Consider the following 57671-nt stretch of genomic DNA (forward strand, 5'->3'; position numbering starts at 1 on the left):
TCGCTATCGGTGCTGCTCTTTATGGCATCGGTGGTCTACCTATGTTTGGTATTCCTGTATTTGCTAATACAACCTTAAAACCAGCAATGGCTGTTCTTGCGTTGTTCTCTGTATTGTATGGGCCAATTGTAGGGTTCTTAGTTGGTTTTATTGGCCACTGGGTTACGGACTTATTTGCAGGATGGGGAGTGTGGCTAACATGGGTATTAGGCTCTGGCATTGTTGGTATGATTATTGGCTTATTTCCTATCTTAACTAAGAGACGAATTGAAGTAGGTTTATTTGATAAAAAAGACTTCTTTATTTTTGTTGTTCTGGCCTTTGTTGGTAACGTGATTGGTTATGGGACGTCTGCATTTTTAGACACCGTTCTTTATGCAGAACCATTTACAAAAGTATTCGCTCAACTTTGTATTATTGCTGCAGGCAATACCGTGCTTATTGCTGTTGTTGGTTACTTTATTTTGACAAATTTAGCCAAACGTAAGAAACAAAGTACTCATTTAACAGAGGCTCAATAATTAATGAGCGTAACCTTTTCTAATTTCTCTTTTCGATATGCGTCACAGGATAAACCGACGCTTAAAAATATCAATCTAAGGATAGAACAAGGCGAAAAGATTGTGATTATCGGGCCAAGTGGCAGCGGTAAATCAACATTAGGTCAATGTTTAAATGGCTTAATCCCTCACACCATCAAAGGTGAGGTAGAAGGACAACTGTTCATTAATGAATGCGATGTTGCTGATTGGAAAATCGAACAATACACTGAGAATGTGGGCACTGTTTTACAAGATACAGACAGTCAATTTGTTGGATTAACGGTTGGGGAAGATATTGCCTTTGCACTTGAGAATCAAATGATCTCAAAAGCTGAAATGTACCCAGTTGTTCGTGATGTTGCCAAAATGGTAGATTTGACCGCACTACTTAAAAAGTCACCTTATGATTTGAGTGGTGGTCAAAAGCAACGTGTGTCATTGGGTGGTATTCTGGTCGATAATGTCGATATTCTATTATTTGATGAACCTTTAGCAAGTCTAGATCCTAAAACCGGCAAAGCAACGATTGAGATTATTGATGAGCTTCATAAAAATCGTGGCAAAACGGTTATTATTATTGAGCACCGCTTAGAGGATGTTTTACATCGTTCTATCGATCGAGTGATCTTAATGGATCAAGGCGAGATTGTTGCAGATACAACCCCTGATAAACTGCTGCAAACATCACTGCTTGTTGAGCATGGTATCCGTGAACCACTTTATATCTCTGCATTAAAATCCAGTGGGTTTGATATATCTCAAGAGCCCCACATCAGTCAGCTTTCATCATTAGATAATCAAAAAATAGCGTTAAGTATGAACCAATGGTTTGTAAATACCGACAGTGATGTTCTTGTTGAAAGTAAAACAGAAGCATTACTTAGTATTGATAACTTAACTTATTCTTATGATGGCGACGTTAACGCATTAGATAATATTTCTTTTAATGTAAACAAAGGCGAATTTGTTTCAATTTTAGGTAAAAATGGTTCTGGTAAGTCAACCATTACAAAATTGATCATGGGTGTTTTACAACCGGATCTGGGTTCGATCAGTTTGAATGGACAAGATTTAAGTCAACTATCCATTTTTGAACGCTCCCAAAAAGTGGGCGTTGTTTTACAAAACCCAAATCATATGATCTCGCATCACATGATTTTTGATGAAATCGCATTTGGCTTAGTTAATAGCGGCCTGTCTGAGGCGGAGATTGAGAGTAAAGTAACAAAAGCATTAGATCTGTGTGGATTACGTCGTTTCCGTCATTGGCCTATTGATGCATTGAGTTACGGGCAGAAAAAACGAGTGACCATCGCGTCAATTCTTGTTCTTGAACCTGAATTATTGATCCTTGATGAGCCAACGGCGGGTCAAGATTATCGAAACTATACATCAATGCTTCACTTCATTAACGAGCTGAACCAAACGTTGGGTTTAACAGTGATTATCATTTCTCATGATATGCATTTAGTACTTGAGCATACCACTCGTGCCATTGTGATTGCAGATAGCCATTGTGTTGCGGATGACCGCGTTATTTCTATATTTAGTCAACCAGAATTATTAGATAAAGCCAATTTGACGGTGACCAGTTTGTATGAGCTGGCTAATAAAGCAGGCATAAAGAATATAACGGGTTTTATGAATCAGTTTATTAGCACTGAGCGTGAGAGCGATAAGAATGTCCACTAAAAAGCAAAGTTTCGGTATTAATTTCGTTGATTTAGATACATGGCTGCACCGTTTAAACGGGGTGACTAAATTCTTATTGTTTATTGCTTGGATTACGGTGGTATTAACTACGTTTGATCTCCGTATTATTATCCCGCTGATTTTATTTGGTTTATGGTTATTAAAAGAAACAAAGGTGCCTTTAGCTACGTATAAACCGTTATTAATAGGAACGGCATCTGTACTTAGTATGAATGCTATTTTTATGTTTCTATTAGCTCCAAATCAGGGTAATGAATTATTGGGTTCTACAACCGTATTATTTCCTATTTTTGGGAGCTATGTGGTAACACAAGAAACATTATTTTATCTTATTACGGTGACACTGAAATATTTTAGTATGTTCCCAATTGCGTTGGTATTTGTATTTACAACGCATCCAACGGAGTTTGCTGCAAGTTTAAATCGACTTGGATTACCGTATAAAATTGCTTATGCCGTGAGTTTAACATTGCGTTATTTACCTGAAGTAAAAAGTGATTTTGTTAATATAATGCACGCCCAGCAAGCTCGTGGTGTCGATCTATCTAAAAATGTTCCGGTGTTTACTCGCATTAGTAATATCGCAAAAATATTAGGGCCATTGATTTTCTCAAGTTTAGATCGTGCGGATGAAATATCAAACGCAATGGTGTTACGCGGATTTGGTCGAGGTAAAAGTCGAACGTGGTTTAGTGAAAAAGCGATGACGAACATCGATGTATGGGTCATTAGTGGTTTACTATTCATTGTCGTGATGGCGATTACTAAAAGAGTGATGGAAACGTCGTTATTCTGGTATCCATTTTAGTCACTATGTAGCGTAGATAATAAAAAAGTAGGCTCAGTACCTACTTTTTTATTATTGAATTTGGCCGATGATAATTATTTTATTTCTTGGCTAAAGGCTTCAATGACATCAGAGCTGATATTTTCGTGACTGAAAAAAAGCATCGTAGCTAGTTTTTCTACCATCTCTTCGGGTTCTAATTCACTGAAAATTACTTTATTGATTATATTTTTAATAAGCAATTCTTCATGCTCAAAAAAACCTCTGGCATCAATTTCAGCCGGAATATCATTTGGCATACGGTCAAACTTTAAAAAAGCCATGTTGTGATTTACATTAGATTCAAGTAATTGTTCTGGAAACCATTCTTCGCCAGTCACAACTTCTAAGTCATCACTCGTTGTTTCTTGGATTGTTTGTAAAACTTGTATAAGTTCTGATATTTTCACATTTTTTCTCAAGACTTTGATTACTATAAACGTTATCGACACTATACTGAAAATCTACAGTTGATTGAAATAATATTATATCAATTGGTTATCTTATCCCCCCTAATTTAGAGATTATCACTTTTGTTCAAACGCATTTTCACCTTACCATTTATTGGTTTATTATTTCTTCAAATAATGAATGTACCTAGTGTATATGCTTCGGGTCATCAAAATACAGAGAATACAGATGTTATATCAGAAAAAGAAAAACAGTGGGGTATTGCAGCGGTAATCCGAACCGCCAGTATTCCTTATGCTACCGATATTGAGACGGTATCCACTTTTATTCCAATGATGTTTTTTGAAAATGATTACGTCTTTATTAATGGTATGGAAGGTGGAATTTATTTATATCAGTACCGTGATTGGCAACTAAGTGCGTTGATGCGCTTACGTTATTTTGATTTGCCTAAAGAACTGCAGAATCAAGTGGGTGGGGATGTTGTAGATACTGGTATTCAAGCTCGTTATCATTTTAATGATGAATGGTATATTGATTCTGGCGTAATGGTTGACCCTGAGTTCCGATCGTACTTAACATTTAAAATAGGTGCAGAGATTGAATCTGGTGATTGGTGGTTTAATCCTACGATTGAAACTCGATGGAAAAGTGCTGATTTTAATAGTTATTATTATGCATTGAATGGTGAGACAAGCAATGACGAAAATTTAGGCGCAGGTATTGATGCTAAAGCCGGTTTTATGTCTCGTTATCATGTGACCTCTAACTTGTACCTTCTAGGCGGTGCTTATATTAATCGTCTTGATGATAATGCTTACAGTAGCCAATATATTGATCAGCGATGGGAATATGAGTATTTTCTGGGTGTTGGTTTTTTTACCAATAGTGATAATTCAAAAAAAGACATCAGTAATAAACCTTATTTACGTATAGCGCATGGTTGGGCTACGCCTTCGAATATTGGGGATATTATCAATCTGGATTCAGAAAAAGATCCTTATAATAACCAAATGACCTCTATTTTTTATGGCCTACCGCTAACTGATGAAGTGTTTTCATTGCCAGTGGATTTATTTTTAACCCCTGGTTATGTTCAGCATTGGAAATCAGACGTTCAAAATTTAAGTTCAGAATTTGTGGTCGCCATTAAAGCGTATGTAACGATTCCATGGCCGACTAAATGGCGTTTTGGTGTAGCTGAAGGTTTGTCTTATATTAATAATGTGTCTTATATTGAACAATCAGAAATGGATAAAAAAGGGTACAAGGAAAGCAAACTACTAAACTATCTTGATTTCTCTTTTGACTTGAACCTAGGCGACTTATTTAATCATCGAGAGTTAGATGGTGTTTGGCTTGGTTACAGTATTCATCATCGATCGGCTATTTTTGAAAATTCATCTCAATATGGACGAATTAAAGGCGGAAGTAATTATAACAGTATTTATGTTCAATTTGATATTTAACACTAATTGTTAGTAGTGTAAAAAATGGCTCTATATTCAATAATATAGAGCCATTTTATATTTATAGTTTACTGGTTTTTACGATTAACCACACTTAGAGTCGCCACAGTTTAAGCAGGTTTGACAACCGTCTTTAACAACCACGGATTTATTATGGCACTTATAGCAAAGTGTTGCGCTTGGTGGAAAACTAGATTCAATCGTCTCTTCTTTCGGTTCTTCTTTAGTCGCTAGTTCTGCTTTTTTTGCGTCTAAAAATGCTTTTTGGTGTTTATCCATTTCAGGATCTTCAATTAACCCAATATCTTTTAAATGTTGTTCAATGACATTACCAATTTCAGCGATTAAAGAAGGCACATATTTGCCTTTATTCCAGTAGCCACCACGAGGGTCAAACACTGAGCGAAGCTCTTCTACTAAGAACGTACAATCGCCGCCTTTACGGAAAACGGCAGACATGATGCGGGTGAGGGCGATAATCCATTGGTAGTGTTCTAAGCTTTTTGAATTAATAAACATTTCGAATGGACGACGGATCTCATGTTTTGTTCCTTCATTTAATATCACATCATTAATTGTGATAAATAAAGAGTGTTCAGAAACATGCTCAGGTGTTTTTAGTTTGTAGGTTGAACCTAATAACTTCTCTGGGCGTTGGATCATCTCATGCATTTGCTCTATTGTTTCTTCTGTCTCAGCAACCTGTCCTTGTGCGATGTCTTCTTTTGATTTTACTTTAAAGCCAATGATTTTGCTGTCAATTTTCTTGACCATGGTAAACCCTTCTTAATCTTTAAATAGGGAGGAATGCTCCCTAATTTTTATTATTAGTTATATTGAATTGGATGAGGGCGGTAAATTAAAATTTACCGTAGTAACCTTCTTTTAGCGCATCATATAAATTAGCGGCGGTATGCATCTCACCATCGTACTCAATTTTTTCATTGCCTTTTGCTTCTAATGTCGAGCCATCTTCTAGCGTAAAACAATACGTTGTATTTTCTAGGTCTTCTTCTTTAACGAGAACCCCTTGGAATACTTCAGGGTTAAAGCGGAAAGTTGTACAGCCCTTTAATCCTTTGTCGTAAGCATCCATATAAATGTCTTTGAACTCTTCGAATGGGAAGTCTGTCGGTATGTTTGCTGTTTTAGAAATCGATGAATCAATCCATTTCTGAGCCGCAGCCTGCACAGCAACATGTTGCTGAGGGGTTATGTCGTCAGCAGTAATAAAATAATCAGGTAGCTTATTTTCTTCATTAGTACTGTATGGCATTGCTTTGTCATTAATTAATGCACGATACGCTAGTAATTCATAGCTGTAGACATCAACACTTTCTTTTGATTTTTTACCTGTCTTAATGACATTACGAGTGTAATGGTGTGCAAAGCTTGGCTCTATGCCATTACTTGCATTATTAGCAAGAGATAGTGAGATTGTGCCTGTTGGTGCAATAGAACTGTGGTGGGTAAAACGAACACCTTGTTCAATGATCTTAGCGACGAGTTCTGGTTCAATGATTGCCAACTGTTGCATGTAACGACTGTACTTAGCGTGCAATACTTTTCCTTTTACTTTATCACCCAGTTTAATGCCATCCTCTGCCATCTCAGGGCGTTGGCGAAGCATTTTTGCTGTCACGATAAAGCTTTCTTCCATGATTGGTGCAGAGCCTTTCTCAGCGGCTAAATCGAGTCCTGATTTCCAACCAGTAACCGCCATTTCTTGAGCAACTTGTTCCGTAAACCCAATGGATTCAATACTGCCATATTTGTGTTGTAGCATGGTTAATGTTGAACCAAGGCCTAAGAAACCCATGCCATGACGACGTTTATGCATGATCTCATGACGTTGTTGCTCTAGTGGTAACTGATTAATTTCAACAACGTTATCAAGCATGCGAGTGAAGATAGAAACGACATTACGATAAGCACCCCAATCAAAAAAAGCAGTGTCAGTAAATGGATTACGGACAAACTTAGTCAAATTAATCGATCCTAATAAACAAGCTCCATAAGGAGGAAGAGGCTGTTCACCACAAGGGTTTGTTGCTCTTATTTCTTCACAGAACCAGTTGTTGTTCATCTGGTTTACTTTGTCGATTAGAATAAAGCCAGGTTCTGCGTAATCATACGTTGATGTCATTATGATGTTCCACAGATTTTGAGCTGGCATCGTACGATAGACCTTACAAGCAACTAAGCCTTCTTCGTTTTCTGCGAACCCTTCTTTTACTGGCCAGTCAGCCCATACCACACTGTTATCGCTGTATAGATCCATGTGATCTAATTTCGCTTCTTTTAGTGTAATTGGAAAAATCAGTTGCCAATCGTTTTGATTTTTAACTGCTTCTACAAAATCTTCGGTAATGAGCAGTGACAAGTTAAATTGGCGTAGGCGACCATCTTCTCGTTTTGCCCGAATAAAGTCGATAACGTCAGGGTGTCGAATATCCATGGTGCCCATTTGTGCGCCACGGCGTCCACCAGCAGAAGAAACGGTAAAACACATTTTATCGTAGATATCCATGAACGACAGAGGGCCTGACGTGTAAGCGCCAGCACCAGACACAAATGCGCCACGAGGACGTAATGTTGAAAAGTCGTACCCAATACCGCAGCCAGCTTTAAGCGTTAACCCAGCTTCGTGTACTTTTCCTAAAATGTCATCCATAGAGTCAACGATGGTGCCAGAAACAGTACAGTTAATGGTTGATGTTGCCGGTTTATGTTCGAAGGCACCTGCATTTGATGTAATGCGTCCAGCCGGTATCGCACCATTACGCAATGCCCATAAGAATTGTTCATTCCATTGTTTTTGTTCTGCGGGTTGTTCTAAATCAGACAGAGCTTTGGCAACGCGTTTAAAGGTATCGTCCATAGAAAGATCAACACGATTGCCTTGTTTGTTTTTAAGACAATATTTACTCTCCCAAATGTCCATTGAGGTCGATTGGTAAGCAATTTCAGTGGGATTCGCTAGGGAAACTGTCGCATTTTTAGATTGTGGCATGTAGAAGACCTTACTGCGTCATAGAGATAGAAAATGGAATGCAAAACTCAGGAGGGGGATCAAACCATTATATAATATGATCTTCAAGTCTTGACAAAGAGAAATATGGACATTAGTCAAAAGTTTGTCATGGTGTCGAAAAAATGCCATTTAAATCATGGGTTTATATTGTTGATGTTCTTGTTAAAAAATATAAAAAATAGAGTTGAAAAGTTAGATATTAGTCATAAAAAAAGAAGTAAAAACATGAGTCAGTCAATAACAAAGTATTATTTCTTTGCGATGAAAATTAAGTGCGGTATTATTTTTTTGGAATGGAGATCAACTTTTACTGGCTATGAAAGGAACGTCGTATGCGGGTATTTCAAAAAATAATAATAGTAATGCTAATCCTCTCAATTAGTGCACTTATTTGGCATCATTTTCGAGGGGATACTAAAACATTAACAATTAGTCCTGAAAAATACAGCTATTACGGCACTGATGATCGCAAGGTTGGAGGGATTAGTGAAGCGACATTAATCGATAAAAATAATGTGCCAAGCATGTTGTGTAATATGAAAAAAGGGGATTATGCTTGGCCTTATTGCGAGGCTGCGATTCATTTATCAGGCAGTATTTTTGAAGGTATCGATCTCTCGGATTATTCTACCTTGGTACTCGATATCGATTATAAAAGTACCGATCCTAATGGTCGTTTACGGGTATATTTACGAAACAGCAACCCGGCATACACTAAACGCAACGACGCGGCGTCATTAAAATTTAATGGCATCGAATATGAACCTGGATTTAAAACGGGTCCAAAAGAAATATCACTGTCGGATTTTCAAGTATTAACGTGGTGGATTGCGGATTACAAAGTAGCCGTAGAACATGCTGCGCCTGAATTTTCTAATGTATCGATTATTGAAATTGCGACATCTTCAGGCCTTAGTGTCGGTAATTTTGAAATGACAATTAACCGCATTGAACTGCGTGGCTCTTGGGTTAAAGAAACGACCTTATTGAAATTTATTTTGTATGCTTGGTTGGCTATGATCATTGGTTACATCCTTTATGAACAAAAAGGATTAAATCTGCGTCTTAAAGCCAGTACGTATCGTGAAACCAAATTACAAAAGATGAATGATAATTTAAAAGAAAAAAATGTTGAGTTTGCCGAGTTAGCACATCGAGATTCGTTAACTGGTGCGAGAAATCGAAACGCAGTAAGAGATTGGTTAGACAGAATGTCTCAACAAGTACGTTGGGGTAAACAACAATTCTCTGTCATTTATATTGATATTGATTTCTTTAAACGCATTAATGACAAACTCGGTCACCAAGTTGGGGATGATATTCTACGAGAATTTGTTTTGGTGGTGACAGGATCGATTAAAACGACTGATTTCCTTGTTCGTTGGGGAGGTGAAGAGTTTATTGTTTTTAGTCCACATACCAGTTTAGAACAAGCACTTGAGAAAGCTGAACATATTCGATGTGCGATTGAGCATCACCTTTGGTGTCATAATGACCCTTTAACCTGCAGTTTTGGTGTGGCCGAAATGGGAAATGAGCGTATTTCGGAAGTCATAGCAAGAGCGGATGACGCGCTATATAAAGCTAAAAATCAAGGGCGTAATAGGGTGGTGAGAAGTAATAATCTTCCCGATCAAAGATTGGCTTCTCGTTTTATGGATTAGTCTTCTGCTATAAAAAAGCCTCGCTATTGTATCTACATAGCGAGGCTTTTTTATTTAATTGCATTACTCAACGGGAATGGTGTTATGCTGAATAGGTTCTTTTGGGCCTAAGAATTTAGGCTGCACATTAAAAATATACAAATCAAGCATTGCTTTGGTTCTTGCCAATACTTCTCTTATGCGAATTTTTGTGTTTGCCCAACCTGTCGGAGAGGGGACCACGAGACAAACAGCATCCATATCTGAGTGATTAGAAATAAACAGAGCTCGCTGACAATGAAATTGCTGAGTAACGATCGTTAAACTCTCGACATCAAAAATGTCTTTGGCTCTTAATACCGAATCTAAGGTTCGAAAGCCGGCATAGTCTAACGTTATATTTTCTTCGGGAACGCCTGCTTTGAGTAAATCTCGTTTCATCGTCCATGGTTCATTATAAGAACGATGGGCATTATCACCACTGAGCAAGAAATGGGACACTTTATTTTGTTTAAATAACTCAATAGCAGCATCAATACGGTATTGATAATAAGGGTTGAGTGTTCGTCGGATGTACTTACTTGTCCCTAAAACCAATGCGGTTTCTTGAGTTGGAAGGGCCTGAATATCGTCATACAGCTGCGATTGAGTTGATAAGGAAATATAAAGGTCCATCAACAGTACGATGGCAATAAAAATGCCACTCACTAATAGAATAATTTTCAGCCATTTTTTTAATTTTGAAGGAAAAAGGATCTTCATTGTACCTCTGGTAACTGTTTTTAAAATTTACACTTGACGATTTTTCTGTGCCCATGCACCAATAATAATAAAGGTGGAGAGTACAATAGCAAGCATAAATGCCGGTTGAATTGAGCGTAAAGTAGAACTGAGAAGAGGGGCAGCTTTAACAATAAGTAACCCATAACCAAAGGCGTTAATGCCAATAAATGCGCCTGTACGTATTAAAAAATGCTTGCCTGATAGAAAAGCTCGAACCGCACGATTAATATCGCCGCCTAACATGACAAGAGCACAAGCAATCATCGCAACAGAGATATCGGATAAATAAGGGGTCAAGTAGCTGCCCATTGTGTTAAAGAAAGAAATAATGAGATTCATGCAATGCGTCTTTTTATAAAATAGTAATGTAGTGGATATTCTAGCGCTAATAGAAACAGATAGTTGAAAAAAAACCAGAGAAATTTTCTCTGGTTTTGATATCGATGGAAATTTTTAATTAAAAAGCAGTACGTTTGTAGCGACGGTATACTGGTTTCCAGAAATATTGTTCAATTTTCTGCATTAATGCTTCATCTGTAATCTCTAAAGCATAACCTTGTTCAATGGCCTTTTTAGCCACGGCAAAAGCAATTTTCTTCGATACAGTATGAATTTCTTCCAATGGTGGAAGAAGCGCACCTGAGCCATTTATGGCAAGTGGTGAGCATTCTGATAATGCACGGCTTGATTCTCTTAGCATTTCATCAGAGACACGAGTCGCCTTAATTGCCAATACGCCCAGACCAATACCCGGGAAGATGAAGCTGTTATTACATTGTGCGATTGGGTAGGTTTGACCATTGTGTGTTACTGGATCAAATGGGCTACCTGTTGCCACTAATGCTTGTCCGTCTGTCCAACGAATAATGTCGTTTGGTGTTGCTTCCACACGGCTTGTTGGATTCGATAATGGGAATACAATTGGGCGTTCACAATGCTTGTGCATTTCTTGAATAACTTCTTTGCTAAATAAGCCAGGAGCACCAGATACGCCAATAAGAACGGTTGGTTTTGCATTACGCATGACATCAACAAGAGAGTAATTTGGTTCTTCAGAAACCCACTCTTTCGTATTTTCTGCTTTTTGAACTAAGCGTTGTTGGAAATCAAGCAGGTTAGGCATGCCTTCTTGCAATAAGCCCCAACGGTCAACCATGTACACTTGTGAACGAGCTTGAGCATCAGAAATACCTTCAGATACCATTTGAGCAATGATCGCCTCTGCAATACCACAACCCGCCGAGCCTGCACCAAGGAAGGTAACTCGTTGCTGAGCTAATGAACTGCCTGCTGCTTTACATGCCGCAAGTAAAGACCCAACAGTAACGGCAGCTGTACCTTGAATATCATCGTTAAAACAACAGATACGGTTTTTATAACGCTCAAGTAAAGGCATCGCATTTTTTTGTGCGAAATCTTCAAATTGAACGAGAGCTTGAGGCCAACGACGTTGAACGGCTTGAATGAACTCTTCAACGAAATCTTTATATTCGTCACCAGTAACACGAGGATGACGCCAGCCCATGTACATTGGATCGGCAAGACGTTGAGGGTTATTTGTACCCACATCAAGAACGATTGGTAAAGTATGAGCAGGACTAATACCGCCACACGCGGTATACAGTGCTAATTTACCAATTGGAATACCCATGCCGCCGATCCCCTGATCGCCTAGACCAAGAATACGTTCGCCATCAGTCACCACGATAACTTTTACGTTTTGGTTTGCGGCGTTGTTTAGTAGATCATCAATGCGGTTTTTGTTTTCATAAGAGATGAATAATCCACGACCACGACGATAAATATTAGAGAAGTTTTCACAAGCAGCGCCAACCGTAGGGGTGTAAATAATTGGCATCATTTCGCTGATGTGATTTTGAACTAAACGGTAAAACAAAGTTTCATTCGTGTCTTGAATATTACGAAGATAGATATGTTTATCCATATCATTTTCAAAGCTTTGGTATTGCTTGTACGCACGACCAGTTTGTTCTTCGATACTTTCAATGGCTTCAGGAAGTAAGCCTTCTAAGTTAAAATATTTACGCTCAGTCGTGCTGAATGCGCTGCCTTTGTTTAGCAGAGGAGTACTTAGAAGTGCTGGGCCAGCATAAGGGATATATAGGGGACGTATGTGATTATTCATTGTTATGCTTCTTCAAATCAAGAATGAACCACCGATCCTATTCCTACTTTACTGAAATATCAAAGCGTGAATGCGAATAAAGTGCGAAAGGAGTCATGTTTTTATCAATCAAATCCGCTAGAGTAGTGAAATATTCTTTTATCTTTCGGTTTATATGTCTTTATTACCAATAAATGCGATTCATTCTGACTTTTGTTCTTTAATTTGCCATAAAAATTTAGTGGTGAAATCTGAAACAGGGTCAGGAAAGTCGACTCATCTTCCTTTGTGGGCGGCTGAATACGGACGAGTCTTAGTCATAGAGCCAAGACGAATAGCGTGTACTGCATTAGCCGAATATTTAGCAGAACAAAGAAAAGAGAAGGTAGGGGACTCTATTGGTTATGCCATTAAATTAGATAGCCAATACTCAGATCAAAGCCAAGTGATTTTTGTTACCCCAGGGGTCGCATTAAAATGGTTCATGGAAGATAAATTAGCACACTTTGATATTGTCATGATTGATGAGTTTCATGAACGTCGTTGGGACAGTGATCTTTTGTTATCTTTGTTGAATACACACAATAAACATCAATTACTGCTCACTTCCGCGACAATGGAGAGTGAACGACTGGCACAGTATATTGATGGGGTTGTATTAAAAGCAGAAGGTCGCCAATATCCGGTATCGTTCTCTTTTCTTGCGACACAATCACAATTGATGCCTTCTGGTAAAGATCTTGAATCCCGAATTGTGTCTACTTTGCAGGAGGCACTGCTTAATGGGCAAGAAGGCGATGTGCTTATTTTTCTTCCCGGGAAAAAAGAAATAACTCAATGTGTTCAAATGGCGAGTTCACTCTTTCCTGAGTTAGATATGATCCCTTTGTATGCGGGTGTGTCTGATGAATTACGTCAACGAGCATTAAGCCAGTCTAAAAAACAGCGGGTTATTTTCTCAACCAATGTGGCAGAAACGTCGTTAACCATTCCTAATATTACGTTGGTCATTGATTCTGGTTTAGAAAGAAGAACACACCAACGCAATGGACGCACAGCATTAGCGTTACACTCTATTTCTAAAGCAAGTGCGGATCAGAGAGCAGGCCGAGCAGGTCGAACACAAGCAGGTCATGCTATTCGTTTGTATGGACAACATGCCCCGCTAGAGCTAATGACACCTCCAGAATTACAACGTGAAGAATTGGTCGAGCCTGTGCTAGCCGCTGCCAGTTGTGGGTCGGTATTGTGTGAATTGTCTTTTTTAGAACCGTTACCAGAAAAAGCATTGGGTTTAGCTGAAACGAAATTACAAACCATGTTAGCGCTGGATGATAACAAAGCGATAACGGAGTACGGGTTACGATTATTCCCATTGCCAATCGATACCTTATTTGCCCATTTAATTTCTATCATTGAGGGAAAAGCAGAAAAAGAGACCGTGGTTGATTTAGTCTCGGCATTGTCTGCTTCCCAAAAATTGTATTCGTTTGAAAAATCAGAAATGGCATTAGATTCTTTTTTACGGTGGAATCCAAAACGTTGTGATGTTGTCACGTTAGTCTCTCTTCTTCGTGGGCATGATTGCGCTGGTTTAGTCATTAATGAAGAGGTACTAAAAGAAGCTAAGGCACTTTCAGAACAAATACGACATGAGCTTGAGCTGCCTTCTTTAGAAGTGAGTAGCCGACTTAAAAGAGAGTCTGTGTTGGCTCAAATTGTACATAAGCTGCCAGAGCTTGTTTATGTACGTAGAAAAAAACGCAGAGAAGCCTTTGGTAATGGATATCAAGAAGTGGTTCTTGGCCGCGAGAGTGTCTTTTCTCAAACGGAAGAGGCTGCGATCGTCTTCGATCAATTTTCACTTCCAGGCCGAGGAAGTAAACAAGTGATGACGATTGCAACGGTGCTTACTCCGATTGATATGGTATTACTTATTGACGAGGGACTGGCGGAAATTCAGATGGGTGAACTTGTTTCTCATGGTGATATTTTACAAGTAGAGCGCCATCATTATTATGCCAATCGTTTAATACATACCGATTATTGCGAGCCTGAAAATGAAGCAAGTATTCCGGCTATCGTCGGTCAAGTGAAAAAAGGGCAATTATTTCCAGGGTTTAGACATGATATTGAGACAAAAATTGCCGCTTGGACACTGTATTGTCAATTAAATGGCAACAGAAAAGCGAATGAATTGACGTTTGAATCTTGGTTTACTGAACAATTAGGCGAGCTCGGCATTACTTCTTTAGATGAAATGGCGTTATTTGATGAGAGTGATTTTGTCTTTAACGGAATACCTGAATGGGAGTGGGATGAGTTTATAAGCAAGTACCCGCAACAGGTGCTGCTGCCTGAGCTCGCTTTAACGGTAGAATATTTTCCTTTTAGCAAGCGATTAGTACTTCATTACAAAATGGGAGGACGAAAAGGGGAGTTAAAGCGGTGGGAATTACCCAGTTGGACGGGGTGGAAAATTCAATATAAGAAAGCCAGCCGAGTCATTGATATTAAATAATCAATAATGGAACGCCTGTGTCATTTTGGGTATGATTTTTGCTTTGTTAGTGATTAAAGGCAAGTTTCTGACAAAAGGTTAATTATGAAAAAATGGATGCTATTAATTGCATTGGCTCTACCCTTTATGACATCTGCAAAAGCGCTTAATCGTATATCTGGTTATGAAGACAGCTATTTATTAGGAAGTTACACTGATAGCATTAACAAAGATGAATACATTTCAGGAGGTTTTGAAGACGCCGATGGCCTTCAAAATGTGGAAGTGAAATTTCAGTTTTCTTTAGCGGTTCCGATCGTTCAAATTAATAATAGCACTTCATTCATGTTCTCTTATACGCAAAAGTCGCTATGGCAACTAGGGAATAGCGAGATTTCATCGCCTTTTAGAGAAACGAACTATAAGCCTCAGTTTTTTGTTATGCATCAATCAAACATGCTGATTTTTAATAGTGCAGAATTTGGTTATATGCATGAATCAAATGGTCAAACATCGAGTTTATCACGCAGTTGGGATCGTATTTACGGTGGATTAGAGCGTCTTGATGGCCCAGTGCAATACGGTGTTCGTGCATGGTATGTGTTCAGCGACGAAGAAAACAATGAAGACATTAATGATTTTATGGCTCCTTATGATGTGTGGCTAAAAGTCGGTAATGATATTGGTGAATTTTCTACACGATTCCATTATAACTTTGCTACCGATAAAGGTGGCGTAGAGGCGGCGTATACACTTTATGTAAACCAGTTTGTCGGTCTCTATGTACAAGGTTGGACGGGGTATGGTGAGACGCTGATTGATTATAATTATGATCACAGTCGTATTGGTATTGGCATGAGATTACTTCCACCAAATTAATTGGCCGTTTAATCACACGATAAAAAAGCTTCAGCAGGTCTGAGGCTTTTTTTGTGATTAAGGTAATGATGGTGATCATTGCTATCACTCTCCATTTACTTTACGATCGTCTCGTTTTTAGTTTTGAGTACAAAAATATGATAATTATGATGTTGTGTAGTTTTGTTCTTATCGCCGCCGTATTGTGGTGGTTTTTTAGCCGTGGCAATGCGACGTCTTTAAATCCGGCATGGATGATTTTTGTGGTTGTAGTGAGCATGATAGTTGTTTTTTCATCAGGCTTAAAACCAGAAAAGTACGCGGTTGATAATACCTTAATTACTGAACCTCTAGGTCCATTGTCGTATAGCGACAAAATGAGATATTTAGAAGACCAGCTTAAAGAATCACCAAATAATGCGGAATTATGGTTTGAAATCGGGCAAGGTTATTTACTTAATGGTGAATTGAAACCAGCCAATATTTGTTTTGATTATGCGATTCGATTAACTGAGGAGCCAACTGCAAACCAATATGCAGCAAAGGCAACGACTCAATATTATTTACATTCTCAATTATTTGATGAAGAAATTGAAACATTACTCGATAAAGCGTTAGCGTTAGATGAATACAATCAAGCGGCCTTAACGTTAATTGCTTCTGATCATTTTGTAACTTTCCGTTATCAAAAAGCAATCAATGCATGGCAAAAGATTTTAGATTCTGAACGTGTTGATGTAGACAGAGTGACAATCATTAATTCGATTAACCAAGCTAAGCAATTAATGCAAGCACGTCGTTAATCGTCGTATTTAACAAGAAAAGAGACAAATAAAAAGCCGACATTCTTATGAATTGTCGGCTTTTTTGTTATTGCATAAAGCGTGAGTTATTTTACCTTATTTTATAGAGGGTGGTAATCTGCGGCTTCACGTTCTTTTGCTTGTTGATCCCATTTAGGAACAACGGTTTCTAAGAAGTGTTTTTTCTCTGCTTCCATGCCTTCCATATCCATACCTAGTGCTTTTTGAGCAGCGGCTTTGGTTGAAATATCAGGAATTTCGATTGGATCAGTAATGCCTTTTTTCGCAAGTAGTCGAACTAATTTAGTTCGAGCATCTGCGGCACGATCAACCGCCGAACCTAAGACTTCTAATGCGATTTCAGGTGCATGCATGTGTATGCCATGTGAAGCGATTGCATAATCCCAACGCCATTGTGCGTGGCGAATATCTTGTAGGATAGGTGCCATTTCTTCTTTAGTTGCGCCTGCATCCCATGCTGCTCCTGCCTCAAAATGTGCCGCGACAATTTGGCGTTCAGCGGTTAGTTTCATTTTTAAAACTTGAGCTTTACGACTAGAAACGATTTCACGAAGCATGTCTTTTGATTGCGTGTGACAATTTGCACAAGTATCTTCAAAACGATCGAATGGGTTGCCCACTTTATGATCGGTGTAAACCGTACCGTCTTCTCTTGTCACTTTTGGCATATGACAATCAACACAAACCACTTTGTTTTTACCGTGAATGCCTTCTCGCCATGTTTCATAGCCTGGATGTTGTGCTTTTAGCATAGGGGCTTTAGATACTTTGTGTGTCCAATCACTAAACCCAATTTCGTCGTAATATTCTTCCATTTCATCAACGGTTGTCCCTTTATCCCAAGGGAACTTAACGGCTTTAGTCTTACCTGTGAAATAGTATTCAACATGACATTGACCGCAAACAGAGGCTTGTTTATCTAAACGAGATTGGTCATCGAAAGGCTTGCCAATCGCATTCATTGCACGTTCAACATGAGGTTTTGTGATGGCTAAAGCAGGGCCGCCATTTTTGAACTCTTCACTGCGAGTGTCATGGCAATCGGCACACCCAATTGGGTTTTGAATTTCACTGCCTAGACGTGCCCATTTACCTGAGAAATAGCCATCTTCGCCTTGCTCTTCAATAACACGACCAACATCAGGGCTCTTACAGCTCCAACATGCCATCGGCATGGGACCTGAGTTTTCATCGGTAGGGCCTGCGGTACGTAAGGTTTCACGTACATCGTCAATGGCATAGAAATGACCACGGGCTTTATTATAGTCTTTAGCAAACCCATAACCGGCCCATAAAATGACCATGTTTGGATCTTCAGCTAAAGCATCTTCAATTTGTACGCTGTCTGATGTGGAACGCCAAGATTCATATTGATCGGCGTGTTGTTTTGCATATGCTTCGTTGCGAGGGTCAACTCGCTCTGTTTTTTCAGAAGCGGCAAAGCTGTGGCTACTTAGTAATAACGTAGTCACCATGGCAATTGCAGCGGCTGAACGACGGGTCCATTGCTTTTTCACTGTTGGTATCTCCAATATTCTTATTATGAATTAGCCAAGCGTTGTGAGAGCGACTATCAATCAGAATTGGAAACAGAAGAAGTATATCGTAGATAAGGAATGGTGATTTTCCCATCGGAGGATGTATTGATTTACATCAAGTTACATAAGTGATCTATATCACCAATAAATACATATACCACTAAAGTATTAAATTGAATGCATCTTATTAATAATGGTTCTTATTTATCTTAAATAACAGTGAGATAAGTAAATTTGCGGTATATCACAAAAGTGGTAGAAGAGTGGTTTTATAAGATACAATTTGTATTATTTTGATACATTTATCTATAAGATACCCTTGTTAAGCGTTGTGGCTAACTATCCAATGAGAATTGATTTCAATGAAGAGTTTATTTCTTCATCAATACAATAACTCATCCATTTTATTTTTATGCCCCATGATTTTTCGATAAATCAGGCAAAAATAAAATCGGAAAGGGAAGGATATAACATGGGCAAAGTTAATTTAGCCATAGCCACAATGTTGAAGCTACTCTTCGCATTTTGTCTCTATGGTTTGTCTCTCAATGTTGCAGCAGATGAATCGCCCCAAATTGAGGCTAATTCATCGACGCCATATGAAGTGACGTTAATTCGTGACCGCGACTACGCATGTACTCAATGTCATAAAGACGAAAAAGAAACACTCAAAGGATCACACGGAGAAGATGCATTTGCCATTCTTAAACGTGATGTGAACTGTGTTGAGTGTCATAAATCAATTGGGCCTGATCACCGAGAAGGCGCATCTCAAGTAACCAAATATTCTGCGGCACAATCAAAAGTAGGCACGGAAAAAGTGACCCTTTCGTTTGATGAAATTTTAAAAGCTAATAGCCAATGTACTGATTGCCATACCTCAGAAAGATTACGTGATGATAGCTGGACGCACGATGTTCATGCTAAAAACCTAACCTGCTCATCTTGTCATATTGTGCATGGAGAAAAAGAAGCGGTACTTTCTTTTGACCATTCATCAAAGATAAAGATGTGTGTTGACTGCCACGCTGATTTTAATCAGAAAGAAAATAAGCTAGGAGAATAGTATGAGTTGTTCTAGACGAAATTTTTTAGCGGGCTCAGGGGCGGTTATTTTTACTACGGGTGTTGCTACAACATCATTAATCAGCAGTAAAAAGACACTTGCCTATTCGATGGAAGATGGCGCAAAACGTTATGGTATGGTGCATGATGAGACGGCCTGTATTGGTTGTACTGCCTGTACTGAAGCATGTCGAGAAGTGAACAGTGTGCCAGAAGGTGTTTCTCGATTAGAAATTATCCGTAGTGAACCTCGCGGAGAGTTCCCTGATGTCGATTATCGCTTTACGCGTAAATCCTGCCAGCATTGTGAAAATGCTCCGTGTGTGATGGTGTGTCCGACAGGCGCTGCTTATAAAGACGAAGCAACCGGTATTGTTGATGTTCATAACGAGAAATGTGTTGGTTGTGGTTATTGTTTAGCGGCGTGTCCTTATCAAGTTCGATTCTTTAATCCGGTGACTAAATCTGCAGATAAGTGTGATTTTTGTCGTGAGACGAATTTAGCGCAAGGCAAACAGCCTGCGTGTGTTGAATCGTGTCCAACCAAAGCACTGATCTTTGGTGACTTGAACGATAAAAACAGTGAGATTAATGCGGTATTAAGCAATAGCGTATTTTATCGAGACAAAGTGGATCTAGGCACTAAGCCTAAGTTATTTAAGATCCCAAACCAAAAAGGGGAGATTTAAGATGAGTGCATGGGAAGCTGCGTTTAATTTTGACTCCTTAGTTTGGGATTGGATCATCGCGATCTATCTTTTCTTAGCGGGTATGTCTGCCGGTGCGGTGATGATTTCACTGTATTTGAAGCGTAACGTCATTGAAGGAGATCCTGCGCATAACGGCATTATAAAAGCCATGGCGATTTTAGCGCCTTTTGGCATTATTGTCGGCTTGCTGATTTTGGTATTCCATCTAACAAAACCGTTAGCATTTTGGAAAATCATGATCTACTTTAACCCAACTTCGGTAATGTCGATGGGGGTGGTTTTATTCCAAGTTTACATGGTCGTATTGTTTGCTTGGATTGGGATTATTTTCCGCAAAGATATCATGGGATTTTTAAAAGGGAAGTTTACTTTTATTGATGCTATTTTGTTGAAAATAGAGAAGTTTGAAAATGCGTTAGAATTGTTTTTAGGTATTCTTGCAATAATGCTTGCTGCCTATACTGGGTTTTTATTGTCCGCATTACAAACCTACCCAATGTTGAATAATCCGGTATTGCCGATTCTATTCTTGTTCTCTAGTTTATCTTCTGGTGCCGCGGCGTGTTTGCTGTTTGGTATTTTAGGGTTTAATGAGCCGAGTAAGAGTCCTTCAGTGTCATGGATACATAACTTTGAACGACCAGTCGTGTTGTTTGAATTGTTTGTTATTATCACATTCTTTACTGGATTGATCTTCAGTGGAGGCCAAGGTGAAGTAGCGGCTTGGGCAGCAATTGGTGGTGGTTTTTGGGGGATATGGTTCTGGATTGGTGTGATTGGCTTAGGAATGATAGCGCCATTGGCGCTCAATGCGTTTGCACCTAAAGAAGTCACACATGGTAAAGGGTTTATCTTTGTTGTGACTTCATTAAGTTTGCTTGGGGTATTAATGCTACGTACTTTTGTTCTCTATGCTGGACAAATGACCGTCGTATAATGAAGTGTCGCGATGCTGTTTTTTATAAGCAGTATCGTGACTATTAACGAATAAAAATGCATGCGTGGAGCATTATGGTTGCTGAAATAGGTCAGTTCTGGTTAATAGCAACGATGGTGCTGTCTGTTGTGGGTGTTATTTCTACCAGCTACGGAATCGTGAAAGGGAATATCTCGTGGCAAATGTCGATATTGCCACTTTCTCTGCTCAGTTGTATTTTTTGTTTGTTGTCTATTTCTGCATTAGGTTATGGGTTTTACATCGATGATTTTTCTATTCGATATATTGCCGAGCATTCTAATTCTGATTTGCCTGTCTTTTTTAAAGTGGCCGCGATTTGGGGAGGGCATGAAGGGTCATTATTGTTCTGGGTATTAACCTTAACGTTATGGGCAGGTGTCATAACTCTTAATCGAAAAACCATACAAACAGAATACGTTATTCGAGTTTTGTTGGTGCTTAATGCGTTAATTGCTATTTTTTCAGCCTTTACTTTATTTGCTTCAAATCCTTTCATTATTTATGTTAACACGCCATTAGAAGGTCGAGATTTGAATCCAATGTTGCAAGATATTGGATTGATATTTCACCCACCATTATTGTATTTAGGCTACGTCGGATTTGCCGCGACATTTTCATTTGCACTTGCTGCGTTGATGATGAAAGACGTACCGCAATATTGGGTTAAACACGCAAGACATTGGACACTATTAGCGTGGTCATTATTAACCGCAGGAATCAGTTTAGGATCGTGGTGGGCATATTATGAGCTCGGTTGGGGCGGTTGGTGGTTTTGGGATCCGGTTGAAAACGCCTCTTTGGTGCCTTGGTTAACCGCAACGGGTTTACTGCATACCTTAATCGTGAGTGATAAGAAAAACCAACTTCTAAAAACGTCGATGATCCTGTCGTTAGTGACATTTTGTTTGAGTATTTTAGGGACGTTTGTCGTCCGCTCAGGGGTGCTTACTTCTGTTCATGCATTCGCGGTGGACCCAACTCGTGGGATCATTCTTCTTCTGATCTTATTTGTGGTTATGCTAGTCTCCTTTTCTCTGTATTCATTAAAAAGTAGACAGTTAAATAGCCAGCCTATTCGTCATTTTATCAGTCGTGATTTTCTATTTTTATTGCTCGCAGGTTTATTTTCAATCGCAACAATCACGGTATTACTTGGCACATTTTATCCTATGATTTTCCAAATTTTCGGATTAGGAAATATCTCCGTTGGAGCGCCTTATTTTAATCTGTTATTTGTGCCAATGGCGATTGTTGCTTTGTTCATGATCGCCGTGTCGGTCTTTGTTCGTTGGGAAGGAAAGACGACAAATGCAAATACCAAGAAGATCGTTATTTCAGGCTTGATGTCTATTGTGCTAGGGCTAGGAATATATCGTGTTCAATATGAAAATATCGCAATAATTCCTAGCTTGGTTTGGGTGTTGGCTTTCGCGGTAATAATAGGTTCGGTGTGGTCGCTGCAACAGTCTAAAGGCAAAGCGATAGGAATGGTTATCGCGCACATTGGTATTGCTATTGTTATGATTGGTGCGGCGATGAACAGTGAGCACTCTTTTGAAAGCAGTGCAAAAATGGAACCGGGTATTATAGCTAAACTCGCCGATTATGAGATCACTTATAAAGAAACCGAACTACTGGTAGGTTCAAATTACACCGCAGAACAAGCAAATTTATTGATCAGTGAAAATGGCAAAGAAATAGCCATGGTTCAGCCACAACGCCGTCATTATCAAGTTCGTGTAATGAACATGAGTGAACCTGCAATGCATTGGTTTTGGCATGGTGATATATACGTGACGTTAGGTGAAAAATTAAAAGACGGCAGTTTCGCATTACGTTTACAATATAAGGCATACGTTCGATGGATTTGGTTTGGTTCTATTTTGATGGCGCTAGGCGGGGTATTGGCAATGATAAAGCGAAAGAGTAGTAAGAAATGAAGCCAGCAATAAAAGTAGGATTAGCCATTGGAATATGCGCGATAATCTTTAGTTTGTTATTTACAGGATTAGAAACCAAAGAGTCGAGTACATCAACGGCGATGGTGGGAGAGATCGTGCCTACGTTTGAATTACCAGAAGTCATGGATACGTCAATATTATTAGATGAATCGTTATTTCAGCAACAGCCACTAACTTTGCTAAATGTTTGGGCTGCGTGGTGTGGGATTTGCAAAACAGAACATCAGTTTTTGCATCAGTTAAAAGAGCAGGGCATAACCATTATTGGTTTAGATTATCGAGATGATCGCATTGCGGCTAAACAAGTGCTAGAGCAGACAGGTTCGCCATATCAAGCGGTGATTTTTGATCCAAGAGGATCGCTCGCAATGGATTTAGGTGTTTTTGGTACGCCGACCACTTTCTTAATTGATCAGAAAGGAGTGATATTGCATCGCTTTACTGGCGCTTTAGATAAGAAAAAGTGGCAACGTGAATTTGCTGACTTTTTTGAGGAGTAATAATGAAGCGTTTTTTTAATCTATTGGTGCCATTACTCTGTTTATGTTCCGTATTTTCCGTTAATGCATCATTGGATAGCAGTAATAGTTTATTTGTTGCCGCTGACAAAGCGACGATAGAAAGCGTAGAACTGTTTAAGTTTGATTCTTCAGAGCAACAGCAGCAAGCGATAGCCTTGGCAAAAAGCTTACGTTGTCCACAATGTCAAAATCAAAACTTAATTGAGTCAAATTCACCGATAGCGAAAGATCTCCGCTTAGAAGTGTATCAGCAAATTAAAGCGGGAAAGACAGATGAAGAGGTCGTGAGTTTCATGACGCATCGTTTTGGCGATTTTGTTTTATATGAACCGCCATTAAATGCTAAAACCTATGTACTTTGGCTATTGCCGTTATTATTACTTATTGGCTTTGGCATTATGGCGGTTAAATCAGTGAAGAAGAATCGTAAAGAGTAAGTTTAGCTTGCTAGTGCGGTGTGCTCTGCTTCATAAGACCATTCAACACAATATTTTGCTAATATTTCTAGTGAGTCTAAGCACTGCTTGGGTGAATTCATATTTTGTTCAGCCAATGCGACTGGAATTTCAGTACAACCAAAAATAACCGCTTCAGCGCCTTGGGCTAGCATATCCTCAAAAACAGGCAACATCATCGATTTCCCTTTCTCTACATTACCTGCTTTTACTTCGTATATTCCTGCCATTACTGCTTGTTGTTGTAAATCGTCAGTTTCAATCACATCAATATTATATTGGTTGAGTTTTTGTTGGTACATCTTGGTTTTCATTGTTGCCGTTGTTGCTAATAATCCTACGGTTTTATGCTTACGTAATTGAGTTTCTTGTACAACGCTATCAATAATACTAATGGTGTGAACATGGCTTGTTGCACTCAATTGCGGATACCAGTAATGCGCTGTATTGCATGGAATAACAATACACTCTGCACCAGATTGCTCTAATTGATCAAAACTGTGTTTTAGCTCTGGGTAAGGGTCAGTGCCGTGCCCCATGATGAATGCCGTTCTATCTGGGATCTGTGGAACACTACTCACAATCATTGGGATGTGTTCTTGGTCATTATGTGCTGGCGTTTGAGTGATAATTTTCATCATAAATTCAACCGTTGCCAATGGCCCCATACCACCTAAAATACCTAATTTTTTATTCATAATATGATTCCTTTAATATATGTATTTATGAAACTTAAAGAACGATAGGAGCAAGTAAAAATCCGAATCCAATGGCGACAACCACCCCTGTTAAGCCAGGTAGCATGAATGGATGGTCGAAAATATTTTTCCCCATGCGTGTAGATCCTGTAGAGTCAAACTCAATGGCAGCAAGGGATGTTGGGTAGGTAGGCAGAACAAAAACACCGGTAACGGCAACAAATGATGCCAAGATTGCCCAATGAGGAACGTTTAAACTCAGTGCTAATGGAACAATCAGTGGCGTCGTGGCACCTTGTGACATTAGAAGCGTACAAGTACCAAAAAGAACGAGTGATAGCAGCATTGGATAGGAGTGAAGAAGAGATCCTGCAAATTCTTTTATTTCAGGAAGGTGCGCATTAACAACGGTTGACCCCATAGTGACTATGCCGAGAATTACAGCCACTGAACTCATGCCTGAACGGAATGTGGTGGTACGGATAATACGGTCAGGGTGAATGTTACACATTGGTACCATTAAACATGCCGCAGCAAACATACTGACAATGATAATGTCTCGTGTAGACATAACATCGCCACTTGGGAATGTAGGGCGAAGAGAGGGGATTGCGGCATAAATAACAATTGCACAGGTGGCTAATGCAAAAAACAATACTGAGAATTTTGCTTTTGGATCAATTTCTTTGGTCGCACTTGTAGTTTGTTGCGTATTTTCTTTTTGGAGTTGCTGATAAACCACATCGTCTTTTAATTCACACCCTTGTCGAGAGGCGACAAAAGCAGCAACCATAGCAGCAATGAATGAAGCAGGTAGGCAAATTGCCATAATTTCTAAAAAGCTAACTCCGGCTGGCTCCATAATGGAAATCATTGCGGCCATTGCTGCTGAAATTGGAGACCCAGAAATAGCAACTTGAGAGGCAACTACAGCTGCAGATAAAGGTCTTGATGGGCGCTCACCAATTTCTTTAGCAACTTCAGATATAACAGGCAGTGTAGAAAAAACAGTGTAACCAGTACCAGCCATTACCGTCATACACCAAGTGATCATAGGCGCTAATACGTTGATATATTTTGGGTGGCGGCGCATTAAGTTTCCGGCATGATGCACCAACCAATCCATACCTCCGGCCGCTTGCATTGTTGATGCTGCTGTTACCACTGACATGATGATCAAAATAACATTGATAGCAGGAGCACTAGGTTCAAGACCTAATCCAAGAGTGAGTATCGCGAGCCCAAGTCCACCCGCTAAACCAACACCAAGACCTCCCATTTTTAAGCCCCAGTATATACAGATTAAAACAACAGATATTTCGATAATTATCGACATACAACATCCTATTTCAGACTAAATAATTAAATTTTTCATTCATCATCAATGACGAATAAGCTGAATAAATCATGTCAGTTAGTCGGAAGGTTGTTAAATGCTAAGAGTTGTACTTGTATGTCAAATTGGCATAGTTGAAATGAGAAAAATTAGGAATATCTCTCAGTAAGCGTGCATTTTGTTTGTTTTATATACTTTTAAGTGCTAATTATTTGAATTAATCGCAATTTATTAGAGTTATCTAGCATATAAAAATTCAATAAATAGCAATAATGCACTTTAGGAATAGTGATATTTGCCCTTCATAAGCTTGCGATGAGAAAATGACATGAACATTGAAAGTAAATGGTTAGAAGATTTTTTAGTATTGGCTAAAGTTAGAAACTTTTCACAAGCAGCCATACTTAGAAATGTAACCCAACCGGCATTTAGCCGTAGGATCCGTTTATTAGAAGAGACAATAGGTGCTGAATTAATAAATCGAAAAAGTAAGCCTATTGGCCTAACTCCTAGCGGTAAGTTATTTCGAGTGACCGCCAGGACATTGGTGAATCAAATTGTGACAGGTATTGACCAAATTTCAGATTTATCTCAACTTGGAGGGAATGTTGTTCAAGTTGCAGCGGCTCATTCATTAGCAACCCATCTAATTCCTAAGATTCAAAAAACATTACCCGAAGGTAATTACAAACCTATATTAAGTATTGAAGCTATTGATGTTGACCAAGCGACTAAAGAACTAAGAGATGGAGCGTGCGATATTCTATTGGCGTTTGATGATGATATTTTAAGGTTACCGCCATACCAATCATTACTAATTGCAAAAACAGAGCTTTTACCTGTGAGCGCATGTGATGATAATGGGGCTCCTATTTATCAGCTTGATAATAAAAATGTAGTTCCATGGCTTGCTTATAGCTCTACTTCATATATGGGAAGACAAGTTGAAACTGTAAAAGATGAGGTTTTATTGAAACCCGTATTTTCATCGTCAATGACAGATATGTTGAAGATGCTAGTACTTGATAAACAAGGCATTGCTTGGTTGCCTGCTTATAGTATTGAGAAAGAATTGAAACAAAAAAAAGTCGCAATCATTGGCGAGCAATCATTACGACTTCCGATTGAATACTATGCTTATCGCTATCAAGCTAGATTGCATCCCGCAGGAGAGAAAGTGTGGAACATTCTTTGCGAAATAGAATCTTAGTTTTTGTCGATGGGTTCTTTTTCTAAATTTATTGTTGGTACACAAAGAATCAAAATCGATGCGCTAATGATGGACGCCATGAGATCCGTTGGCCAATGCATTCCAAGCCATAAGCGACTTAAACCGACACCAACTCCCCAGCTAATCACTGCCGCGGTTAGTACATAGTGCTTATGACGAAGTAAAAAGCCACCCCAGAATAAAACACAGATAGCGGCAAAAATAGTATGACCTGATGGGAATGAATAATTCGTACCTTGACGCCATTGATCAATACGAGCTGGGCTAACAAGCGTTTCAACCATTGAGATCATATCTTGTTTATCTTGTTCTTTTAATAAGTAAAACGCATCAGGGCTTTCAACGATACTGACTTGTGTTAATGCTTGAGTAAAAGGACGAGGGATCTCAGTGATGGCTTTAACACTGGTTTTAAGTATTAAGCTAAGTACTAATAAGATGGCAAATTGAAGATAGAGGGACAATATCTTCTTGAAAGGCATACGCTTAATAATAGGTAAGCAACAAAGTATTGCCGAAGTGACGATAAAAAGAGGATGACCGGCAGAACGACTTAACAAGCTAAGAAGACTATTTGCTATCTCTGACATTGGGTCAAATAAATTGGGTGTTGGAATGATCAAAATAACCAACAGCATCGCTGCAATAAACAGAAAGAAAGCAACGAGTTCGTAAATACGGTTTTTAGGTGAAAATGAAAATAACATAGTAAATTGTTTCATAAAATTAAGTGTCATTAGTGTACCTTGCTTGCACGCTCTATGGGCACAATAAATGTAGAAAAAACGGATAATGAGTAGAGTTATTACTCCACAATGTAACAAAAGATTACAATTAGGTGCTTTCTTATGGTTACAAAATCTTTAAATAGAATTAACCATTGTCAGAGGGGGTTTAAATAAACGTCAAAAAATCACTGGTCAGATTTCTGGCATTGATCCATATCCATACACTCGGCGCACTATAAAAAAGAGAGCCGAAATGCTAGGACATTCTTTTATTAAAAGAGTTCGAATATTTTAGCCACTACTCGTGGATATGAAGTAAATGATGAACACCCCTTTTTCTCGCTCACTGTTAGCAACAAGTTTTCTTCTAGCTAGTACCACATCTGTTGCTGGTGGTTTTCAAATCAACGAGCATTCAGCAACGGGTTTAGGCCGCGCATTCGCAGGTGAAGCGGTTATTGCTGATAACGCATCAGTATTAAGCCGAAACGCCGCGGCAATGATGATGTTTGATAAAGACGCGTTTTCTATGGGTATGACCATGGTTAAGCCGGATGTGAGTGTTAAGAATGCGAAGTATCATAGTATGTCAGGGAACGTTCAAGCCGATATAAATTATAAGCATAATAATTTTCTTGATGTAAATATACCTACTGGATATACGTTAGATAATTCAAATTTCTCACAAACATCTACCTCTTTAACTGATGTGGATGGTATTGCAGAAACAGCGATAGTGCCGAATTTTTATTATATCCACCCCATTAATGAAAAGTTTGCTGTTGGTGTGGCTGCATATTCTAACTTTGGTACAGGTACTGAATTTGATGATAACTATGGAGCAGCTATTTTTGGTGGTAAAACTAGCGTAAAAAGTATGAATTTAGGATTTAGCATCGCTTATCGTATCAACGAACATTTAAGCTTTGGTGGTGGCCTTGATGTAATTTATGGCGTTGGGGATTTATACCGAGATATAAATGCTGATTTAACTGGTTCTGTGAATTTTATTAATGATAAGGATGGTAGTACATCTCATATAGATTTAGGGGGAGCATCGTTAAAAATTAATGCCCTAGATGTTCATGCCACTGGTGTTGGTCTAGGTGGAAATATTGGTATGGTTTATGAGGTTAATGAAGGGAGTCGATTTGGTTTTAGCTACAAATACAGCCCAGAGATTGAAGCCAAAGGTGATGTTAAGTATTTAGCTGCATCTCAGCAAAGTGACAAAATTTACTTACCTTTACCGGATATTGCAGAGTTTTCTGGTTTTCATATGATTACTGACAAGACTGCAATTCATTACAGTATTCAATGGGTCGGTTGGTCTGCATTTGATACTATTGATACTGAGTACGACACAATTAAAGAATATCATTGGAAAAATTCATATCATTATGCCATTGGTGCAACCCATTATTTAAATAATAAATGGATATTACGTACCGGTTATATGTATGACCAAACGCCAGTCGATGAATTAACGTCTATTTCAATTCCTGATTCTGATCGTCAATGGTTCTCTGCCGGTTTTACGTATAATTGGAGTACTAACACGACTCTTGATTTTGGTTTTACCTATTTAATTGGTAAGGATGTTCAAGTTAACGAACACATGGAAGAAAATCTTCCTATTCCGTCATTAACGGCCACGACTCACTCTGATGCTGTACTCGCAGCCATCCAATTGAGCCATACTTTCTAATTTAATTCATAAAACTGATAGGTTGCTCAATGAATATAGACTCTGATGCATCGGAGTCTTTTTTTTGTTTATAAATAATGGTCTAATTGCGCCTCATTCCTAATTCCTCGTTTGGTATCAACATGGATCCAGTTATTCGCCGAGCAAAAGAAATTGATCTCTTTCGCTTAAACTCAATGATGTATCAGCTACACGATGAACATCATCAGCAATGCCCTGAACTATTTAAAACCGCGTCTGAAATAGAAGAAGAGAAAAGCATCTCTCGGTATTTAGATGATCCTGAATGCATGGTTTATGTTGCTGAAAAAGACGATGATATTGTGGGCTTTGTCACTGGGCATTTTTGTGAGTTAGTCTCTACAGTAAGTAAACCAGTAATGATGGCGACTATCGATGAGCTGTATGTTGAAAAAGCATGCCGTAGAGATAAAATAGCGGATAAATTGATGACGCGTATTGAACAAGAATTACGAGATTATGGCGTAAAAGAAATTTTTGTTGAAGTATGGGGATTTAACCAATCAGCATTGGACTTTTATTATCAGCAAGGCTTAAAAGAGCATATCCATTATTTACGTAAACCTTTAGTCGATAACGAGTAATAGAGACAATGATAAAAATAGTATTCCGATACATCATATTACTTTGTGTATTGTTTTCTACGCATATTTTTGCAGCAGAAGGCATGGAACCTAAAGGGGCTGTGTGTGTTATTGATGATGGACATCGAGTTGTATTAATTAAAGAGTTGATCACTGGTAAATACTCATTACCAGGGGGCTTGATAGATGAGGGAGAGACGCCTCAACAAGCCGCTGAAAGAGAAGCGTGGGAAGAAGCGGGATTAATCGTTACGGCAAAAGACTTATTGTACAAAGACGACAACGCTTTTTTTTACCGTTGTAAAAGTGAATCGGATATTGTTGTTTTTGATTTAGAAACATCAAACGGTTTCTATCGCGTTCCTGCGTGGTTTGCTCCTCATTATGGCATTGAAACGGATGCGGTGTATTTAACTGAACCTTATAAACTAGGGAGTGAGTATTATCGGTATCCATATCAGCTTGAGTTATTACAACAGTGGATTATTAAACCTAAAACCAGTTATAACAAGGTTGCATGGGTTAAGAACCTCGTAGAACAAGCCCCTGAAATTCATCAAACAGAGTTGTCGATTCTCTCTTCTTTAAGAAGCTCGATTGATGGACTTCCGAATGTCGTAAATGTCAGTATAAAGCTGATATTTACGGTCATTAATGAAACCGGGCAAGAAGCTTTCTTTTATTTTTTATTTATTTTTGCATTGGTTTATTTTGATCGACGGACGGCATTAGCACTATTGTTTGGTATTGTGATTACCATTGTATTTGCTGGTATTGCTAAACAAGGATTAGGGTTACCACGCCCGTTTGTGTATATCCCACAGTTACAGTTGACGCCAGCGTATGGTTTTGGGATGCCAAGCATGAACTCCATGCTATCGGTTGTGATGTATGGCATTTTCTATTTGGCATTGAAACGAGAAAACTTGTCATCGAAAGTAGTTAAAACGTGGGGAATAGTCTTTATTTGTTTTGTTTTAGCTCAAGCAACGGCACGAGTCTGGCTTGGTGTTCATTTTATTACTGATGCTATTGTGGGTATTGCGCTTGGTGCAATGGTGGTAGTGCACTTTAGCTTAATGGAAAAAAGGCACGGGAACTTAATTTATAACGTGATTAGCTCTGTGTATTTTTGGTTGATCATGAGTGTGCTTATCAGTGGGATTGCTTTTGTTATGCTTTACATGAACTACCTTTATATGGCGGCGGTTTGTTGGGGAGTAACTTTAGCTATTTCGTTATCGGATTACCAAAAAATAACGACAGTAAGAAATCGATTAATTGTACTGATTAGCTTAATCATGGCGGTTGTTGCTGCAAGGTGGATGACTGAACATTTACTCAATGCAGTAGAGCGAAGCAGCGAAAGTGTATTAATAATTAAAGCAAGTGCGAACTTTACACTTATTTTCTTACTTATTATGGCTGTAACGTATTTGCCTAAATGGTTAAATAAAATTAAGTAACAGACACTTACTCCTCTATTTTTCTATAAATAGGGGAGTAGCGTATTAATAATGGTTAGTGATTATCTAGCCATTCAAGAGCTTCATTTTGTACTTGAATACGTACCTTTTTATTCAATTTCTTAGCTGAAAAGTCGCGATATTTATCAGCTTCTGGGTAGCCTTTTGACGCCGCTAAATTAAACCAGAAATAGGCTTTCTCCATATCTTGGTTTACTTCTTCACCTTGATAATACAAGAACCCGAGATTACGCATTGACGTTGGGTTACCAAGTTCTGCTGCTCTAATATAGAGTAATTCAGCTTGATGTGTATTTTGAACTAATCCCTTACCTTTTAAATACAAATCAGCAAGATTGTTCATTGCATTCGGGTAGTCTTGCTCAATCGCTTTGTTATACCACTCAACAGCAAGATCGTATTGCCCTGAATCTTCATACATTTTACCAAGATTATAATAGGCCGTTGTGCTGTCATTTACGGCAGCCTTCATGAAAAACTGAATCGCTAGCGTTGAGTTAATATCAGTACCAATACCTTTCGCATAAATAGTACCTATTTTATTTTGTGCTTCAACTGAACCATTATTCGCAGCACTTGTTAGCCAAGTAATTGCGTCTTTGTAATTATCTTGGTTGAAATAAGCCGTCCCTTTTAAGTAATCATTATGTGCATCGGCATTCGCGAATGCCATCGGGGATAAAAGAGATGCAGATAACAATAGCGTTCTTAACGTTAATTTCATTATATAACCAATAAGTTAGTCAAAGAATAGAACGTTATTTTATCAATAAATGTACAGTACAGCGAGTGTTATATTGGAAGAGTTCGGTAGGATGAATCGTATTTCTATTGGTAGATTACAGAGAAACTACCAATAGAAAGTGACCACGATTATTTGTTTTGGATAGATATTGTTGGCGGGTAGATATCTGTTTTTCTAAATTCTTGCATTACGCGTAATGTAATATCGGTTTCAAATAATTTCTCAAACTTAATATCAACCACATAAGCCTTACAAGTTAGTTGAATGCCCAAATAATTTTCAGTAATGGTCTGTTTTACTAGCACAACAACAGGCTTTGGTAAGTGGATATAACGACTTGATGAAGCTGCTTCTTGAATAATATCGCGGGCCGCATTAATGTCTTGATCCATTCCGATATAGAAAGGGATGACGACTTGCATATCCAAAGCACCATAATTACCACTAATAGCGACTTCATTTAAGAATTTATTGTTTGGGATGGTGATGATGTCATCATTAAGTGTTTGCATGCGTACGGAGCGTAATCCGATAGCAATAATATCACCATAGTGTCCTTCGAACGTGACACGGTCGCCCACTTGAAAAGGTCGATCAATCATAATGGTTAAGCCTGCAATAAAAGAGGCCGTGAGATCTTTTAATGCGAAACCAACAGAAACGGCGAGAGTACCACCGATTAAAGCTAAAACCCTTTCATCAACACGGAAACTGAGCATGAACACTGTCATACCTGTCGACATATAGATAAAAAATTGGAAGAAGGATTGCAGCTTTTGCATCAACATACGTCGTTGGGCAAACTGGTTACTTATCCCATCCACAATCGATTGGATAAAACGAAGAAATAACCAAGCGGCGATAACAATAAGGAATGAGAAAGCAACACCACTCCAACGAATAAGGCTCGCGAATTGATGCAGGTTGCCGATAGATTGAGGATCTTCAGCAAAAGCACTCGATCCAAAGCTTAATGTAAGTACGAGAATAAATAAACGAAGCATATTATTTCACCAATAAATGTTGACGATGAAGTACGTTAGTAATGTGTCGGAACCAATGATCTGAAATTCGAGCTTTATCATCACTCCATTCAATGTACCCACGACTTTGGAAGTAGCGGAGTGTACTGATCACTTCAGCCATACTTAACCGACTGCATTCACATACATCCGCTGGAGATGCAATTTCCAATTGTACGATGGATCGCAATACGGCCAGCATGGGTTTTGGCATGGTTTCTAGGTCATCAGAGTGCGGTGCTCTAAATAAACGAACCAAAATGGCATCAGTATCTTTATCACGGTGCAGAGACAATCTAAAGAAACGTAAAGCAACCGTTGGGTTACCATCAGAATAATCCCATAGAATGCGGTAGAAGCCATTCTTAGCGCGTTCTTCTTCTGTTAAGGTCTCTTCATCCCATTGTCTAGGTAAAACTAAGCCATCAAAAGAGAGTTGTTGCTCATTTGTTTTTACAATTCGGCTTTCTAATAAGCTGCCAATTTGTTTCTCAGTCCACTTCGGCATGAAAGTGACCAAATCAAATAACAATCTTTCTCCACGAGCTCGGTCAATAAAACGCCAACTTGATTTCTCAATAGCCAATACAACACGATGGCTTTTTCTTGCTCGTCTTAATAGATTTGTGAGCTTCATTAAATCTGCTAACCCATTGACTTTAGGCTTCACCAAACGTTGAGCATTATCAAAAGCAAGCAAATAGCATGTGTCACTGTTTCTCAGGTGTTGAAGAATGTCTCTTTCACTCGATTCTTCTGATAGTCCAAGTTGTCTTGCTAATTCAGGAAGTAGAGCTGAATAACCGTCATAAGGGCAATTTAGGTAAAGTGGTTGGGCGTTTTTTACTTTATTTAAAATACGGTTGAGTAGGGCTGTTGTGCCCACGCCACGCTCACCTGATAGAACACACACCGCAGGGCTTTCTGTGAGTAAATAACGAGAAAGTGCCGTCATTTCTTCTTTAGCGTAATCTTCGATAAGTTCCGAGTCTTCAGAGCCCGGAGAAATAAAATCAAAAGCGAGTCCGCCCTTGATCCTTACTAGATTTGATTGTTCGCGTGAGACTTCCGTTTGTTTTGCAACTTCAATTCGGAACAAATAGGCGAGTGCATGGCTGAACGCCGTGTATTGAGATAACGTCGATACGATGACGTGCTGAATCGATCGCCAAACTAACCATGCAGAACCACAAGCCGTCGCGATAATTGAGATTAAGAATGTATTTTTATTTCTGACAGCCCAATGAATGGATAAAGGTAATGGGTCTAAATTATGAATGCGTTCAAAAATCGTTGCTTTCCATTGTCTTAGAGTAATGATTGTCAGCAAGATAAAGAATAAATACACCGCAGAATTAATCCAAGCATAAATCGTTCCTTCTCCTAACGTTCGCGATGAAATTTGGAGAATTACGCCAGCAAAAATGGCACCCCAAATATAACGACGGATGGTAGATAAACGAAGTGCGATAGTTTCTTTTTTATTGTGTTTGCTGTTTCGATACGCAAATTCAAGAATCAAACTTACCGCAATAGAACCGCCTAAGATCCACCATGTAAATATCTCTAAGAATATAAGGTGTTGTAAGCTTGGTAAGGTCGAAATAATTCGAAGAGTGACCGTGATAAGTAATAACCAAGCAATCGCTTTCTGTGCTCGGCTAAAATACCAAATAGTACGGATAAGAAGATTTGGTTTTGTCGCGCCTTCTAATTTTGATTTTTTAAAGTCACTAATTAAGCGAGCGTTATTACGCATCCACCAATTAAAAACAAAAAATACACACAATACCTTAAATATGACGCTAATCGCGGGCACTGGCGAAATCGTTAAATCACGAAGTAAATTTTTGAAACTACGAATTTGGTAGTGTAAGTAATATTCAATGTTGAGCCGAGTTATGCTGAGCTCTGAATAAAACTGAGTTACACCGTAAGGACCGAATCCGGTCAGTTGCTCTCGCGTTGTACTGTCCGTTAATTGAAGTAACTGTTGTTTACTTAAGTTTAATGAATTTAATGATTGATGATTTTCTTCTACGGTTAACCAATTGTTTTCTGTCGCATCATTTTTATACGCAGTCAGTGCTTCTCTTAGTTTTTCAGTATGCTTACTTTGTTGAAGCATGGTGTTAGATAAAAGTCGCTTAACCTGAGCGTAATTGTTGTTTGAGAAAAAATGCTGTTCAGGAAGAGCTTGAACCTTGGTATCAATTTCTTGAGCGGGTTTACTGATCTCAATCGGTTGATCATTTGTTAGGCCCCAACTCGCGTAGCTAACCGGAGAGAGCAGTAAAGTGAAAGAAAGAAATAAGAAATGAGAGAATCGTTTCATAATTACCATAAAATATAATGATTTAATTACTTATTACATTAGCTAAATTAATAGAAAAAACCAGTAACAAAGGTAGGAATGAGCAATAAAAGTGAGATATGGTCATGAATACTGTTCTTTTTTAGAGTTTTGAGAAGATTTATCGACTTAAAAACGGTTTAAGAAAGGTATTCATTCAAATTAAGAAAGAAACTCATTAGAATAGAGCATTAAACCGTGTTCAATTTTATCGATGATAATTACATATGTATTGGTTCTTATTTCTTGGTGGTAGCGTTATATGCTTAATTGTTTTTATTATGCATTTTCAAGCCGTCGAAAAGAAAAGGGTGTTAACAGCTAACAAACGTAGGCGTTTTGATAATCAATCAACGATGGTTGAATTTGATTCAGATACTGATCGTAAAGATAAAATCGAGCGAGCGATAAAGGGCAATTTAACCGCACAATTGGCGTTAGGTGCTGATTTGGAATTAGTCGATCAAAATGGATCGATTAAGTGGTATTTAAAAGCCGCAGAGCAGCGTAGTCAACAAGCTTATTATGCCTTAGTTCGTTTATATGATAATAATTACGATGATCATGATGCAAAAGAGAAATCAGGTTATTGGGATGCCGTATTAGGTGATAGCAAAGGAGACGTTGTTTCTTCATTGTCACTAGGGAAGATGTATCTAGAAGGAAAAGGGTGCGAGAAAAGCATTGAAACGGGTACGAAAATAATAACAACACTGGCTTTGAATAATGATCTTTCAGCTCAATGGTTTTTAGCTCAATGGTATCAAAAACTTGAAAATGGACATCCTGAAGGTTTTTATTGGATGTTGAGAGCCGCTTACCAAGATGATCCTAAAGCGATGGTGACAGTCAGTTCTTGTTATTATCATGGTATTGGAACACCGCAAAATATTTACAAAGCAATATATTGGTCAGAACGTGGGGGGGAACTTAAAAGCCCTGAAGCGCAGTTACGTTCATCGCAATACAATCAAAATATATCGTCTTCTCATAATGCAGTTGCTTACATTTGGGCTTATCTTGCCGTCGCAAATGGGTATGAAGAAGCGCACAGTTTTCGTAATGAACTAGAACAGATTCTGCCTTTAGAGAATTTATTAACGATTCAGAATGTAGCAAGAAAGCTTCATGGATTAATGGATGAAAAACCGGTAAAGAAACATTCGGTAATTCGTCTTCTTAATAAATTTTATGTGAGAGAACATTATCTACCACCAGAAGACATTAATGAAGAATGCAATATGTACACAGATTAGTGTTTAAAGTGTCGTGATAATACCAATACCGTAATGAAGAAATCATCTAATTTATTGCATTGGGATAAGAGAAAAAACAGAAAAAAAAATGCCAGTCATTATGACTGGCATTTTTTATTGTATCGAATTAGCTAATGTTTCAAATGCTATCGATTAATCGTCACGCATGATACCAAGAATACTTAGTAGACTGATGAAGATATTGTAGATTGATACATATAATGTAATCGTTGCTGAGATGTAGCTTGTTTCGCCACCACGGATGATTGATTGTGTTGTTAACAGAATCGCACCAGTAGAAAACAAGATGAACATACCACTCATTACAAGATGCAACAGAGGCATTTGTAGGAAGATATTCGCAACCATACCAATGAGTAGAACAACAAAACCAGCCATCATTACACCGTTAAGGAATGATAAATCACGTTTAGTTGTTAAGGCATACGCTGATGCAGCCATGAATGACAGTGCAGTACCGCCAAGAGCCGTTAGGATAACATCGCCCATTCCTGCACCAATGTACATGTTTAGAATTGGACCAATGGTGTAGCCTAAGAAGCCAGTAAATAGGAATGTAAATAGAAGACCCATGCTGTTGTTACGGTTCTTTTCTGTTAAGTACAATAGACCGTAGAAACCAACTAGCATAATGATAATACCTGGACGAGGTAAGTTCAGAGCCATTGATACGCCAGCAACTAATGCTGACCATAGTAATGTCATAGACAGTAAGAAATAAGTATTACGTAATACTTTATTCGTTTGTAGAGCCGACTCTTGTGTGCGAGTTTGGCCGAACATTTGATTATTCATCGTATTCCCCTTGGAATGGACAGACATAAATATATAGACAGTTATGATGCCTATAGTTCAAAAAATCAAGGTAGTTCTGTTTTTTGAACTGAATTAGTTGAGCTGGAAACCATTTTACATCAGTACATTAACTTAGCTGATGAAGTTTGTAAGTATCTGTAACAACAAACAGCGATCCTAAGATCGCTGTTTGTTGAGTTTATCAGCAATATTGATTGCTGTATGTTAATTGTTCGTTATTTAGTGATGCAGAATCTGACTTAAAAATAATTGAGTACGATCCGACTGTGGGTTTTCAAAGAAATCGATAGGATTATTTTCTTCAATAATCTCCCCTGCATCCATAAAAATGACGCGATCAGCAACTTCTTTTGCAAACCCCATTTCATGAGTTACACACAGCATTGTCATGCCTTCATCTGCTAATTCAACCATTACATCGAGTACTTCACGTACCATCTCTGGATCGAGCGCTGATGTTGGCTCATCAAACAGCATGATTTGTGGATTCATACACAGTGAACGTGCAATGGCGACTCGTTGTTGTTGTCCTCCAGATAGTTGCCCTGGGTATTTATCGGCTTGGTCTGGAATTTTCACACGTTCCAGAAACCGCATCGCTAAGGCATTCGCTTCTGATTTTGGCATTTTTTTCACCCAAATTGGCGCGAGTGTGCAATTTTCTAATACGGTTAAATGAGGGAACAGATTAAAGTGCTGAAAACACATACCGACTTCTCTGCGTACCGCCTCAATATTTTTTAAGTCTTCAGTTAGTTCGGTACCAGAGACAAAAATATGGCCTTTTTGATGTTCTTCTAAACGATTAATACAGCGGATCATCGTTGACTTGCCTGAGCCTGATGGGCCACAAATAACTATCTTCTCGCCTTTTTTAACTTGTAAGTTAATGTTTTTAAGAACATGAAATTGACCATACCATTTGTTCATGTCTTCTAATTGGATCATATAATCTTGTTGAGTCGTCATAACTACATCCTTGAATTCTGTTAATTATCGCTTGTGGCCTGTATGAAGTTTGTTTTCTAAATAGATGGAGTATCTCGACATAGAGAAACAGAACACCCAGAAAACCAAAGCGACAAAGACATAACTTTCCGTTGAAAATCCTAACCACTCAGGATCGGTATTTGCAGCTTGACCAATACCAAGTACATCAAACATCCCAATAATGAGTACAAGGCTTGTGTCTTTAAATAAACCAATAAAGGTATTTACGATGGAAGGGATAGTGATTTTTAAGGCTTGAGGAAGAATAATTAAACGCATCTTTTTCCAGTACCCTAAGCCGAGTGCATCTGCCGCTTCATATTGACCTTTAGGTATGGCTTGTAAGCCACCACGAATAACTTCTGCCATATAAGCAGCACTGAATAGGACGACCCCTATTAAGGCTCTAAATAGCTTATCTAACTCCATTCCTTCTGATAAAAACAAGGGAAGCATGACCGAAGCCATGAAAAGAACGGTAATTAAAGGAACACCACGCCAAATTTCAATGTAGATAGTACACATACTGCGAATAATGGGCATTTCAGAACGACGACCCAAGGCTAAAGCAACCCCAATCGGCAAGGATACAACAATACCCACAATCGCAATGACTAAGGTAATTAATAATCCTCCCCAAAGGTGAGTATCAACAACGGGTAACCCAAATACGCCGCCATACAATAAAAAGGCAGCAAAGAATGGGAAAACATTTACAAAAACTAACCAAATAGCCACTTTCTTAGGGGTATGGTCATAAGCGAGCAAAGCCACAAAAATAGCGAGTAATGCGTAAAATAATTGAGGTCGCCATAGTTCATCCGTTGGATAGAAACCATACATAAATTGGTCCCAACGAACGTTGATCATTACCCAACACGCGCCTCCACTAGAGCAGGCATCACGCGTTGTTCCTATCCAATCGGCATTAATCAATGCCCAACTGACAGCGTTCCATAACCCACTAAACGCAAGATAAGCGATAATAAGGGTTAGAATTGAGTTAATTGGGCCATTGAATAAATGTCTTTTAAGCCACGTGACTGCACCTACCGTATTGGGTGGTGGTGGCAGATCTGGCTGAAACTGATGTGTATTCATAATTACCTCTCAACCAATGCGACTTTGTTGTTATAAATGTTCATAACGAATGAGGTTAGCAGGCTTAATGTAAGGTACACGCCCATGGTCATTGTTATGATTTCGATAGCTTGTCCTGTTTGGTTCAGTGTCGTTCCTGCAAATACAGAAACTAAATCTGGATAACCGATAGCCATCGCTAGTGACGAGTTTTTGGTTAAGTTTAAATATTGACTGGTTAGAGGGGGAATGATAATCCGCATTGCTTGTGGAATAACGACAAGTTTTAGCGTTTTATTTCTTGGTAAACCAAGTGCCATCGCAGCCTCTGTTTGGCCGTGACTTACCGCATTAATGCCTGAACGAACAATCTCTGCGATAAATGAGGCGGTATAAACACTCAGTGCCACCACCAGTGCCGCTAATTCAGGAATGATACTGATGCCACCACGAAAGTTAAATCCTTTCAGCTCTGGGTATTCAATCGAGACGGGCATACCAGAAATGAAATAAGCGAGAGTAGGTAACGCGATTAACAACAAAATGGAGTAGCGCACAACGGGAGTTTGTTGTCCTGTTAGGGTTTGTTTGTTATGTGCCCAACGTGATAAGAAAATAATAAACACAATAGCAAGGACGACGGCCATTCCTATTAGATTAGAACCTTCTTCAAAAATTGGGCTCGGAAAAAATAAGCCTCGAACATTGAGGAAAATACTTTCACCTAAGCTTAAACTTTGTCGAGGTGAAGGGAGGGCTTGTAAAACGGCAAAATACCAAAAAAAGATTTGTAACAAAAGAGGGATATTTCGGAACGTTTCGATATAGACAGCAGCACAGCGGCTAACTAACCAGTTACTTGATAGACGAGCTATTCCGACAGTAAAGCCTAGAATAGTGGCCAATAAAACGCCTAGAACGGAGACTAAGGCGGTGTTCAGCAATCCAACAATAAAGGTGCGACCATAAGAGTATGTTTCATCGTATTCCACTAAAGAAAGACCGATACCAAACCCAGCTTCTTGATCTAAGAAATCAAGACCTGTAGCGATACCTCGAGATTCTAAATTGGACAATGCATTGTTGACTATGGTGTAAAAGAAAAAGCCAAGTGCAGTAATTGCAAGCACCTGAAATAAAATCGCACGAAATGTTGGGTTGTATAAAATATTTTTATTTTTAGATGACATACGGCTACAACCTTAAATCCATTTATCAAAAGGGGTGAAAGCTCACCCCATAATATGACGTCTATTTATTGTTTTTATTGTGGGATTATTAACGGATTGGTGCGGCGTACATGAAGCCACCCGCATTCCAAAGGGCATTTACGCCACGAGATATTTGAAGTGGAGAACCAGTACCAACGGTACGTTCAAAACTCTCTCCGTAGTTACCCACTTGTTTAATTACTTGGTAACCCCAATCATCACGAATTCCTAAACCTTTTCCTTTAGGACCATCAACACCAAGGATACGTTTGATGTTTGGATCTTTAGATTTAAGCATTTGATCTGCATTTGCAGACGTAATGCCATACTCTTCAGCGTTTATCATGGCGCTCAAGACCCATTTGTTGATGTTAAACCATTTATCATCGCCTTGACGAACCACAGGGCCTAGCGGTTCTTTTGAAATGATTTCAGGTAAAATTTGTGCTGTTTTTGGGTCTTTTAGATTTAGGCGAAGAGCATAAAGGCCTGATTGGTCTGTGGTTAGTACATCACATCGACCAGCATCAAATCCTTTCGATGTTTGTGCCGCCGTATCAAATACGACAGGCTTATATTCCATACTGTTATTACGGAAGTAATCGGCAAGGTTTAGTTCGGTAGTGGTACCTGATTGAACACAAACAGACGCACCATCAAGCTCTTTCGCACTAGTGAGACCAAGTTCTTTTTTGACCATAAAGCCTTGACCATCGTAATAGTTAACGCCTACAAAATTTAAACCAAGGGAAGTATCACGATGCAGTGTCCACGTTGTATTACGTGACAGCACATCAATTTCACCTGATTGTAATGCAGTAAAACGCTCTTTTGCGGTTAATGGCACGTATTTAACTTTTGTTTTATCGCCTAATACGGCAGCAGCAACGGCTTGGCAGTATTCAACATCAATACCTTCCCATTCTCCTTTTGAGTTAGGGTTTGAGAATCCAGGTAGACCAGTACTAACCCCACATTGTAGATAACCATTCTTAACTACTTTTTCTAGGGTTCCATCAGCGGCAGCAGCTTGTGTTGACAATAGAGCTGCTGATGTTGCAATCGCTGCGAATAGAGTGTTTGATTTAAAATTCATCTGTGTTCTTCCTTAATAGTCCGTTATTGAACTGGCGTATCACAATCTAGTGCGTTGCGTTAGCCATTAGATGGAGTTCAATTGCTTATTTATAAGCAACTGTATTTAAACGATATACAATAGTGAATGATTTGTGAAATCGTCCACTGAATAAAATATAGGTAATAAGATCAGGCATATCCAACATAACTAGTGATTTATGCTGCTTTATTTTTAAAAGGTAGAGGTAATGAAGTGGTCTGACATTTAAATGTGTTAATAAATTGTTAATTCATTTATTTGTTGAATGTGTTAAGTCGCGATTTTTAGTTTGGTTAGTTGCCGCTCTACCTTAATGCCGAGAAGCAAGGTATATTATTGATATTAAATAAAAGGATAAGTGAGAGATTGGATGAGATATTTTCCCATTTTTATGGATATACGAAAGCGACCAGTACTCGTCGTTGGTGGTGGGGAAGTTGCTTGCCGTAAAATTGATATGTTATTGCAGGCGGATGCGGATATCACGGTAGTTGCTCCCTCAATTAAATCTTATTTAGCTGATTATGTTGAACAAGAAAAAATCCATTACCAGAAAGGATTTTATCACCGCGATCTATTAGACAATAAATATGTACAAGTATGGGCAACAACCGATAATGCGGACTTAAATCACCAAGTTTATAAAGATGCCCACAACGCGGGGATCCTCGTTAATGTGGTTGATGATACTGCTCATTGTGATTTCATTACCCCGTCAATGGTGAACAGAGGAAGAGTTCAAGTTGCCATTTCTAGTGGTGGCGCTTCACCTGTTTTGATACGAATAATTAGAGAACAATTAGAGACTCAATTATCAACAAAAATCGCAATGTTAGCGGATTTTGGTGCAGACAAACGCAGTGTTGTTAAAGATTCTTTTTCAACAGTGGATGAACGACGTAAATTTTGGGAAGCTTTTTTGCGATCCCCTGAAATAGAAAAATTAACGACTAGAAATGAATTAGAAAATTTATTCAGACTCCATTTATCATCATCGGTAGAAGTACAGGCAGAGCGTAATTGGATTGAGTACAACAAAGAGACCGAGATGTTGTCATTAAAGTCCCTGCGTTTAATGCAACAAGCCGAATGGGTATTGTGCTTCTCTGATTGCCCTGATGAGTTTATAGAGCTTTGTCGTCGTGATGCAGAGCGAATTTACATTGATACTGAAGCCGCTTTATTAGAGCGCTTACAAAAAGCAGAGAAAGAAAAGATAAGAGTAACTGTACTAGTGAAGAAAGGACGCTTACTCAGTAACAATGAGTTACAAGGCTATATGAGTAATGATGTCTACGTACCGACGTTATAATATTGATCGTTAAACCTAGGATAATGAATGCAATACCTTGCTATAAAAGACGCGATTGAAGAGCAAATAGAAAGTGGAATGCTAGAAGTTGGGCATAAATTACCATCAGAAAGAACACTAGCAGAAGCATTTTCAACGACTCGAATTACGCTTCGTGAAGCACTTTATCACTTAGAGTTATCGGGTAAAATATACCGAGAAGAACGTCGCGGATGGTTTGTTTCTTCGAAAGGGATCGTGTTAAATCCGATGGTCGATTTAGATCTGGCTGTATTATGTTCGAATCAAAAACGACGTTATATAAAAACCACCCTCAATGCACATAAAATATTAGCACCTAAAGCCATTGCAAATGCGTTGCAATTGACGCCTTTTTCTTATGTACTTGCGTTGTCATCTATTATCTCTATTGATAGCAGAAAAGTGGCTATTCAGTATCAATACATTCCAGTAGAGCGTTTTCCTAAGTGGCAACAACCTGAAAATGAACCCTCTATAGTGACTTATTTGAAAGATCACTATTTGTGTCAGGCTGATTTGATAACAATGAAAATAGGCGTTCAACCTGCGGAACTGATTGAGTCAACGGCATTGAATATTAGCAGTGGAAGCATGCTTTTTTCTGTGAAACAAACGGTTCATGATTCTCAAGGTAAGGCCTTTTTGTACCAAGTGACTAATTGGTGTCATGATGCGGTAAATATAGAAGGTTAATATGCTAATGCCAGTAATTATTTTTTCAGAATTAATGACACTGGTGTAAAACATAAGCCGATTCTGAATGAAAAAATACCACGAATAAAGCGTGGTATTTTTATTTATAGAGGAAGTAGATTACGGCGGTATTAGCGTAATAATTTCTTGGCTTGAGTTCCGCCAACAGGACGGCTTACCGAAATTGTTCTGCCTTTCTTTAATCCTTTTTCATAATCAGCAGTAATGTTTGCCATTGCTTCTCTTAACTGCTGTTTGAATGTTTCTCTATCAATATTTTGAAATTCTTTATCAATGTAATCATTAATTTTGTTTGCAGAATCATCATCAGGGGCAATCACGGGTAATTTTTCAAGCGCGCCTTCAATCCAACCCGCTAAAAATGAATTCACACGTCGAGTGACTTCAAGTTGCCCAGTCCCTGAGCCGGCAAAACTATTTTTGAATTGGCCTGTTTGTTCGTTCATTTCTCGATAAACAATATCAAAGGCAAATGCCGCAAAAATAGCGCGATCAGCAGAACCAATAAATTCTACTTTTTTTAGTCCTTTATGGTTCAGCAGAACCGCTTCAACCCCAAATCGTGTATTGATACCACGAATGATTTTTAGAATATTACTGCCTACATTGGCAGGAAGAAGATGGGTACTTTGCGTTTTCCCCATTTTGATAAACTCAATGTCATCTTTCTCAAGACCATACTTAAGCATAAGGCGATGCGCCATTCTAATGGCTTGAGCGGCTTCATTCACATTTGCTGAATTACCAAGTTCAAGACATTTAGCGATCTTTTTTAGAGCCTTTTGCTTTGCTGATGACATTATCTATCCTTTCTTTTTTTGGGGCGTATATTCTACCTTTCTCTTTCAAAATTTGGAAGATAGAAGAGGCGCTTACTTTGTGTTCTTAATGAAATAAATGGGGATAAAAGAAAGGTTGGTGTGGTTTATTAAGGAAATGATAAAAGAAGAAGAGAGATAAGGGTGTTTTTATAAAATCAAAGTAAATAAAAACACCGTCAAAATGACTCGTGGCTGAAAAAGGAGAGGGCGTTAAATGCCTAGTTCATCAAATAATGAGTCGTTAAGATCCTGAGTATTCTCTATTTTTTGTTCCGTTTTCTGATTGTTTCCAACTTTATGTTGTTCGAACAAATCATCAGCATCGAATTCGTCTTCTTGTTCGAATTCTTCAAGTTGAATAAACTCTGTTTTATCCATCGCTAGTTCAAGATAGAAAATATTATTATTTTGAGTCGTAAACGTAACACGACGTGCTTGAGGGCGATCAAGGTTCGTATCTACAGACAGAATGACTTGCTTATTTAAGGCCAACATTTTTGGTTGGTTTTGCGAAATCGTGGTTTGAAGCTGTTTGCGGATTTGACCCGTAAAATCACCTACGATTTGATTCATTAACTCACCCAATACGTCACCAACTTCGTCTGAGGTATGCAAGATAGCAAGTTCTTCAGCAGGCATGCCCATTGTTTGCATGTATCGAGTATACAGCTCAAGAGCAGCATCTTTTGTGAAGTTAGTGATAACCAATCCAGAGAAACCACCATCAAATAAAACAAAGCAACCAAAGTCTGGTTTTAAGCTTGTTTTCGATATTTTTTGAACCATGGCTGAGTAATTAACTGAACTTTGAGTTGCCTTCGTTAATACGCCTGACATCGAGCGGCACAACGTTAATAAAATATCATCAGTTGTAATTGTTTTATTTTTTCTTATCGCAGGTTTCATAACGTTCTCTATCAAAATGAGTTAAGAGGGGCTGATGCCATATCGCGTGATCATTGAATCGACGACTTTCTTAATATGGGCCATATACTAAAGCAAGAACAGTGCCACAGCTAAAAGGAATAAGAGGGCATCAGGTTTGTGTGTGAGTATTAATTCAAGACATAAAATATTTGGTTGATATAGCATAGGTTTGATGTTTTATCCACGCGAGATGTTGTAAAGTGTGTTTAGAACAACAATATGGTGCTGAGGGATCAGCAAGTGAAGGAGCATGGAAGCAATGTTACCAGCGTTAAAATTTCAATCGACTATCGATTCTGTTGTATTAACTTATCTAGAAGCCTTAAAACATACTGATTTTAAAGGCGATATAGAAACCACTTACGCCAGTCGCTTAGCGGTATCTACCGATAACAGCGTCTACCAGCAACTACCACAAGCGGTGTTATTGCCCCGTTTCACTGAGGATGTTCAGTGTCTTGCTGCACTGGCAGATAAACCTGAATTTAGAGGGATTACCTTTTCTCCTAGAGGAGGCGGTACGGGAACTAATGGACAATCATTAACAAAAGGTATTGTGGTTGATCTCTCTCGTCATATGAATAAAGTGATCGAGATTAATCCGCTAGAAGGCTGGGCCAAAGTTCAAGCTGGGCTTATTAAAGACCAACTTAATGATGCACTTCGTCCGTATGGTTTTTTCTTTTCTCCTGATTTATCAACCAGTAACCGAGCAACACTTGGGGGCATGATTAATACCGATGCTTCCGGCCAGGGATCACTCAAATACGGTAAAACATCCGATCATGTATTAAGTGTCACTGCTATTTTAGCTAATGGTACTGTGTTAGATACGGCTTTAACCAAAGAGAATCAACCGAAAGCGGCATTAACGGCTCTTGAAGTGACGGAATCAGTATGCCGAACTAAACGTCAACAAATTACGGATAAATTCCCTCCGTTAAACCGTTTCTTGACGGGGTATGACCTAAAAAATGCGTTGAATATTGAAACGGACAATTTTGATATTACTCGAGTGCTGTGTGGCGCAGAAGGGTCTTTGGCTTTTCTCACTGAAGCCATTGTAAATATTACGCCTATTCCAAAGGCAAGAACCTTAATCAACGTGAAATATGACAGTTTTGATGCGGCATTAAGAAATGCGGCATTCATGGTTGATGCAAACGCATTATCTGTTGAAACAATTGATTCTCGAGTTTTAAATTTTGCGAAACAAGACATTGTTTGGCATAGCGTGAGTGATCTCATCACTGATGTACCAAACAAAGATATGCTTGGCCTAAATATGGTTGAGTTTGCAGGCGCAGATCAACAAGAAGTCGATCAGCAAGTGTCTGCGTTAATCGAAAAACTTGATGTGTTGATGGAAAGTGGTAAATCAGGGTTAATCGGCTATCAAGTGACACAAGATGTGGCAAGTATTGGCCGTATTTACACCATGCGTAAAAAAGCCGTTGGGTTACTCGGTGCTACAAAAGGCGCGGCTAAGCCCGTTGCTTTTGCTGAAGATACTTGCGTACCTCCTGAAAATTTAGCCGATTTCATTCAAGAATTTAGAACCCTACTTGATGGGCACAAACTTAACTACGGTATGTTTGGTCATGTTGATGCTGGCGTACTTCATGTTCGTCCTGCATTGGATATGTGCGATCCGGAACAAGAAGCTTTAATGCATACGATTTCTGATCAAGTGGTGGCTTTGGTTTCTAAATACGGCGGCTTAATGTGGGGAGAACATGGTAAAGGTTTCCGTTCAGAATATGGTCCTGAATTTTTTGGTGATGAGCTTTTTACTGAGTTGAGAAGAGTAAAAGCCGCGTTTGACCCTTACAATAAAATGAACCCAGGCAAAATTTGTACACCATTAGACAGTACTGATGAGCTTGTCAAAGTGAGTGACACTAAACGTGGGTTTTATGATCGCCAAATTCCTGTTGAAGTCAGAGATAGCTTTAATCAAGCGATGGAATGTAATGGCAATGGTTTATGTTTTAATTACGAAACCAGTTCGCCAATGTGCCCATCAATGAAAGTGACTTCTGATCGCCGTCATTCACCAAAAGGGCGAGCCGGCCTTGTACGTGAATGGCTACGTCAATTGGCTGAGCAAGGTGTTGATCCCGTCAAGTTAGAGCACGATTTATTAACAAAGCGTCCATCGATAAAACAAATCATCGACCGTATTCGTAATCGTATAAATAAAGAGAAAGAATACGATTACTCTCATGAAGTACATGAGGCGATGATGGGGTGTTTAGCATGTAAAGCATGTGCAAGCCAATGCCCAATAAAAGTTGACGTACCAAGCTTTCGTTCACGCTTTTTAAATATGTATCACAGTCGTTACCAGCGTCCAGTAAAAGATTACTTGGTGGCAAATATTGAAACGATGTTACCTATAATGGCAACGATGCCAACCGTAATTAATGGTGTTTTAAAGCAAAGTCTTACACAAAGCATGACGAAGCGTGCGATTGGGTATGTTGATATGCCATTGTTATCTGTTCCTACCTTAAAAGAAAAATGTCGAGAACGAGATATTGAGACATTTAACCTAGAAACCTTGAAAAGGTTGTCTGATAAAGAGAAGCAGAGTTATGTGTTGATTGTTCAAGACCCTTTCACTAGCTACTATGATGCGAGTGTTATCAGTGATTTTATTGAGTTAATACAGCGTTTAGGTTTAAAACCAATACTGCTGCCATTTAAACCAAATGGAAAAGCTCAACACGTAAAAGGTTTCTTAAAACAATTTACCTCAACAGCAAAGAATACGAGTGAGTTTCTAAATCAAATTGCGACACTGGATATTCCAATGGTTGGCGTGGATCCTGCATTGGTTCTTTGTTATAGAGATGAATACGCAGAAATGCTTAAAGACCAACGTGGTGATTTTGAAGTTCTCACGGTTCATGAATGGTTAATGCCTCGATTAGTTGAGTTTAACAAATCAAACATTATTGATGTTAGGCCATGGAAATTGTTTGCTCACTGTACAGAGAAAACAAAAATGCCAAATGCGGAGAAAGAGTGGGGAGAAATATTTAACCACTTTGGATTAACATTGCATACCGTACCTGTTGGTTGTTGTGGAATGGCTGGGACGTATGGTCATGAAGCCGATAAAGTTGAAACGTCTAAAGCCGTCTATGATCTAAGCTGGAAAGCTAACCTTAAAGTGTTAGATAAAGATCGATGTTTAGTTACTGGATATTCATGTCGTAGTCAGGTTAAACGATTTGAAGGAGAGCAATTAAAGCACCCCTTACAAGCGCTACTGACAAATATTTAATATTGGAATGACTCTGCGTTACTTTATGGTAAAGTAGCGCGGATTTTACACATAGTTGTAAAACTATTTTTTATAAACGAATGATAAAGCGGTGGTATTACTACCACTTTGTTATTTACGGGTTGTTATATTGTAATCAATGTTTCTAATTAGAGTTAATAATATAGATGAGCACCGCTGAATTAATTAAACGTATTCCGCACATGAATGTTCTTGTTTTCACTGAAAAACGAGAACGTAGTACCCAGATCCGCCAATTTTTTCAAAAGGCGGGCTTTAAGAGTGCAGATAACTTTAATGTAAGTATGAAGGCGTCTGATTTGCCCGTGTATGAATATTACTTCATTGAATATCGTTATTCTGAACATGAAGTAATATCGGACATCGTTAAGAGTGCACGAGCTAAAGCTAAATTTGGTAAGCGACCAATCTTTATTATTGATATTGAAAATGAAGAGTCTCAAGTCGATGAAATCAATGCGAGAGAACTCTTTCCTGATTTTGTTGTAAATAGCCCAATTAATTTTGGTTATATTGATGAGTTAATTCGTAAATCATTCAATTTAACCTTATTGATTGAGAAATTGATTGCTGAAGTCAATAACTCCCAAGCGGCTTTTATTAAGCGAGCTCAAACTTATACTGGCACGTATAAGAACCGTATGCTTTTAAACATGACATTAGAAGAGTTAAATAAAGCGAAAGATTCTGTCACATTTAAAAAAGTATACCAGCGCCATGATAAAAGCGAGATCATGCCTCAGAACTTAATGGCTTATTGTGAAATGGTTGAGAAACCAAAAGCGATTCCCGTTCTTGAATTATTATTACGCTCAAAGCGTTATCAGTTCCAAGCGAATTTTATGCTTTCTGCTATTTATGCAGAAGCAAAGCATACGAGTAAGGTTCAGATTGCACTTACAAAAGCGTATGAAAATAATCCTAAAAATGACGATGTATTTTATGCATTTCTTGATTTTATCATTGAGAACAATGAATCATTATTATTGCATAATATGGTAATGAAACGTTTTTATCATATAGGGATTACTCCTTCGACATTAAACAGAATGGTAATAGATCTTGCTAATGCTGTTTATAAAACGAACGTCGTTTTTAATAAAGATGATTATAAACGCTTCTTTGGTCAATTAATTATGACATTAAAGAAACGTATCTCTATGGATAAACGCGATGAACTGCAAGGATTCATTAATGTACTTGTTGCTCGTCAATTGTATAAGCAAGGTAAGCGTTATAAAGCAAAAGCAATTGCGGTATTAAATTATCATCGTTTTCTTTCTAATCGAAAAGTTGCTTCTGATGAATTTCGTGTTGCCACTTTTGGTGTGCTAGCAATGGCGGGCGAAATAAAGCTGTGTGTCACACTGTATAAAATGTTTGATCAAGCTGGACTTAAAAAAACGGCCCCTCAGTTATTACAGCAATCGATGGCCCATTTTCAAAAGTTGAATAAAGTATACCAATGGCTAAGAGCTCAAAAGTCTGCGGATGAAAACAATCTACAATTGGTAAAAATCGGTCAAACGTACCCTTATTCTTCGGATCTTAATTACATGTTATTAACGCTAACATTAAGAGGGAAAAATTTGATGAAAGATCCTAAAAACATTAAACAATGTTTGGCGATTATTCATCGAATGGAAAAGACCAATAACACCGCAGGTTACGAGAATGTAATGTCATCAGTTGAGCAAAATAAAAAAATTCTTATTGATGTATTGTTAGGTAGCTCATAATTTTATCTGTTTTTTTTCTTAATAGGTTTCATCCATCACAGAGATAGGAAAGAGTGATTTAGCTTTTTTCTAAAAATAGTCCACACTTAAGTTATCAAAATAAAAGATAGCGATTGCTAGGGGTATACATGATGGAAAATAAAAAAGTAAAACAATACATGAGCGCACGCCCACTTTCTTTGACAGCGGATATGTCATTATCAGCAGCGTTAGACCAATTTATTACTTCACAACATATTGGCGGACCCGTTGTTAATGAACAAAGAGAAGTGATTGGATTTATTTCAGAACAAGATTTGATTAAGTCACTTTTGGGTGTGAGTTACCATTGCCAAGATACGCACGTTGTTGGTGATGTAATGAGACAAGATGTCTTAACGGTAACGCCAGAAGATAATATTATCGAGCTTGCACAAAGTATGACGGCGGATAAACCTAAAATTTACCCTGTTGTCGATGGTGGTAAATTGGTTGGTATTATTACTCGACGTAATGTACTGCAAGCGATCAGTGAATCGATTGGTCATTGTTTTAAACATCCAGTTTAATCATTTATTAGCATTCACCATCTCCCGATTACAAACTTGTCAGTTATTGTACGGTTAGACATGGGTAATTAATGAAAGGCACCTCGGTGCCTTTTTTTGATCTTATTCTTTTTGTATTAATTAATGTTATCGCTTGACCTTAGAGTTAACTCTAAGGTTTATAGTGACTGTAATAGTTAATAATACCTAACAGTAAGAAAGGATATTCTCATGTGTACATCTCATAAAACAACACACAATCACGATCACAAACATAACCCTTCAAGCTCATGTTGTGCCGCACCACAAATCACAAGCATTAAAGCGGAATCGGCAGTGTCTGATTGCTGTAGTTCAGTTGATAAGTCAAGTGACAGTGATTCTTGTTGTGGTTCGGATTCTGGAGATTCAGACCCCTCAGTTGCCATTCCTGCAACAAGTACTTTTTCTCGCAGTTGGCTGATTGCTGACATGGATTGCCCAAGTTGTGCTGCTAAATTAAAAAAAGCGATTCTTGCCATTCCAGAAGTGACGGACGCTAACGTTATCTTTGCAACAGAGAAACTGACGGTAAGAACGAATAACGAAGCGGCGTTTGAACGAGTGATTAGTGTCGCGAAAACCACGGGTTTTCCATTATCTGACATGGGGTCAAAAAACGCATCAGAAAGTGATGCACAACCATTTTGGCGTAAAAATATTTTATTGATCATCCTTGTTGCCTTTTTAGTCATTGCGACAGGTATTAATTTAGTTAACAAAGAACTCGGGACCATTGCATTCACGGTTGCTGGTTTATTTGGCCTTATTCCAATTGGTAAAAAAGCGATTCGTTTAGCTATCAATGGCTCTCCATTTTCGATAGAAACGTTAATGACAGTTGCCGCTATTGGTGCTGTGTATTTAGGTGAAACGGTTGAAGCCGCTATGGTTATCTTATTGTTTATGTTAGGTGAACAATTAGAAGGCTATGCGTCAGCGAAAGCTCGTAGTGGCGTAAAAGCGTTAATGGACTTAGTGCCAGATACAGCGCTACGCATCAATAAAGATGGCACTAAAGAAGAGGTTTCGGCTTCCGATCTGAAAGTCGGAGACAGAGTTCAAGTTTCTCCAGGCGATCGTTTAGCTGCCGATGCAATATTAGCGTCAGAGTTTGCTTCTTTTGATGAAAGTGCCTTAACGGGAGAGTCTGTTCCTGTTGATAAAAAGACGGGTGATGTATTAATGGCAGGGTCGATTGTTAATGACCGTGTAATTGAAATCGAGATAACGTCAGCTCAAGGTGAAAACGCGATTGATCGTATCTTACATTTGATTGAAGAAGCTGAATCCCGTAAAGCACCGTTAGAGCGTTTTCTTGATAAATTCAGCCGTTGGTACACACCAGCAATGATGCTGTTATCACTACTCGTTATTATTATTCCACCATTGATGTTTGGTCAATCATGGGATACGTGGATTTACCGTGGTTTAGCAATGCTACTTATCGCTTGTCCGTGTGCGTTAGTGATATCAACACCCGCAGCTATAACTTCTGGTTTGGCAACGGCAGCGAAAAGAGGGGCGTTAATTAAAGGTGGCGCAGCATTAGAAGAGCTAGGTCATATTAAAAATATCGCGTTTGATAAGACAGGTACCTTAACGCAAGGTAAGCCAGTTCTCACTGATATTCGAGTACTTGTTGAGATGGAAACTGAAGACAGTATCTTATTGCAATCAGCCGCGGTAGAGATGGGGTCGTCACATCCATTAGCAAAAGCGGTGGTAATAAAAGCACAAGAACAAGGCCTGATGGTTATTGAAGCGGATGATCGTGAAACGGTTGTAGGTAAAGGGATAAAAGGGATCGTTGATGAAAAACGAATCGCACTTTATGCGCCTCAACAATTTGATGGCGAAGTTACTTCTGAAGCCGAGAGCCAAATCGCGTTTCTAGAAGAACAAGGAAAAACGGTTGTTTTAGTGCTAGTAAATGATCAAGTATCTGGCTTATTAGCGTGGAGAGATGAATTACGTCCTGATGCGAAAATTGCAGTTCAGAAGTTAGTTGCACTCGGCATTACACCCATCATGTTAACGGGTGATAACGAACGTGCTGCCAAAGCGATTGCTGCAGAGCTGAATATTGACTATAAAGCGGGTTTATTACCGTCAGACAAGGTGAAATACGTTGAGCAGCTAACAGCAAAAGCAAAAACGGCAATGGTCGGTGATGGTATTAATGATGCGCCAGCAATGAAAACTGCCTCTATTGGTATCGCGATGGGCGGGGGAACGGATGTTGCTCTAGAAACGGCTGATGCAGCGTTAACTCATAATCGATTAGAAGAACTTGCACCAATGGTTGCGCTGTCAAAAGCAACACTAAGTAATATTCGCCAGAACATTACACTAGCGCTAGGATTAAAATCCATATTTTTAATGACAAGCTTGTTTGGTATTACCGGCCTATGGGTTGCTGTTCTTGCTGATAGTGGAGCAACGGCATTAGTTACATTAAATGCATTGCGTCTCTTACGATTTAAAGAAAAATAAACGTAGGATACCGTAAAAATAAAACCGCCATTTTATTTGTTTAAAATGGCGTTTTTTTTGTTCATGAATTTGCAAGAGTAAGGTAAGTCGAAACATCAACGTCATCAATTTGTTCTGGTTTTAAAAATTTGTGAGCGTACTCAAGGTAAACGTCATCTTCTAAAAATAGTTGGAATATCTCTTTATCTATATGTTGATTTTTTGCCATGAAAGCCAATATTTTTAATGATTCAGACAATGTTTTAGGTGTTTTATAAGGACGGTCACTGGCGGTAAGTGCTTCAAAAATATCAGCAATAGCCATCATCCTTGCTGTGACGGGGAGCTCTGATGCCGGAACTGCATAAGGATAACCTTTGCCTGACATTTGTTCATGGTGCCCACCTGCAATTATCGGGATGTTTTTTAAGTGCTCAGGATAAGGAAGGGCTTCAAGCATGGTGATGGTTTGAATAATATGATCATTTATTAAGAAGCGCTCTTCGTTCGTAAGGGTACCGCGCTGTGCTGATAGATTATAAATTTCTCCGAAATTAAATTTAAACTCAAATGGTTGGAGTGCAAATCGCGTATCGGTAGCTTTGTTTATATCCCACGGTATTTGTTGGCTGCGGTTATCTTGTAAAATGAGTTCGACAGAGGGGGTTACTTTTTCATCATCAGAAAGACGTTGAGTTTCTTCCCATGATAGTCCAAGTTGTTTGTCTAAGGTTCTCACAAAATTTCTTTGTGCTATTTGTTGTAGTCTATGTTGATTTTCTTCACTGAAGAATTCATTACCAAGATTGGACTCCGCAATAAAAGAAAACTCATTGTCTAATTGAGCGATCGTATCATGGTAGTTTCGCTCTAATTCGGGCGTATTCTCTTTATGTTCAATAATTGTTTTTAAATAAAGGATTTCGGCGTCTCGTTTTAGTACTTCAAATCGAGTGCGAATTTCATGAATACGGTTAGTAAACATGTCCAGTTTTGTTGCTTTATCTATTACGTGATCTGCAGTGGTTAGTTTCCCACAATCGTGCAGCCAAGAAGCAAGGTACAACTCTTCCCACTCAGGTTCACTAAGCGAAAACTCTTTCCACTGTGTTTCATTTTTTTGAGCCGATCTTGCTAACATTAGGGTTAATTCAGGCACTCTCTGACAATGGCCTGCAGTATGAGGCGATTTTGCATCAATGGCAGAAGCAATCGATTTAGTAAAAGAAAGTAAGAGGTTTTTTTGTTGCTCTAGAAGTTTATTTTTATCAATTGAAATTGCGATTATTTGAACTAAACGTTCAATAAATAATAGCCGGTATTTAGGGACAGTATGATTAAGAGGGACTTCAATGAGTAGGCAGCCAATAAGCTTTTTCTTATCATTATGTAAATTGAAGTAATGGACAGAAGCATCGTAGTAATAAGATTTATCTTGATTCTTGATAGGGATCTTTTTCCCACCCTCGATACTGCTTAATGTACTCTCGTTATTGGTGACATAAAGATAACTGTGTCCTGTCGTAATTTGATGTATTTTTTTGTCAACAACCGCGCCTAACTGAAATAGATTACCGCTTTTTGCAATGATGAAAACCATTTTTAAAATATCATCGATGGTTTTATCCATTGTTTCAAGTGTGCTGCTGAGGTTGTGAATTTCTTTAACAATCGAATTTTGTTTTTGTTGTTGATTAAATTGGAAGTGATTTATTTTCTGTGCGTTTTTTAGGAGCGTAACTAGCCGTTTTGATATGTAAGATGTGGATAGGAATATAATCAATATCGCGAGAAAAATGTAGGCGATGATATTCAAAAATAAATCATTAGAGACGGTATTAAAATTCTGATTAATTACACTTTCAGGGATGAGAGAAACAAAATAAAGAGATCTATGATTTAATTTGTGAACAAAAGCGGTGTAGGTTGAACCATCAAGAGATACGGTCTCATGCTCATTATGTAAAACGCCTTGCAGCTGTGAATAAGATAAAGGAGTGGGCACATGATCAGAGTAAATGATTTCTTTTAATTGATAGTCGTAAAGATAAAACCCAACGTTACGTTTGTTAACCAGTTGATGGTCTGTCGTTTCAAAGAAAATGGCCGTTGATATTTGTAAGATAATTTTGAGGTTCGCATTTTTAGAACGACTTAAATATAGATATTCATCATTGACGGTGTACGTTTTATTTGTGTTCCACATTTTCTCCAATGATGAACTGGTTGCAAATATTGCTTCGATGTTACCGTCGATGTTTTTTAAATTAATACCATTGTTTTTAATATCATAGATATACACATTAGTTAATGCGGGAAAGTGAGAGAAAGCGGAAGATGTAAAGTTAATTAACGATGGTGGGATATTATGAATATCCAGTGATGTTATACCTGAGATCTCTTCTGCTAATGCATCTATTTGGTATATGGTGAAGTTTACGTTATTACTGATAATTTGCTGGTGAAGTTCGGCAACGTCAGATATATGTTCGCTTGATAGTTTTGTGACGGCACTTTTTATATTTGTATATAAATTGATTGAAAATAGGATAAAAATAGTCGCAAAAATAATGAATAAGTACGTTTTTAATGAAATCCGTTTCATTGCACCCTCGTAAAAATATGTGATATCTAACCTTTAACCTAGTGCATAAAAACAATAAAACCAATTATTTACTTGATAATTAATGATTCTTGTCCAAGACTTGATTTATGCATAATTACTATTAGGTGACTATAAATGGATTTGTTGTCTTCTTACCGCTCTAATCAAAAAAGAACAATGCTGCGGGTTTTACCTTCATCGTTACTTATTAATATCTTATCGTTATCAATTCCTCTCGTTGTTCTGCAAATTTACGATCGAATTTTACCAAATCAAAGCTATGGCACTGCGGTACTGCTTCTTAGTGGTGCGAGTATTGCTATTTTAATAGATGCTTTTCTTCGCTTCGTACGTTCTTGGATATTAGCCGCTGCCTCAATAAATACAGAAACAAAGATGTATTCTTATATTTTACATCAACTTACTGAACTGCCTGCTAAGCAATTATTGAGTTTAAAGCCTGGCCATCTTCAGGAAGGGTTGAAGGGGATCTCTTCAATTAAAGAGTTCTATTCCGGCGGTTTACTGAGTGGGCTAATTGATGTGCCCTTTGTGCTTATTTTCCTTTCATTAGTTGCTTATGTGGGAGGGGAACTTGTTCTTATTCCTATTGTTGTTTGGGTTGTTGCGGCAGTGTTTGTTTGTTTGTTTTCGAATAAATCATATCAGCATGCTAAGACTGCAGCAGGAAATGAAATCAGTCGAATGAATTTCTTAGTTATTGTTTTTACGATGCTTGAAGGGGTAAAAAAACAAGCAGCAGAATCACGAACATTTCAATACTTTAAGGAATTAAACCAAAATCGATGGCTATCTATCGCAGAATCAGAGCGTAATA

Annotated in this window: 47 protein-coding genes (2 of these 47 only partly in view); 26 read left to right on the plus strand and 21 right to left on the minus strand. The window is 38.5% G+C overall.

Going from position 1 to position 57671, the window contains the following annotated elements; genetic code table 11:
• The 3 genes in view from A6E04_RS18875 to A6E04_RS18885 are tightly spaced (at most 3 nt apart) and all read left to right on the plus strand, a layout consistent with a single transcriptional unit that may run on beyond the window.
• On the plus strand, positions 1–521 hold the 3' portion of the coding sequence (locus A6E04_RS18875; RefSeq protein ID WP_017023593.1) for an ECF-type riboflavin transporter substrate-binding protein. Its footprint begins 31 nt before the window's first position; the window shows 521 of its 552 coding nt (coding positions 32–552); its start codon lies beyond the left edge, outside the window; it ends in the stop codon at positions 519–521.
• A gap of 3 nt (positions 522–524) precedes the next feature.
• Entirely contained in the window at positions 525–2234 is a 1710-nt protein-coding gene (locus A6E04_RS18880; RefSeq protein WP_065612078.1) for an ABC transporter ATP-binding protein, read from the plus strand.
• The gene (locus A6E04_RS18885; RefSeq protein WP_017023595.1) at positions 2224–3063 is read left to right on the plus strand and encodes an energy-coupling factor transporter transmembrane component T family protein; all 840 of its coding nucleotides are present in this window, start codon (positions 2224–2226) and stop codon (positions 3061–3063) included. The genes A6E04_RS18880 and A6E04_RS18885 overlap by 11 nt, the downstream gene beginning before the upstream one ends.
• A gap of 74 nt (positions 3064–3137) precedes the next feature.
• Here A6E04_RS18885 and A6E04_RS18890 read toward each other — a convergent pair whose 3' ends face one another.
• Positions 3138–3491 carry a VC1380 family protein gene (locus tag A6E04_RS18890; RefSeq protein ID WP_017023596.1) on the minus strand — a complete coding sequence of 118 codons (354 nt, stop codon included), beginning with the start codon at positions 3489–3491 and terminating at the stop codon, positions 3138–3140.
• Positions 3492–3668: 177 nt separating this feature from the next.
• On the opposite strand from A6E04_RS18890, the gene A6E04_RS18895 reads away from it, so the two are divergent.
• A complete protein-coding gene (locus tag A6E04_RS18895) occupies positions 3669–4961 on the plus strand; it encodes a MipA/OmpV family protein (RefSeq protein ID WP_065612104.1) in 1293 nt (430 codons plus the stop codon).
• A gap of 84 nt (positions 4962–5045) precedes the next feature.
• Here A6E04_RS18895 and A6E04_RS18900 read toward each other — a convergent pair whose 3' ends face one another.
• Positions 5046–5735: a TSCPD domain-containing protein gene (locus A6E04_RS18900; RefSeq protein ID WP_065612079.1), complete on the minus strand. Its 690-nt coding sequence runs from the start codon at positions 5733–5735 to the stop codon at positions 5046–5048.
• Positions 5736–5820: 85 nt separating this feature from the next.
• Positions 5821–7974, minus strand: coding sequence for an adenosylcobalamin-dependent ribonucleoside-diphosphate reductase (locus tag A6E04_RS18905; RefSeq protein ID WP_065612080.1), 2154 nt, complete (start codon positions 7972–7974; stop codon positions 5821–5823).
• A gap of 353 nt (positions 7975–8327) precedes the next feature.
• On the opposite strand from A6E04_RS18905, the gene A6E04_RS18915 reads away from it, so the two are divergent.
• Positions 8328–9659 (plus strand): GGDEF domain-containing protein, encoded by a 1332-nt coding sequence (locus A6E04_RS18915; RefSeq protein ID WP_023603498.1) that lies wholly within the window; start codon positions 8328–8330, stop codon positions 9657–9659.
• A gap of 63 nt (positions 9660–9722) precedes the next feature.
• Here A6E04_RS18915 and A6E04_RS18920 read toward each other — a convergent pair whose 3' ends face one another.
• The 3 genes from A6E04_RS18920 to A6E04_RS18930 form a co-directional block, all read right to left on the minus strand.
• The gene (locus A6E04_RS18920) at positions 9723–10400 is read right to left on the minus strand and encodes a SanA/YdcF family protein (RefSeq protein WP_065612082.1); all 678 of its coding nucleotides are present in this window, start codon (positions 10398–10400) and stop codon (positions 9723–9725) included.
• A 27-nt stretch (positions 10401–10427) separates the two neighbouring features.
• Positions 10428–10760 (minus strand): DUF3392 domain-containing protein, encoded by a 333-nt coding sequence (locus tag A6E04_RS18925; RefSeq protein ID WP_012549993.1) that lies wholly within the window; start codon positions 10758–10760, stop codon positions 10428–10430.
• A 118-nt stretch (positions 10761–10878) separates the two neighbouring features.
• Positions 10879–12567 (minus strand): NAD-dependent malic enzyme, encoded by a 1689-nt coding sequence (locus A6E04_RS18930; RefSeq protein ID WP_017023603.1) that lies wholly within the window; start codon positions 12565–12567, stop codon positions 10879–10881.
• A gap of 154 nt (positions 12568–12721) precedes the next feature.
• Here A6E04_RS18930 and A6E04_RS18935 point away from each other — a divergent pair, with 154 nt between their 5' ends.
• From A6E04_RS18935 to A6E04_RS18945, 3 genes are all read left to right on the plus strand, one after another.
• Positions 12722–15067 (plus strand): helicase-related protein, encoded by a 2346-nt coding sequence (locus A6E04_RS18935; RefSeq protein ID WP_065612083.1) that lies wholly within the window; start codon positions 12722–12724, stop codon positions 15065–15067.
• An 84-nt stretch (positions 15068–15151) separates the two neighbouring features.
• Positions 15152–15925 (plus strand): phospholipase A, encoded by a 774-nt coding sequence (locus A6E04_RS18940; protein WP_017023605.1) that lies wholly within the window; start codon positions 15152–15154, stop codon positions 15923–15925.
• 137 nt (positions 15926–16062) lie between these two features.
• On the plus strand, positions 16063–16707 hold the full coding sequence (locus tag A6E04_RS18945) for a heme lyase (protein WP_065612105.1): 645 nt from the start codon (positions 16063–16065) through the stop codon (positions 16705–16707).
• Between the two features lie 101 nt (positions 16708–16808).
• On the opposite strand, the gene nrfA is transcribed toward A6E04_RS18945, so the two are convergent.
• Entirely contained in the window at positions 16809–18245 is a 1437-nt protein-coding gene (gene nrfA, locus A6E04_RS18950) for an ammonia-forming nitrite reductase cytochrome c552 subunit (RefSeq protein ID WP_017023607.1), read from the minus strand.
• Positions 18246–18738: 493 nt separating this feature from the next.
• On the opposite strand from nrfA, the gene nrfB reads away from it, so the two are divergent.
• The 6 genes from nrfB to nrfF all read left to right on the plus strand — a co-directional run bounded on the left by nrfB (position 18739) and on the right by nrfF (position 23918).
• A complete protein-coding gene (gene nrfB / locus A6E04_RS18955; protein ID WP_017023608.1) occupies positions 18739–19332 on the plus strand; it encodes a cytochrome c nitrite reductase pentaheme subunit in 594 nt (197 codons plus the stop codon).
• Between the two features lies 1 nt (position 19333).
• The gene (gene nrfC, locus A6E04_RS18960; protein ID WP_017023609.1) at positions 19334–20020 is read left to right on the plus strand and encodes a cytochrome c nitrite reductase Fe-S protein; all 687 of its coding nucleotides are present in this window, start codon (positions 19334–19336) and stop codon (positions 20018–20020) included.
• Between the two features lies 1 nt (position 20021).
• Entirely contained in the window at positions 20022–20978 is a 957-nt protein-coding gene (gene nrfD, locus A6E04_RS18965) for a cytochrome c nitrite reductase subunit NrfD (protein WP_065612084.1), read from the plus strand.
• Between the two features lie 74 nt (positions 20979–21052).
• Positions 21053–22939 carry a heme lyase CcmF/NrfE family subunit gene (locus A6E04_RS18970; protein ID WP_065612106.1) on the plus strand — a complete coding sequence of 629 codons (1887 nt, stop codon included), beginning with the start codon at positions 21053–21055 and terminating at the stop codon, positions 22937–22939.
• On the plus strand, positions 22936–23460 hold the full coding sequence (locus A6E04_RS18975; protein WP_065612085.1) for a DsbE family thiol:disulfide interchange protein: 525 nt from the start codon (positions 22936–22938) through the stop codon (positions 23458–23460). Before A6E04_RS18970 ends, A6E04_RS18975 begins: the two co-directional genes overlap by 4 nt.
• 2 nt (positions 23461–23462) lie before the next feature.
• Positions 23463–23918, plus strand: a complete 456-nt coding sequence (nrfF, locus tag A6E04_RS18980; protein WP_023603490.1) for a heme lyase NrfEFG subunit NrfF — start codon at positions 23463–23465, stop codon at positions 23916–23918.
• Positions 23919–23920: 2 nt separating this feature from the next.
• Here nrfF and cuyB read toward each other — a convergent pair whose 3' ends face one another.
• Positions 23921–24634, minus strand: a complete 714-nt coding sequence (cuyB, locus tag A6E04_RS18985; protein ID WP_023603489.1) for a cysteate racemase — start codon at positions 24632–24634, stop codon at positions 23921–23923.
• A 34-nt stretch (positions 24635–24668) separates the two neighbouring features.
• Positions 24669–25970 (minus strand): anaerobic C4-dicarboxylate transporter, encoded by a 1302-nt coding sequence (locus tag A6E04_RS18990; protein WP_065612086.1) that lies wholly within the window; start codon positions 25968–25970, stop codon positions 24669–24671.
• A 328-nt stretch (positions 25971–26298) separates the two neighbouring features.
• On the opposite strand from A6E04_RS18990, the gene A6E04_RS18995 reads away from it, so the two are divergent.
• Complete coding sequence (locus A6E04_RS18995) at positions 26299–27180, plus strand: LysR substrate-binding domain-containing protein (protein WP_065612087.1); 882 nt, start codon at positions 26299–26301, stop codon at positions 27178–27180.
• On the opposite strand, the gene A6E04_RS19000 is transcribed toward A6E04_RS18995, so the two are convergent.
• Positions 27177–27938: a phosphatase PAP2 family protein gene (locus A6E04_RS19000; protein ID WP_065612088.1), complete on the minus strand. Its 762-nt coding sequence runs from the start codon at positions 27936–27938 to the stop codon at positions 27177–27179. The genes A6E04_RS18995 and A6E04_RS19000 overlap by 4 nt on opposite strands.
• Positions 27939–28251: 313 nt before the next feature.
• Here A6E04_RS19000 and A6E04_RS19005 point away from each other — a divergent pair, with 313 nt between their 5' ends.
• From A6E04_RS19005 to A6E04_RS19015, 3 genes are all read left to right on the plus strand, one after another.
• Positions 28252–29637 carry an outer membrane protein transport protein gene (locus A6E04_RS19005; RefSeq protein WP_065612089.1) on the plus strand — a complete coding sequence of 462 codons (1386 nt, stop codon included), beginning with the start codon at positions 28252–28254 and terminating at the stop codon, positions 29635–29637.
• Positions 29638–29759: 122 nt separating this feature from the next.
• Positions 29760–30242 (plus strand): GNAT family N-acetyltransferase, encoded by a 483-nt coding sequence (locus A6E04_RS19010; protein ID WP_023603484.1) that lies wholly within the window; start codon positions 29760–29762, stop codon positions 30240–30242.
• 8 nt (positions 30243–30250) lie between these two features.
• The gene (locus A6E04_RS19015; protein WP_065612090.1) at positions 30251–31708 is read left to right on the plus strand and encodes a phosphatase PAP2 family protein; all 1458 of its coding nucleotides are present in this window, start codon (positions 30251–30253) and stop codon (positions 31706–31708) included.
• Between the two features lie 55 nt (positions 31709–31763).
• On the opposite strand, the gene A6E04_RS19020 is transcribed toward A6E04_RS19015, so the two are convergent.
• The 3 genes from A6E04_RS19020 to A6E04_RS19030 all read right to left on the minus strand — a co-directional run bounded on the left by A6E04_RS19020 (position 31764) and on the right by A6E04_RS19030 (position 35831).
• Positions 31764–32453, minus strand: coding sequence for a tetratricopeptide repeat protein (locus A6E04_RS19020; protein WP_017023619.1), 690 nt, complete (start codon positions 32451–32453; stop codon positions 31764–31766).
• 149 nt (positions 32454–32602) lie between these two features.
• On the minus strand, positions 32603–33478 hold the full coding sequence (locus tag A6E04_RS19025; protein ID WP_012550588.1) for a mechanosensitive ion channel family protein: 876 nt from the start codon (positions 33476–33478) through the stop codon (positions 32603–32605).
• Position 33479: 1 nt separating this feature from the next.
• Positions 33480–35831, minus strand: coding sequence for an ATP-binding protein (locus A6E04_RS19030; RefSeq protein ID WP_065612091.1), 2352 nt, complete (start codon positions 35829–35831; stop codon positions 33480–33482).
• Between the two features lie 245 nt (positions 35832–36076).
• Between A6E04_RS19030 and A6E04_RS19035 the strand changes: the two genes are divergently transcribed.
• Positions 36077–37105 (plus strand): tetratricopeptide repeat protein, encoded by a 1029-nt coding sequence (locus A6E04_RS19035; protein ID WP_017023621.1) that lies wholly within the window; start codon positions 36077–36079, stop codon positions 37103–37105.
• Between the two features lie 153 nt (positions 37106–37258).
• Here the strand turns inward: A6E04_RS19035 and A6E04_RS19040 are convergent, their stop codons facing one another.
• The 5 genes from A6E04_RS19040 to A6E04_RS19060 form a co-directional block, all read right to left on the minus strand.
• Positions 37259–37921: a Bax inhibitor-1 family protein gene (locus tag A6E04_RS19040; protein ID WP_012550590.1), complete on the minus strand. Its 663-nt coding sequence runs from the start codon at positions 37919–37921 to the stop codon at positions 37259–37261.
• Between the two features lie 240 nt (positions 37922–38161).
• Entirely contained in the window at positions 38162–38911 is a 750-nt protein-coding gene (locus A6E04_RS19045) for an amino acid ABC transporter ATP-binding protein (protein ID WP_017023622.1), read from the minus strand.
• Positions 38912–38935: 24 nt separating this feature from the next.
• Positions 38936–40033 (minus strand): amino acid ABC transporter permease, encoded by a 1098-nt coding sequence (locus A6E04_RS19050; protein ID WP_065612092.1) that lies wholly within the window; start codon positions 40031–40033, stop codon positions 38936–38938.
• A gap of 2 nt (positions 40034–40035) precedes the next feature.
• Positions 40036–41202, minus strand: a complete 1167-nt coding sequence (locus A6E04_RS19055; RefSeq protein ID WP_023603479.1) for an amino acid ABC transporter permease — start codon at positions 41200–41202, stop codon at positions 40036–40038.
• Positions 41203–41290: 88 nt separating this feature from the next.
• Positions 41291–42319, minus strand: coding sequence for an amino acid ABC transporter substrate-binding protein (locus A6E04_RS19060; protein WP_017023625.1), 1029 nt, complete (start codon positions 42317–42319; stop codon positions 41291–41293).
• A 391-nt stretch (positions 42320–42710) separates the two neighbouring features.
• Between A6E04_RS19060 and A6E04_RS19065 the strand changes: the two genes are divergently transcribed.
• Both A6E04_RS19065 and A6E04_RS19070 read left to right on the plus strand, forming a co-directional pair.
• Positions 42711–43652, plus strand: coding sequence for a precorrin-2 dehydrogenase/sirohydrochlorin ferrochelatase family protein (locus A6E04_RS19065; RefSeq protein WP_017023626.1), 942 nt, complete (start codon positions 42711–42713; stop codon positions 43650–43652).
• A gap of 27 nt (positions 43653–43679) precedes the next feature.
• Positions 43680–44366 carry a GntR family transcriptional regulator gene (locus tag A6E04_RS19070; RefSeq protein ID WP_065612093.1) on the plus strand — a complete coding sequence of 229 codons (687 nt, stop codon included), beginning with the start codon at positions 43680–43682 and terminating at the stop codon, positions 44364–44366.
• Positions 44367–44497: 131 nt separating this feature from the next.
• On the opposite strand, the gene A6E04_RS19075 is transcribed toward A6E04_RS19070, so the two are convergent.
• Complete coding sequence (locus tag A6E04_RS19075; protein WP_012550597.1) at positions 44498–45187, minus strand: DUF2786 domain-containing protein; 690 nt, start codon at positions 45185–45187, stop codon at positions 44498–44500.
• Between the two features lie 231 nt (positions 45188–45418).
• Positions 45419–46114 carry a DUF3334 family protein gene (locus A6E04_RS19080; RefSeq protein ID WP_012550598.1) on the minus strand — a complete coding sequence of 232 codons (696 nt, stop codon included), beginning with the start codon at positions 46112–46114 and terminating at the stop codon, positions 45419–45421.
• Positions 46115–46394: 280 nt separating this feature from the next.
• Here A6E04_RS19080 and ydiJ point away from each other — a divergent pair, with 280 nt between their 5' ends.
• From ydiJ to A6E04_RS19100, 4 genes are all read left to right on the plus strand, one after another.
• On the plus strand, positions 46395–49427 hold the full coding sequence (ydiJ, locus tag A6E04_RS19085) for a D-2-hydroxyglutarate dehydrogenase YdiJ (protein WP_026025632.1): 3033 nt from the start codon (positions 46395–46397) through the stop codon (positions 49425–49427).
• Positions 49428–49594: 167 nt separating this feature from the next.
• A complete protein-coding gene (locus A6E04_RS19090) occupies positions 49595–51187 on the plus strand; it encodes a hypothetical protein (RefSeq protein ID WP_017023629.1) in 1593 nt (530 codons plus the stop codon).
• A gap of 131 nt (positions 51188–51318) precedes the next feature.
• Positions 51319–51735: a CBS domain-containing protein gene (locus A6E04_RS19095; RefSeq protein WP_023603473.1), complete on the plus strand. Its 417-nt coding sequence runs from the start codon at positions 51319–51321 to the stop codon at positions 51733–51735.
• A 210-nt stretch (positions 51736–51945) separates the two neighbouring features.
• Positions 51946–54249, plus strand: coding sequence for a zinc/cadmium/mercury/lead-transporting ATPase (locus A6E04_RS19100; RefSeq protein ID WP_065612094.1), 2304 nt, complete (start codon positions 51946–51948; stop codon positions 54247–54249).
• A gap of 61 nt (positions 54250–54310) precedes the next feature.
• On the opposite strand, the gene A6E04_RS19105 is transcribed toward A6E04_RS19100, so the two are convergent.
• On the minus strand, positions 54311–56833 hold the full coding sequence (locus A6E04_RS19105) for an HD-GYP domain-containing protein (RefSeq protein ID WP_065612095.1): 2523 nt from the start codon (positions 56831–56833) through the stop codon (positions 54311–54313).
• Positions 56834–56968: 135 nt separating this feature from the next.
• On the opposite strand from A6E04_RS19105, the gene A6E04_RS19110 reads away from it, so the two are divergent.
• Positions 56969–57671, plus strand: partial view of an ABC transporter transmembrane domain-containing protein gene (locus tag A6E04_RS19110; RefSeq protein WP_017023632.1) — the 5' end (the start) only. Its footprint extends 920 nt past the window's final position; only the first 703 of its 1623 coding nucleotides appear in the window; the start codon lies at positions 56969–56971; its stop codon lies beyond the right edge, outside the window.

This window comes from Aliivibrio logei (assembly GCF_001691055.1).
GTDB lineage: Bacteria > Pseudomonadota > Gammaproteobacteria > Enterobacterales > Vibrionaceae > Aliivibrio > Aliivibrio salmonicida.

What these genes read in the sequence shown, in the direction of transcription:
- A6E04_RS18880 (WP_065612078.1), top strand. Translation starts at nt 525, where the DNA reads ATGAGCGTAACCTTTTCTAATTTCTCTTTTCGATATGCGTCACAGGAT.
- A6E04_RS18885 (WP_017023595.1), top strand. Translation starts at nt 2,224, where the DNA reads ATGTCCACTAAAAAGCAAAGTTTCGGTATTAATTTCGTTGATTTAGAT.
- A6E04_RS18895 (WP_065612104.1), top strand. Translation starts at nt 3,669, where the DNA reads ATGAATGTACCTAGTGTATATGCTTCGGGTCATCAAAATACAGAGAAT.
- A6E04_RS18900 (WP_065612079.1), bottom strand. Translation starts at nt 5,735, where the DNA reads ATGGTCAAGAAAATTGACAGCAAAATCATTGGCTTTAAAGTAAAATCA.
- A6E04_RS18905 (WP_065612080.1), bottom strand. Translation starts at nt 7,974, where the DNA reads ATGCCACAATCTAAAAATGCGACAGTTTCCCTAGCGAATCCCACTGAA.
- A6E04_RS18915 (WP_023603498.1), top strand. Translation starts at nt 8,328, where the DNA reads ATGCGGGTATTTCAAAAAATAATAATAGTAATGCTAATCCTCTCAATT.
- A6E04_RS18920 (WP_065612082.1), bottom strand. Translation starts at nt 10,400, where the DNA reads ATGAAGATCCTTTTTCCTTCAAAATTAAAAAAATGGCTGAAAATTATT.
- A6E04_RS18925 (WP_012549993.1), bottom strand. Translation starts at nt 10,760, where the DNA reads ATGAATCTCATTATTTCTTTCTTTAACACAATGGGCAGCTACTTGACC.
- A6E04_RS18930 (WP_017023603.1), bottom strand. Translation starts at nt 12,567, where the DNA reads ATGAATAATCACATACGTCCCCTATATATCCCTTATGCTGGCCCAGCA.
- A6E04_RS18935 (WP_065612083.1), top strand. Translation starts at nt 12,722, where the DNA reads ATGTCTTTATTACCAATAAATGCGATTCATTCTGACTTTTGTTCTTTA.
- A6E04_RS18940 (WP_017023605.1), top strand. Translation starts at nt 15,152, where the DNA reads ATGAAAAAATGGATGCTATTAATTGCATTGGCTCTACCCTTTATGACA.
- A6E04_RS18945 (WP_065612105.1), top strand. Translation starts at nt 16,063, where the DNA reads ATGATAATTATGATGTTGTGTAGTTTTGTTCTTATCGCCGCCGTATTG.
- nrfB (WP_017023608.1), top strand. Translation starts at nt 18,739, where the DNA reads ATGGGCAAAGTTAATTTAGCCATAGCCACAATGTTGAAGCTACTCTTC.
- nrfC (WP_017023609.1), top strand. Translation starts at nt 19,334, where the DNA reads ATGAGTTGTTCTAGACGAAATTTTTTAGCGGGCTCAGGGGCGGTTATT.
- nrfD (WP_065612084.1), top strand. Translation starts at nt 20,022, where the DNA reads ATGAGTGCATGGGAAGCTGCGTTTAATTTTGACTCCTTAGTTTGGGAT.
- A6E04_RS18970 (WP_065612106.1), top strand. Translation starts at nt 21,053, where the DNA reads ATGGTTGCTGAAATAGGTCAGTTCTGGTTAATAGCAACGATGGTGCTG.
- A6E04_RS18975 (WP_065612085.1), top strand. Translation starts at nt 22,936, where the DNA reads ATGAAGCCAGCAATAAAAGTAGGATTAGCCATTGGAATATGCGCGATA.
- nrfF (WP_023603490.1), top strand. Translation starts at nt 23,463, where the DNA reads ATGAAGCGTTTTTTTAATCTATTGGTGCCATTACTCTGTTTATGTTCC.
- cuyB (WP_023603489.1), bottom strand. Translation starts at nt 24,634, where the DNA reads ATGAATAAAAAATTAGGTATTTTAGGTGGTATGGGGCCATTGGCAACG.
- A6E04_RS18990 (WP_065612086.1), bottom strand. Translation starts at nt 25,970, where the DNA reads ATGTCGATAATTATCGAAATATCTGTTGTTTTAATCTGTATATACTGG.
- A6E04_RS18995 (WP_065612087.1), top strand. Translation starts at nt 26,299, where the DNA reads ATGAACATTGAAAGTAAATGGTTAGAAGATTTTTTAGTATTGGCTAAA.
- A6E04_RS19000 (WP_065612088.1), bottom strand. Translation starts at nt 27,938, where the DNA reads ATGACACTTAATTTTATGAAACAATTTACTATGTTATTTTCATTTTCA.
- A6E04_RS19005 (WP_065612089.1), top strand. Translation starts at nt 28,252, where the DNA reads ATGAACACCCCTTTTTCTCGCTCACTGTTAGCAACAAGTTTTCTTCTA.
- A6E04_RS19010 (WP_023603484.1), top strand. Translation starts at nt 29,760, where the DNA reads ATGGATCCAGTTATTCGCCGAGCAAAAGAAATTGATCTCTTTCGCTTA.
- A6E04_RS19015 (WP_065612090.1), top strand. Translation starts at nt 30,251, where the DNA reads ATGATAAAAATAGTATTCCGATACATCATATTACTTTGTGTATTGTTT.
- A6E04_RS19020 (WP_017023619.1), bottom strand. Translation starts at nt 32,453, where the DNA reads ATGAAATTAACGTTAAGAACGCTATTGTTATCTGCATCTCTTTTATCC.
- A6E04_RS19025 (WP_012550588.1), bottom strand. Translation starts at nt 33,478, where the DNA reads ATGCTTCGTTTATTTATTCTCGTACTTACATTAAGCTTTGGATCGAGT.
- A6E04_RS19030 (WP_065612091.1), bottom strand. Translation starts at nt 35,831, where the DNA reads ATGAAACGATTCTCTCATTTCTTATTTCTTTCTTTCACTTTACTGCTC.
- A6E04_RS19035 (WP_017023621.1), top strand. Translation starts at nt 36,077, where the DNA reads ATGTATTGGTTCTTATTTCTTGGTGGTAGCGTTATATGCTTAATTGTT.
- A6E04_RS19040 (WP_012550590.1), bottom strand. Translation starts at nt 37,921, where the DNA reads ATGAATAATCAAATGTTCGGCCAAACTCGCACACAAGAGTCGGCTCTA.
- A6E04_RS19045 (WP_017023622.1), bottom strand. Translation starts at nt 38,911, where the DNA reads ATGACGACTCAACAAGATTATATGATCCAATTAGAAGACATGAACAAA.
- A6E04_RS19050 (WP_065612092.1), bottom strand. Translation starts at nt 40,033, where the DNA reads ATGAATACACATCAGTTTCAGCCAGATCTGCCACCACCACCCAATACG.
- A6E04_RS19055 (WP_023603479.1), bottom strand. Translation starts at nt 41,202, where the DNA reads ATGTCATCTAAAAATAAAAATATTTTATACAACCCAACATTTCGTGCG.
- A6E04_RS19060 (WP_017023625.1), bottom strand. Translation starts at nt 42,319, where the DNA reads ATGAATTTTAAATCAAACACTCTATTCGCAGCGATTGCAACATCAGCA.
- A6E04_RS19065 (WP_017023626.1), top strand. Translation starts at nt 42,711, where the DNA reads ATGAGATATTTTCCCATTTTTATGGATATACGAAAGCGACCAGTACTC.
- A6E04_RS19070 (WP_065612093.1), top strand. Translation starts at nt 43,680, where the DNA reads ATGCAATACCTTGCTATAAAAGACGCGATTGAAGAGCAAATAGAAAGT.
- A6E04_RS19075 (WP_012550597.1), bottom strand. Translation starts at nt 45,187, where the DNA reads ATGTCATCAGCAAAGCAAAAGGCTCTAAAAAAGATCGCTAAATGTCTT.
- A6E04_RS19080 (WP_012550598.1), bottom strand. Translation starts at nt 46,114, where the DNA reads ATGAAACCTGCGATAAGAAAAAATAAAACAATTACAACTGATGATATT.
- ydiJ (WP_026025632.1), top strand. Translation starts at nt 46,395, where the DNA reads ATGTTACCAGCGTTAAAATTTCAATCGACTATCGATTCTGTTGTATTA.
- A6E04_RS19090 (WP_017023629.1), top strand. Translation starts at nt 49,595, where the DNA reads ATGAGCACCGCTGAATTAATTAAACGTATTCCGCACATGAATGTTCTT.
- A6E04_RS19095 (WP_023603473.1), top strand. Translation starts at nt 51,319, where the DNA reads ATGGAAAATAAAAAAGTAAAACAATACATGAGCGCACGCCCACTTTCT.
- A6E04_RS19100 (WP_065612094.1), top strand. Translation starts at nt 51,946, where the DNA reads ATGTGTACATCTCATAAAACAACACACAATCACGATCACAAACATAAC.
- A6E04_RS19105 (WP_065612095.1), bottom strand. Translation starts at nt 56,833, where the DNA reads ATGAAACGGATTTCATTAAAAACGTACTTATTCATTATTTTTGCGACT.